The organism is Mucilaginibacter sp. OK098 (assembly GCF_900142915.1).
Taxonomy (GTDB): domain Bacteria; phylum Bacteroidota; class Bacteroidia; order Sphingobacteriales; family Sphingobacteriaceae; genus Mucilaginibacter.
On record NZ_FRCM01000001.1, the window covers coordinates 1,556,453 to 1,614,004 of the forward strand.

The following is a 57,552-nucleotide window of genomic DNA, read 5'->3' on the forward strand; positions in this document are numbered from 1 at the left end:
ACGGGGCGGGTGCTGGAGGGGTTAAATCAAAAATATTTTTGTGGGCATTAAAAATTGGCAGGGAAGTACGCTTGGTAAATGACGCAGGTAAAAAACCAGGATTGATACTTAGTCAGCAGCATAAAATTGCCGATAAGCTGGTATTCAGCAAGATAAAAGAAAAAACTGGTGGCCGCCTAAAGATCATGCTTTCAGGTGGTGGCGCGCTGCCCAAAAATACAGGTGAGTTTTTTGGAGACCTGGGGATCAAGATCCTGGAAGGTTTTGGTTTAACTGAAACGTCGCCGGTAATGTCGGTCACCGAAACCGACCGGATTATTTACGGTACCGTTGGCCGGATCATCCCTGGAATTGAGGTAGCTATTCAAAATGTGGATACCAAACATATTTACACCATTCAAACATATGATACCTTTAAGGAGGATCTTCAATCGGAAGAGGGTGAGATTATTGTACGCGGACATTGCGTTATGAAGGGCTATTGGAACAAGCCTGAAGAAACGGCTACGGTAATTGATGCGGATGGTTGGTTCCATACCGGGGATATCGGCCGCTACTTTAAAGGTAACTTACAAATAACCGACAGGCTTAAAAATATGCTGGTTAATGCTTATGGCAAAAACATATACCCAACGCCGGTTGAAAACACTTACCTTAAAAGCCCTAAAATTGAACAGCTGTTTTTAATTGGCGATAAAAAGGAATACATAACCGCCATTATAGTTCCCGCAAAGGAAACCCTGCAGGAAGCGTTTAATTTAAGCCACGAATACTTTGAGAAACCAGATGTATTTATCGACGAGAAAGAAATCACCGATTGGATAGGTGCTGATGTGAAAAAATATTCAAACGAGCTGGCCAAGTTTGAGCGGATAAAAAACTTCAAAGTAAAACGTAATCCTTTCAGTATCGAAGATGGCGAGATAACCCCCACCATGAAGGCCAAACGTAAAGTGATTGAGAAGAAATATGCAAAAACTATTGATGAAATGTACACTTGGGAGGCGGAGGTAGATTAATTTGAAGAGGATTGATTTGAAGATGTGTCGATTTGAGGATTTGAAGATTTAAAAATCAATATCATTTCATATTATACAACAGTTTCATTTTCAAATTAGCATATCATCAAATTTTCAAATCAATCCAAATTTTCAAATCAAAATAAGTGCTTAAAGAACTGCTGACCATAAGCGAATACCCAAATCTTTCGCTGTTATCAAAATCTACCTTTGCTGAAAAGACAGGCAGCTTATTTAAAACCTACGGTTTGATTTTTCTAGCCATAATGTTGGTTGTACCATTAATATTGGCAACAGACCAGTTTGTTACGCATGTGCTCCATTTTAAAGCAATTAACCATGTACAAACTGATGAGATGAGTCATTTCTTTCATAAGCTTGGTTACTTGAAAGCTGCGTTGTATGTATGCCTGTTAGGTCCAATACTTGAAGAAACTGTATTCAGGCTACCGCTGACATTAAAGAAGCATCATATAGCCCTGGCATTTGCTATAGCAGTTTTTTTATTTTCCGGGTTCCTGTTAAGGCACATTACTGCTCCATGGATAAACATTAGCATTAAGCTTTCCATATCAGCCATCGTCTATTTTATTTGCATTTTCACAGTACCTGATGGCCTTTCAATTATTGATCACCGTTTTCGTAAACAATTGATCATTTTATCCATGTGCCTGTTTGGGTTAATGCATATTAGCAATTACTCCCCTATTCAATGGCCGTTGATCTGGTTATACCCAATATACGTAATCCCGCAACTTTTTATGGGTTGGGGGATTACGTATATCCGTTTTAAAAATGGTTTTTGGTGGGGATTTGTCCTGCATTGTTTTATCAACTCAATTTCTGTGCTGCTTGCATCCGGACGTCTTTAAAGCTGGCAACGCTTAGTCTTGAATCAAAAAAACAAAATTTGACTTAAGACTACCTACCACGGGCTATCGCCTGTCTCCGGGTTGTTGTCAATGCTAAAAAACTTTCCTGTCGGGCCGTTTTCATCAAGTATGGCAAACTTCACAATATCTTTTGCGGCATCTGATACATTCCGGGGACCACTGTGGCGGTTAAAATCGGTAGCTGTATAACCCGGATCAACAACATTTACTTTAAAAACGGTATCCTTTAATTCAAATGCAAGAGTAATAGTATAAGCGTTAAGCGCTGTTTTTGATGGCCCGTATGCCGCGCTTTTATAGTTATAAAACTTCCACGATGGATCATTATGCAATGCCAGTGATCCCAGGCCCGAGGTAACATTTACAATTCGAGGAGCTTCTGATTTTTTCAGCAGATCCATAAACGCATTAGTTACCTGGATAGCTCCAAAAAAGTTAGTGTCAAATACTTCCCGAATGGTTTCAATACTAGTTGTTGATGAGCTTTGCGGGAAACCACCGCTAATGCCTGCGTTATTGATCAGCACATCCAATGAATCAGTCTTGCCCCCAATAATTTTGCGTGCCTCTGTTACTGATTGTGCATTGCTTACGTCAATTTTTATAGCCTCTACATTTTTCGAATTAAGCTGAGCGATTGCTTCGGCACCTTTCTCAAGATCCCTGCTGCCTAAATAAACGTAATACCCTAAATCTAAAAGTTGCTTTGCTGTTTCGAAGCCAATGCTTTTATTGGCTCCTGTTATTAATACTGTTTTCATAGTTGATTTAATTTTTTGATGATTGAGCAATCAGATCCTGCACATCCCTGATGCTCCAATGTTCGGTATACTGCCCGTTGTTAAGTGTAATTATATCGATGATGTCTATCCCTGCTTTTTTACCGCTGGGCGCAATCCCCATAAAGGTGCCAACATGCGTACCATAAACAGTTTTACGGGTAACTACCTTATCGTTTTCAATAACCTGGTCGTGAATTTCCACCTTAATATCGGTTAACGCTTTCCGTAAAACATTAACAGTAAAATCAATTATTCCTTGCGGACCAGGAGCCGAGCCTTTTGCAGTATGGTTGATAAATTCGGGATGGATAATTTCATAGATCGCATCAATATTGCCATTTTCCAGCACTTCCTTATTAAAACGAAGTACTGTTTCCTTGTTTAATTTTTCCTGTTCTGTCATATACTTTTTTAATACTTTACAAAAGTACGGGCACGTTTACAGCTAAAATTGCACTAAGGCAGGCATTAATGGTACATATTCCGGCTTTGTCTGCGGTAATGCATCGGGGTTTCTGAATTTAAGCGCTTAAAGAAACGGTTAAAGTACGATGCATCTTCAAAACCCAATTGCCAGGCAATCTCTTTGATGGAGTATTCTGTATGAAATAAAAGCCTCCTGGCTTCAAGCACCAGCCGTTCATGAATATGCTCTATAGCGGTCTTACCGCTTTGCTGCTTTATTACCTCGCCCAGGTGGCCTGCAGAGATAAACAACTGATCAGCATACCCTGCAACATCATGAATCTCTTTATACTGTTCATTAATTAACGCGTGAAATTTTTTTAACAAAAGCTTACCCTCAGGCACATCTTCACAAAATTGATCCGTATATAAGCGGCTTAAATAAATTAATAAAACGCGCAGATAAGCCAGGAGCATTCCATTTCTCCAATCCTGCTTTTGCCTGTGCTCTGCAAGCATCTTCCTTAATATATCATCAATAAAGGCAACATGCTCTGCATCTAAATTAAGCTCGTGCCCGTTTTGAGGATTTTGAATAACGGGTAATTGCTTTAATAATTGATTTTCTTCAATCGCCAAAAATTCGTCAGTAAAACAAAGCAAGATCCCGTTCATGCTTGCCGATTTTTCTTTTACGTGCACCTGGTGGGGTACGCTGAAGTAAAATGTATCCGGCTTTAAAGTATAGGGGACCATGTCAACCCAATGCCTGCTCCCTCCGCTTTTAACCAGCACCATCATGTAATAGTCTTTACGGTGCGGAGTTAAAAAAATAGAAGGCGGTTGTTTATACTCGTGGGTTAGCTCCGCAATTACAAATAAGCCGCTACTATCTTCCTTAACCTGCTTTAGTGAATATTTGGGGATCTCTGTTTCTGTTAGCTGGTTCATTTTTTACAAAAATTCAAGTATATCTTTAATTGCAAGCACACTGTTAAACTTTTCATGCTCAATGGTATGTTCAATTTGCTCATGCGCCCAGGTAATATGGTATGGGATGTGTACCCCGTAACCACCTACATTCAGCACAGGCAGGATATCGCTTTTTAACGAGTTGCCTATCATCATTAACTTATCCGGCTTAATATCCAGGTGCCTGATGAGCTTCAGGTAATTAGCATCATCCTTTTCAGACATCACCTCGATGTGATGAAAATAATGGCTTAGGTTTGATTTTTTTAGCTTTCTTTCCTGGTCTAACAAATCTCCTTTTGTAGCAACAACTAAACGATATTTGCTCTTTAATGCGCCAAGCACCTCCTCAACACCATCAAGCAGTTCAATGGGCTGGTTAAGCATTTGTTTTCCCAGGTCAAGTATCGCCCCAACAACTTCTGTGCTTATGGTATTATTTGAGATCCGCAAAGCAGTTTCAATCATCGAAAGCACAAAACCCTTTATACCGTAACCATATAGAGTAAGGTTTTCAATCTCCGTTTTCAGTAACTCACGCTCTAACTCATGCTGCGACGAATATCCGCCCAGCAAAGTATAAAACTGCTCTTCTGTTTGCCTGAAATACGGCTCGTTTACCCAAAGCGTATCATCAGCATCAAATGCAATTACTTTTAAATTCATGTAGCAAATCTAATACCTATGTTATGAATATGTGCAAACACTATTTGATAAAATTTTACTTAAATTTGTATAACACACTATTTAATATTGGTTAATTCTTCAATTAAAATAAAATGAAAACACTTACAGTAAATATTGAAGACACATTATCAGAAAAAGCAATAACCGCTGTATTAGATGCGCTCAAATTAGAGTATGAAATTGATGATGATAGTCAATTTCATGATGAAACGGAGCGAATTATGGGTAACTCTTATCTTACTGAGAAAATAACCCAGGGAAGAAAAGATATGGAAGCGGGAAAAGGTACAAAGATCCCTCTTGAAGATCTATGGAAATAGTCTACCAGCCAAAAGCCATTGATGATTTAAAATATTGGAAAAAATCCGGCCAAAAACAAATCCAAATAAGGATACTTTCTTTAATCCAATCTATACAACAAACTCCTTTTGAAGGGATTGGGAAACCAGAGCCACTTAAGCATAATTGGACCGGTATGTGGTCACGTCGCATAAATAACGTGCATAGAATTATATACGAAGTTAAAGAAAGCGAGATCCATATTTATTCGCTAAGGGATCACTATTAAGTTATTTAGCAGGCAACTAGTTGCTACTAAAATGTTGCTTACCTAATTTCTCGTAATATTCTTCCGTAATTCCGTTTTCAGCTTCCCACTTTTCAATTGTTTCGTCCAGCTCCAAAGCTAAAAGCTTAACAGCAAGCTGTCTGATTTGGTTAAATAAGGACTCGGGCAATGGATTTTTGAACAAACGCAGCATAAGCAGTTGCTGTTCGTTTAAAGAATCGGGTATTAACTCCTTGGCTTCCATATACAAATATAAACAATTGCCAATTACATTAGATAATTTCAAGCTTTCAACCTTTCTGCTTTTACCTTTCCGCTTTCACCTCAAAAAAGCTATTTTTGCACCTTTATTAAAAATATGAGTACTGCACTATCCGAACAGGAAATTTTACGCCGCGAATCATTACAGCAACTTCGTGCTTTAGGTATCAATCCTTATCCCGCCGAGGAATATAAGGTTACCGCTTTTGCGCAGGATATTACCAATAATTTCAATCGCTTTCCCGATCATTATAAACAGGTTACCCTGGCAGGCCGCATCATGACGCGCCGCATTATGGGCAACGCATCATTTGCCGAGCTGCAGGATTCAACCGGCCGCATGCAGATCTACCTGAAACGTGATGACCTTTGCCCTGGTGAAGACAAAACGCTTTATAATACAGTTTTTAAAAAGCTAATGGACCTGGGAGATTATGTAGGTGTAAAAGGCTATGTTTTTATAACGCAAACCGGGGAAATTTCTGTTCACGTACAGGAACTTACATTGCTTGCCAAATCGTTAAAACCACTTCCAGTAGTAAGAAGGGATGATGACGGGCACATATTTGATGCGTTTACCGATCCGGAAATGCGTTATCGCCAGCGTTATGTTGACCTTACCGTTAACCCGGAATTCAAACAGATCTTCCTGAAGCGCTCAAAAGTGATCAGCAGCATGCGTGAGTACTTTAACAAGCAAGGCTGGCTGGAGGTAGAAACCCCGATATTACAGCCCGTGCATGGTGGTGCAGCGGCCCGTCCGTTTAGTACCCATCACAATACGCTGGATATGCCTTTATTTTTACGCATAGCCAATGAATTATATTTAAAAAGATTGATAGTTGCCGGTTTTGATGGTGTTTATGAGTTTGGTAAGATGTTCCGTAACGAGGGCATGGACCGTACCCACAACCCAGAATTCACCAGTATGGAAATTTACGTGGCCTATAAGGATTATAACTGGATGATGGCCATGGTTGAAGAGTGCTTGGAAATTGTTGCCCGCACTGTTCATGGTATCCCTGTGGTGCAGGTGGGCGCCAATGAGATCAACTTTGCCGGGCCATACGAAAAACTATCCATGTATGATTCTATCCTGAAATATACCGGTATTGATGTTTCTGCCAAAGATGAAGCGGCATTACGCGAAACTTGTAAAGAGCTGGGCATTGAAGTAAACCCTTCAATGGGTAAAGGCAAGCTGATTGATGAGATCTTTGGTGCTAAAGTTGAAGCCAACCTGATCCAGCCGACCTATATAACCGACTATCCCATTGAGATGACGCCGCTCGCCAAAAAGCACCGCACCAAAGAGGGTCTGGTTGAGCGTTTTGAGTTGTTTGTAAATGGCAAAGAAATTGCCAACGCTTACTCTGAGTTAAACGATGCCATTGACCAGCGCGAACGCCTGGAAGAGCAGCTGATATTAGCCGGTCGTGGTGATGATGAGGCAATGGCCATGGATGATGACTTTTTACGCGCCCTGGAATATGGAATGCCGCCAACATCAGGCTTAGGGATTGGTATCGACCGTTTGGTGATGCTGATGACCAATCAAAGTACTATCCAGGAAGTACTTTTCTTTCCGCAGATGCGCCCGGAGAAAAAGGCAAAAGTTGCTTCTGCTGATGATTTTGTTAATATTGGCATCCCTGCTGAGTGGGTACCGGTACTTAACAAAATGGGATTTAATACCGTTGAAGAACTTAAGGCAGCCAACCCAAACAAAGTATTTAACGATTTGGGCGGGATGCGCAAAAAATTAAAACTGGATATTACCATGCCTGTAAAAGAAGTGGTGATGGCCTGGTTTGAATAAGATCTTTCTAATTAAAAACTTTTCCCCTCTTTGCGAAGCAGAGAGGGGTGACAAGCGCAGCGATGTCGGGGTGAGTTAACACCGCCGTGCATTTGCGCCAATGCATTTGCGTTAATATCGCCTACAGATTCACTCATCCGGTCAACGCTTCGCTGGACCACCCTCTCTTCCGCAAGCGGCAAAGAAGGCTAAAAAAATAGAATTATATTACTGATAATCATTAAACTCAACATTGTGTGTTTACACAAGTCTTCTCTACTCAAATTTGTGCCCAAAGGTAACACCATTCCAGGTATCCGATCTGAATGGGCTTACTGGCAATCCCTGGATATTGAAAAGATTGGCATCAATTGGAGAATTAGTCCATCCATAACGCACCGCCACTGGATTAGGAACAGCACTGCACCACACCTTTATTTTATTTTTATCGGTTATTATCGCCTGCGCATAATAGAATTTACGATCCGCGCCCGCTAATTCAAATCCTTTTACATAGCCGTATATATCCTTTGCTATCAGTCCGCCTTCAGCATTTTTGAAATTTACCATAGCATAACCGTTTGTAAAATCTGCCGAAGTAAATAACGGGCTTTCAAAAAAGCCGGTTAAATGATAAACATTAGTTAACGCCGATGCTGCCAGCCTATAGCCCACATCCGCTTTATCTTTTGGGTGAATATTAAAAGCATCGCCAATATCAGTAGTAACCGCAATACCGGTGTTAGGCAATTGAAGGGTCATGTTCTGTGCTTCGCGCAGCTCGGCCCAGTTGCTGCCTAAATTACTGTTTTGCGAAGTACCAAATGATGAAAGCTGTACAAACAGGAAAGGGAACGGCTGCTTCCATTTATTGCGCCAATCGGTGATCAGCATTGGGAATACAGTTCTGTATTGATAAGCCCTGTCCGCATTTGATTCTCCCTGGTACCAGATCACCCCCGCAATTGCAAAAGGGATAAGTGGGTTTACCATGCCATTATAAAGCATAAACGCATTGTTATTTGGCAGAACATCAAAATGATAAGGCTTGCTTAAATCAGGCATTACATGCCAGTTACCATCGGCTAAATTAATTGAAGTATCGGCAAAACGGATATTGAGATCCGCTGCACCTGCTCCGTTAAGTCCTAACCCAAACCACGAAGGATTTTTTTGTGCCGATTGTAAATTAATCAACAAGCTATTCATCCCACCTTTCCATGTTCCGGCAGGTAAACTAAATTGAGCGCCGGGTGCTGCTGCACTCTTATTAATAAGCTTACCATTAATATATACAGCCAGTTCAGCATCCGTTGTCCCAAGTGAAACTGTTGACTCTATTGCCGAATACGAACTATCCAGGCTAATGGTACGCTGCATAAATCCTTGCCCGCGATACGAATACAGTTTCCCCATCCACTCCCATGATCCCGGCGCATTGCCGTGCTGCCAGTTTTCAAAAAAATATGCCGGCTTAGCAGCCAGTTCTTCGGAGGTATAATTTACAACAGGCTTTTTGTTATAAGCCCATGATTTTAATAACTTGTCTGTTCGCTGACTCAGTTGTTCATTGTTTTGGGGGAGCGTTGACACGATAGCATTTAATTCAGGTGAGCCGGACATCGCTTCCCTGCTTATCCAGTCCTCAGCTTCCGTTCCGCCCCAGCTGCTGTTGATAATACCTACGGTAACATGTAAATTTTGAGCCAGTTGTTTGGCATAAAAATATCCAACAGCTGTAAAATCACCTACTGTACTAGCCGTTGCAAGCGTCCATTGCCCGCCGGAGAGCTCTTTTTCAGGGGTCAGGCTTATTTTATTTGGCACGTGGAACTGGCGGACTGCAACTTTCGCAGCAATCTTTTGCTCCGCTTTATACCCATAGGCATTTTTCAATTGAAATTCCATATTTGATTGCCCCGAGCACAGCCAAACCTCCCCCAACATAATATCTGAATAGGTGATTGACTCTTTTCCTGAGGAGATCTTCATTTCATAAGGACCGCCTTCCTGCATAGGGTGAAGAACGGCCTTCCAGTTACCCTGCTCATCGGCCTTAACCGTAACCAGCTGGTTATTAAAGCTTACTATTACTTTCGCTTTCTTTGTGCTTTGCCCCCATACCGGCAGGTCATGATTTCTTTGCAGTACCATGTGATCGCCAAATAATTTTGATGTAGTTAGCTGTGCTTGAGTTGCAGGCACAATAAGATAAACTGAAAGAAAAATGAATAAAAATTTCATAACGGGTTGATTGCGGAAAGGGGGCCTTAACTAACTATTGATTGGTAAATATAAAGAATTAACAAGGTTGAATTTCAATGCATTTATAACAATCCATTCACAGAATTGATAACAATTTGTTAATCAAATGATAAAATCAATGATACTTTAGTGTATTTGCAGATGCTTAATATTGTAAACAACACATATGAATATAGTTATGACAAACTCAATATTAGAAATAACCGAAAAAGAATACTTGATAAAACTGAACAGAAGCAACTTTAACCTGTCATTTATCAGAAGTTTATTAAAAATGGTTGAAGTGGCAAATCCTTCGGAGGAGAGTTCATTTATCGCCGACAGGTATGTATCACCTAACCAGCACCACTCGTCTGAGCCTGATTATTACAGCTCAATTGAAGAGAAATAAAAATGTCCCGATGAATTTCGGGACATTTTTATAAATTATCTTAATACTGGCGATATCCGCCTCTTACTACCTGTTTATCCATCTGAGCCATCTGGCCTTTCATCATCTTTATCTGGTCGGTAAGTAATTTATTCTTATCATCTTTTGACGCTTCCTGCAAATACATCTGCGCTTCACGCTTGTTGCGCTTTGCCATAGCAATACCGGCAAGGCTTAACTTAGCCAATGCCGTATTGTGCGACATTTTCATACCTAGTGTTAGCGACTTCTTGAAATACTTTTCTGATTTCAAAGGTGATTTACGCGATTCAACCAGGCCAATTAATAAATTATAATAACCCCATTGATTTTTATTCAACTGTTTTTCGTAATCGGTTATTTTCAATAACCATTCTTCGGCCTTCTCTGATTTTTCCTTTCTTAAAAACCATTGTGAAATGATCATGTTCTCATTAAAAAAGTAACTTAACAATACAAAGCCACCTAAAAACAATACCAGTATGCCCCAGCCCCAAAATCCAAAGGCACAAAGTGCAACAGCAGCACCTAAAACTACACAGGCAATAATTAACCTTACTATATTTGACATCTTTTTAAAAACTAAAAATTAGTATGCAAATATCCGTTTATTTGTACGCTAAATCAACATCTATATAAATATTTATGGCAGTAGAATTAAAGCCATCATGGCTGAAAGTTTTGAGTGATGAATTTGATAAGCCGTACATGGCTGATCTGAAGAAATTTTTAAAGGAAGAGAAAGATGCAGGCTACAAAATATACCCCAAAAACGCTGATATATTTAACGCATTTAACAAAACCCCGCTTGATAAGCTGGAAGTAGTTATACTTGGACAGGACCCTTACCATGGTGAGAGCCAGGCGCACGGCCTGTCATTTTCCGTACAAAAGGGCATTACTATACCGCCATCCCTAAGAAATATCTATAAAGAATTGGCTACTGATATTCCCGGTTTTGTTATCCCAAACCATGGCGACCTTACAGAATGGGCCGAACAGGGTGTGCTATTATTAAATGCCAGCCTTACCGTCAGGGCTGCATCACCGGGCTCACACCAAAAACGAGGCTGGGAAACATTTACCGACACAGTGATAAAAAAGATCTCGGACGAAAAAGAAGGGATCGTATTTATACTTTGGGGCAGTTTTGCACAGGCAAAAGCCGAATTGATTGATCAAACCAAACACCACATCATCAAATCCCCTCACCCATCACCATTTTCAGCAGACCGGGGATTTTTCGGCTCAAAGCCTTTTTCAAAAACAAATGAAATACTTGTAAAAGAGGGAAAAAAGCCAGTTGATTGGCAGATTCATTGAGAAGATGTGCAGATGCGTGGATATGCAAATGTGCGGATGAGGAAAGTAATATGAGAATGTATGTATGTTCAGATGAATTTAGTAATCTCTTAATTACTTACTTTTCATTCGCACATCAAAAATCTACACATCCGCACATCCTCCTAATATTCCAGCGGCACTATCGGCTCCTTCTTACTGGTTGACATGATCATCATGGTTTGGAAAGTTTTAACCACGGTAATGCGGCTGATCTTTTCCATGATCAGTTGCTCGTACGATTTAATATCGCGCACGTAAACTTTCAACAGAAAATCGCACTGGCCGGTTACGTGGTGGCACTCGGTAATTTCTTTAATGGTTTGGATCTCGTCCAAAAATGTTTGGATAGTATTTTTTTGATGAAAATCCAGCGAGATCTGGATAAAGGTTTTTATCCCCAGGCCCAGTTTTTCTTCATCAACCAAAGCGTGATAGCTCTTTATATATTCAGCATTTTCCAGCTTACGCACCCGCTCTAAGGTCGGTGCAGGCGAAAGCCCTATCTCGTTTGAAAGCTGGAGGTTGGTTATCCTTCCGTTCTCTTGCAATATCTTTAATATCTGCAGGTCTATTTTGTCTAATTCAGCACCCATAATACGGCAAATATAATATTTTAGTTAATTCACAAAATAAAATTTTTCAAAAAACGCATTTAACCGAAAGAAATTCTTTTTTAAATAAAATTTAGATTAGTCTAAATTTATTATTAGATTTGTATAAATGAATACATTAGCCGAAGAAAACTACTTAAAATCTATCTATCACCTATCCCTTAATGCCGAGAATGTAAGCACTAACCAGCTTGCAGCCTTATTAAATACTAAGGCATCATCAGTAACGGATATGCTGAAAAAGCTGGCTGACAAGGAACTTATCAACTACACACCATACCAGGGCGTTACGCTTACGCCCCCGGGCGAAAAGATCGCTATCAATATTATTCGCAAGCACAGGCTCTGGGAATTCTTTTTGGTTGAGAAGCTGAATTTTAAATGGGACGAGGTACATGAAATGGCCGAAGAAATGGAACACATTTCATCAAATGAACTGATAGACCGCCTTGATAAATTTATGGGTTACCCCAAATATGATCCGCATGGCGACCCGATCCCCGATTGTGATGGTAAAATTAAAGTCCACGACCTGAAACCTGTATCTGCTATTGAAATTAATGAAAGCGGGATAATTTGCGGGGTGCGCGATCATTCCGCAGGCTTTTTACAATACCTGGAAAAACAGGGACTTACCATAGGAAAAAAAATAAAGGTTGAAGATATTATTGAGTTCGACCGCTCAATGGTATTACAACTTGAAACCAAAACCGTACAAATAAGCCGCGAAGTAGCAAATAATCTATTGATCACTTTATGAGTAACGAAAACGACCGTTCATTAGCAAATGTCCATAGTTCAATAAATCCCGAAAGCAAAACCGGCTGGAAAAGGATCTTAGCCTTTTTAGGCCCCGCCTACCTGGTAAGTGTTGGTTATATGGACCCGGGTAACTGGGCTACAGATATTGCCGGTGGCAGTGCGTTTGGCTACAGGCTGATCTGGATCTTGTTTGCATCAAACCTGATCGCATTGTTACTGCAATCGCTCAGCGCACGACTGGGTATAGTGCGCGGACTTGACCTGGCGCAAGCTTCAAAAAATGCCTATCCCCGCTTTGTAAATTTTTGCCTTTATATACTGGCCCAAATAGCTATTATAGCCTGCGACCTTGCCGAGATTATCGGGATGGCTATAGGATTACAGCTATTATTCCATCTGCCGTTAATATGGGGCGTATCGCTTACCATTACCGATACAGTGCTGATGTTGTTCCTGATGAATAAAGGCATGCGCAAGCTCGAGGCATTCATCATGTCGATGATATTTATTATAGGGATTTCTTTTTTAGTGGAGATGTTTATAGTCGGGCCTGATTTTGCTGGCGTAGCCAAAGGATTTATTCCGGGTAATTTATCCGGCAGCGCTTTATATATCGCCATTGGCATAATCGGGGCAACCGTAATGCCGCATAATTTATACCTGCACTCATCCTTAGTGCAAACCAGGCAAATAACCCGGACAGATGCAGGGATCAAAGCATCTATTAAATTTAACCTTTTCGATACGGTTATTGCCTTAAACCTGGCATTTGTTGTTAACGCTGCCATATTGATATTAGCCGCAGCAGCATTTTTCAAAAATGGCTATTTCCAGGTTGCTGAAATCCAGGATGCCTATAAACTGCTCGAACATATTTTTGGTGCTACTGCTCCTACCCTTTTTGCGATAGCTTTAATTGCCTCGGGGCAAAGCTCAACCATAACCGGCACGCTTGCCGGGCAAATAATTATGGAAGGGCACATTAACCTGCGGATTGAACCCTGGCTGCGGCGCTTACTAACCCGCATACTGGCCATAGTACCTGCCGTTTTTACGATTATTTACTTTGGCGAAAGCGGCTTGGGCAGCCTCATTATATTAAGCCAGGTTGTATTGAGCCTGCAATTGGGCTTTGCTGTAATTCCGCTTATTCATTTTACATCAAATAAGAAGCGAATGGGTAAATTTGCAATCAGCCTTAAAGTTAAAATACTGGCCTGGGCAAGCGCTATTGTAATTGTGGGTTTAAATGCAAAATTAGTTTATCAGCAAATAGGCGACTGGATAACACAATATCCATCGGCTACTATATGGATCTACGGGTTGGCAACACCCCTGATTATAGCCATTGCGTTATTACTGATATATGTATTTTTAAGGCCGATATTATTTAAACATACAGATCTGCCGGCACAGGTGCCCCACGGCCTTGCCAGTACAATTGAAGATATTGAGCCTATTGTGTACCACAATATTGCAGTAACCATTGACTTTTCAAAAAATGATACGGATTGCATAAGGAATGCCATTATGCAGGGGGGCAAAAGAGCGCATTACACTTTAATTCATATTGTTGAAACAGCGGGTGCACGCTATTATGGCACCGAAGTAATGGACCATGAAACACAAAGCGATGTTGATAACCTTGATACTTACGTTAATGCATTGGTAAAACTTGGTTACAAGGCAAAGGCCCAAATAGGTTACGGCAGTGCGGCAAGCTCAATAGCCAAAATTGTAAACAGCCAGGATATTGATTTTATAGTAATGGGATCGCACGGGCACAAGGCATTAAAAGATTTGATTTTTGGAACAACTGTTAATTCTGTACGCCATAAGGTGAACGTACCGGTACTGGTAGTTAAGCCACAAAAATAATTTGCATATTTGCAGCAAAAGAGGCCGTGATGAACCAGGATATTTATATAAAGAACAAGAAAGCTTATTTTGAGTACCATATACTTGATAAATATATTGCAGGCATAAAATTGCTGGGTACCGAAATTAAATCTATCCGCGATGGCAAAGCCAATATCAACGATGCGTTTTGTACTTTTATAAACGACCAGCTTTATGTACGCAACCTGCATATTGCCGAATATAGCTTTGGCTCATTCTACAACCACGAAGCCAAACGCGACCGGATTTTACTACTCACCAAAAAAGAACTAAAAAAGCTCCAAACCCGCGGCGAAGAAAAAGGATTAACCATAGTACCCCTCGCTCTCTTCATCAGCGAGCGTGGCTTCGCCAAACTGGAGATAGGCCTTGCCCAGGGTAAAAAGACCTTTGATAAACGCGAAACTTTGAAAGAGCGTGATACTAAGGTTGAAATGGATAGGGCGATGAAAAGATAATTTTGATTTCGGATTTCGGATTTAATTTTAAAATGATGCCTTAAAAACACAGGATAAACATTGGTTTAAATAAATCTATCTAAAAAAACAACTCCGAAATTAAACATCCGAAATTCGAAATCTCCTCTACCAAGCTTTATCCCCAACCAGCGGTACAAATCTAAATGTATCAAGTACAATTTTTTCGTAATCGTGCTCAGCAACTTTAATTATGGTTACCATTTTTTGTGATTGTTCATCGCCTACTGGAATAACCAGGATTCCGCCAATTTTCAATTGCTTTAATAATACATCCGGAACTGTCGGCGCACCGGCGGTTACAATTATTTTATCGTAAGGTGCGTGTTTAGCTATCCCGATGGAGCCATCACCAACAAAAAAATTAGCTTTATAGCCTATATGCGGTAAAACCTGGCGGGTATGGTTATAAAGCTTCTCCTGCCTTTCAATGGTGTAAACTTTTGCACCGAGTTCAAGCAGGATACAAGTTTGGTAGCCACTGCCTGTGCCAATCTCCAGCACCTTATCCCCTTTATTAATATGCAGTAATTGGCTTTGATAAGCAACAGTATAGGGTTGCGAAATAGTTTGCCCCTCGCCTATCGGGAAGGCAATATCTTTATAAGCCTGGTTCCAGAAAGTTTCATCAAAAAAGTAATGGCGCTTTACATTGCCTATTGCGGCTAAAACCCGTTCGTCATCAATTCCCTTTTTCTTTAATTCTTCAACCAGTAATTTGCGCGCACCTTTTTCGCGGTAATTGTCTATGTACTTATGAGCCATTATACCAGCAAATTTAGCAGGTTTTTGGCATTAATAACTTTTTAGAATTCAGATAGCCTCTTTATAATTTTATCTCCCTGATTTATCGCCTAATATTTTACTGACATTATCTTTTATCAGGATCAATTCCTTTATACTTATCAAGCATCGACTGAAATTTATCCTTATCAACAGGTTTCAAATATTCAGTTTTACTTACTGGATATTTCTCTAAAAGGTGGATTGGCCTTAATGGTCTCTTCTCAAATCCGCCACCACAATTTGGACAAACGTTGAATAGTATATTATCAACACAATCTTTACAGAAAGTGCATTCGAAAGTACAGATCATTGCTTGGCTGCTATTGCCAGGAAGCGCTTTGCCGCAGTTTTCGCATATTGGTTTAATTTCTAACACGGCACGCTGGAATATGAAGTATCGGAAAATTAACAGAATTAGCAATGAAACACATTTTATTAGCTTCATGATGCAAAGCATTTGCTTTTTCAATCATTGATTCATCGCTTACAATAACAGTTGGATGTAAAGTAACTTCTTTAAAATATCCACTGCCATTCGCTGCTTCAACCATGGTTCCTGTTGCTTCATCGGTATAATCAATTACAATAACTCCGGCTACGCTGCACAAATGAAGATACCAAAGCATATGGCATGACGATAGCGATGCAACTAATAATTCTTCGGGATTATACCTTGTTCTATCGCCACGGAATGAAGGGTCGGATGAAGCGGGAATAGTTGGTTTTCCATCAATATTTATGGAATGGCTTCTTTCGTAACCCCGGTAGTCACTGGTTCCTTTACCCTGGTTTCCTGTCCAGGTAATAATTGCTTTATAGTGATGCTCACTCATAAATTATATATATGTTTTACAAATTAATCACAACAAATTAACTATAACAAAATAAAAACTATCATAAATTCGCATTAATTAAATTATAATTGCCAATTATTAAAAAAATATCTTTAAAAAAGATTTTTATTGTAGCACAATCATATTAATTACCGTATAGTTAAAAAAACAAAGCATGAAACTATTCAACCCACTTACATTTATTTGCATCCTGGTTTTATCTTTAATCATAACATTCTCCTTCAAAAAAAACAGTGTTGATAAAACCACTCTTTTAAACGAAGATGCTACCGTTATTAATACCGGAAGTACTGCTGCTGACGGATGTGGCTGGCAAATAAAAACTTCAGGAACAGATAGCATCTATAGTCCGCTGGATTTAAATGCCCAATACCAAGTTAATAATTTAAAAATACATGTTTCTTATCATAAACTAAAAACAAGGTTTTATTGCAGCCAGGTTGCTAATGATCCCGGACCAGGTGTTGCAGAAATCAGCATAGATTCGATAAAACCCCGCTAAGTTAATACGGATCAACATCTGGCTGTACAATACTTCCCTTACTCAGTTTAGTAGTTTGAAACTGAGTAATTATATCCCTGATGATGATTTTTACCTTATTGATAGAGATGCCGTCTTTTTCAAATTTCAGCATTATAGTTTTAATATAATAGTTCCGTATCCGGCCAATCAAGGGAAATTCAGGCCCTATAACCCTGTCGTCAAATTGTTTACGGAGCTCATTGGCCAGATAGATGGATTGGTTATGTACAATTTCGGGGTCTTTATGTTTTATATCTAGGTTAATGATCCTGTAAAATGGCGGATATTTAAAGCTTTTACGCTCTTCCATCTCCGTAAAATACAAGTCTTTATAATCGTTTTCAATAACCTGCTTTATCACCCTATGTGCAGGGTCATATGTTTGGATCACTACCTTACCCTGCTTGCCCCTGCGCCCTGCCCTGCCGCTAACCTGTGCCAGCATCTGGTAGCTGCGTTCATTAGCACGGTAATCAGGAAATTTCAATAAGCTATCCGCATTAATGATCCCAATAACGGTAACATCCGAAAAATCAAGCCCTTTGGCCACCATTTGTGTACCTACCAGTATATCAATTTTCTTTTCTTCGAGGTTATTCAATATAGTTTGTAATGAATTGCGGGAACGGGTAGTATCCAGGTCCATCCGGGCCATGCGGGCATCGGGTAGAATCATCGCCAGCTCGTCTTCAACTTTTTCGGTCCCAAAGCCCTTATATTCAAGATGGGTTGATCCGCAGGCCGGGCAAATTTGTGGTGCATCCTCTTTATAACCACAGTAATGGCAATGCAGCTTACCGCTACTTTTATGATAGGTTAGGCTAACATCGCAATTAATACATTTTGGAGTGTAGGCACAGATCTTACACATCAGCAGCGGCGCATACCCGCGCCTGTTTTGAAACAGGATCACCTGCTCCTTATTTTCAAGAGCTTTATTAATATCCCCCATCAACACACTTGTAAAGTGCGATTGCATGGTTTTTCGTTTGGTTTCTTCTGCAATGCTTACCACTTCAATTTCGGGCAGCTTTACACCACCGTATCTTTCGGAAAGCTCAGTTAATCCGTATTTTTTTATCCTCGCATTGTAATAGCTTTCGAATGACGGTGTGGCCGATCCTAACAGCACTTTCCCTTTGTGCATATTAGCCAAAAAAATGGCGGCATCACGGGCATTATAGCGCGGTGCGGGGTCAAATTGCTTGTACGATGTTTCGTGCTCTTCATCAACAATTATTAAACCCAGGTCATTAAACGGCAAAAACACCGCCGACCGAGCGCCCAGCAAAACCTTATATTCATTGCTGATAACTTTTTGCCAAACCTCAACCCGCTCATTGTCATTAAACCGGGAGTGATAGATCCCAATGCTGGCACCGAAATATACGCGCAGGCGCTCAATAATATGCGTGGTAAGCGCAATCTCGGGCAGTAAATACAAGACCTGCCTGCCTGAGTTGATCATCTCCTCTATCAGCCTGATATAGATCTGTGTTTTGCCTGATGAGGTTACCCCATGCAAAAGCACAACATCCATTTGTTTAAACTGCTCTTTAACATTAACAAGTGCGGCGCTTTGCTGTTCACTTAGTTCAAAGTTGCTGTAAAGCTCTTCTTCCTCAAAAAACAGCCGGCTTACGTTCTTTTCCTCAATAACAAATACTTCTTTCTCTTCAAGCGATTTAATACTCGCAGCACCAGCGCCGCTTTCTTCAATCAGCTCATTTTTCGAGATACTTTTCTGATGGCGTGAAAGTTTTATGTAGGCCAGTACGGCATCCGCCTGTTTTGGGGCCCGCTTTTCAAGAATTCCGAATAGCTCCCTTAAGTTATCCTGGTTTTGATAGATAGGATTAAGCGTTATGAAACTCCGGGTACGCGGCTTGTATCGCTCGCTTACCTCTTCTGATATATGGATCACATTTTTTTCGAAGAGCGATTTCAAAATGGGCATAACCGTTTTTTGCCCCAGCAGCTTTACAATATCGCTAACTGTAAGTTCGGGTTGGATATCAAGTGCATCAACAATCAAAAACTCTTTATCATTCAGATCGGTGCGATCTGCGTCGTACTCTTTATTCAGCATTATCTTTGTTTCGCTGGCCAGTTTTAATGCTGATGGCAACGCGGCATTCATCACCTCGCCCAAAGTACACATATAATATTCCGACATCCATTGCCAAAACCTCAACTGTTCAGCGGTAACTACCGGGCGATCGTCCAATATTTCAATGATATATTTCGCCTGGTATTTTTCGGGGGCCAGCTTACCAATTGACGCAATAATTGCCGTGTAAAGCTTGCTTTTACCAAATTGAACCACGGCCCTTTTGCCCACCTCAACCGTGTTGTTCATTTCATAAGGAACACGATAGGTATAATTTTTGGCAATTGCCAAAGGCAAAATCACTTCAACAAAAAGTGTTTCACGGTCGGTATAATGTGCTTCAGCAAACTCTAACATTAAATTATTTATTTTTAAAAGCAGCTACACCCATAGTTATCCAGCCCCCAATAAACAGTACGCCGCCAAGCGGCGTTACCGGGCCAATTATGTGCAACCAACCCCAGCCCAGTAGTTCGCGGCTTGCCAGCAGATATAATGAGCCGGAAAAGAACACTATTCCCAGTGTAAAAAGATAATAGCATTCGTTAATAAGTTTGGTATTATCCCTGTACAGGTTTGATAAAGCCAGCAAGGCAAATACATGATAAAATTGGTATTGAACAGCAGTATTCCATACCTGCATATCCTTTACTGATAAATGTCCCTGCAAACCATGTGCAGCAAAAGCACCTGCAATAACTGCTAAAGCACCCAGGATTGAGGCGGTAATAAATATTTTCTTCTTCATAAGTTATAGAGGGCTAAGTTAATTAATTTGGTGAATGGTTGATTGAGTTGATTAGGTTGATTGAGTTAAAATGATTTGAAAGTTACATTAGCTAAAATGGATTGCAGCCTTGCAGTTGTAGTTCAGCAACTATTAGCAACAACATAATCAACTCAACCAACCTAATCTAACTTAATCAACTTAAAAAACTACCTTTGCAAGGCAAGCAGCAATGAAAAAGCAAATAATTATTACCCTGATTTTATTGGCAGCTACTGCGTATGTAACGGTTGTTTATTTTAAAAACTTAAACCCGCCGGGCACGCGCACCAGCCAGGTAATGCATTCGATACCTGGTAATGCAGCGCTGATATTTGAGTTTAATAACGACAAGGGCTTTTATGATATTTTTAAAGATAATAAACTGTTTGCTGCCGTTATTGGCAAACAAAAGCTGGGTTTGTTAGATACCTTAAGGCAGCAGCTACTTCAAAATTCAATATTAATCAAATATTTTACCGGCCAAAACATATTCATTTCCCTGCATCCTTCAAAAGAGGACGGCATTGATTTGTTGCTTTCAATGTCGCCGGCAAACGGATTTGAGCCAGATCTGTTTGATCAGTTAAGTAAACAACCAAACAGCGGATTGTTGATCACCCCTATCCGCACTGCAGGAAGATCCGGCTATAACATTTATATAAACGTACTTAAAAAACGTTTTTACCTGATAAATAAAGGGAACAATGTTTTTTCAGGCAGCTTTTCAAAAGAATTGATAGATCAAAGCGCCTCTCATAAAAACAGAACCGATAAAGAAACCTTTGTTTTACTATCCGAACAACAAAGCAATAATTCACTGGCCAACCTGTATATAAATTACAGCGGACTGTCGCCATTATTTGATCAGCTGTTTAAAAATAAAAATACTGATATTTTTAAAAGCTTTAAGCAGCTGCCGGCACTAGCCGCATTAAACCTGAACTACAGGAGTGATGCGATTATGTTTAACGGATCAACAACGCTGCAAAATAACAGCCCTTTAAGCTATTTAAACCTGTTTGCAAACCAGCAGGCGGTTATTAATCACTTAAAGGATATTCTTCCTTCAACAACTGCATACAGTACCAATTTTTCTGTTTCAAACCCCTTAAAATTTGGCGCCAGCCTAACAGACTGGCAAAATAAAACAGGGCTCGCAACCGAAAGAGATCAACTGTTCAGTAAAATAAAAGCTGACGCGTCCATAAAAATAAAAACCGAGTTTAATAATTTGCTTGGAAATGAGTTTGCTATTGTAACAACCCGTTATTTTGAAAAATTCGCCATCGTATCGGTAAAAGACGGATCAAAGCTTAAGTTAATTATAACAGCTATAAGTACCATGAACAATGAAAACACCGGGCAGTTAAGTTATGACAAGTTGCCGTTTTTTTTATTGGGTGATGCTTTCAGTATTTTCAAAAAACCATATTTTACAATTATTGATAATTATTTAATACTTGCCAACAGCAGCGCTGAATTGGCAAGCTATTACGACATCTATATAAACCGTAAGTTTTTAAACAAAAACGAACAATATAACCAGTTTGATAATTTGCTGGCGGCACAAAGCAATGTTTCTTTCTTTTTTAATTTTAAAAATGCACAGCCGATACTTGAGAGAGACATGGATGCGAGTGTATATGATAATTTTAAATCAATTGAGCCGGGATGGAAAGACTTTTATGCGGCCTCGTTCCAGTTTACTGCGGTTGACAAAAATTTTTACACCAATTTTTGCATGAAACTGAGCACAGATACGGTTGCTTATAAATTAAAATAGTGACTGTTCACACAACTATAAAGCCCCAATCCCGTTAAAATGGATAATTGTTATTATTTTTCAATTAATCGGTTTGGAGTTTTATCTTTAAGACGAATATAAAATACACGGCATTACGCGATCTATGAAGAAGATTTTACTTGTTTTTTTGTTATTATCATTCTCCGTTAAAATTTTTGGCCAACAATTTTCCCAGTATAACACCGGTAGTTTGTATGACTCCTTTGAAAACCCTTCCCAAAAAGCTTTCATTACTGACTCAAGCAAACAATTTGCCTCCAATTTCCTGGTACCAAATTTTAACGCCAACTTTTTTTTACTTGGCAATGCACAGGCAACATTAAAGAGCCGCGCCTTTAACAATAAGTATGATAATTCGGCATTATTGATCAACCAGGGCAAGTTCAACCATGTAAATACTAATGTGAATGCTTATGTTATTATGTTCAAAATGTTTTCGAGCCTTAACGGAGATGTTGAGTTGGGCTTTTCAGCACAAACCAAAGCGGAAGGGAAGGGGATCTTTACTGATGAGTCGATAGCCTTATTAAACGGTGCCGGAAGTTTTAGCGGAACAGATTATTCAAACATTTTTAACAACAACTTCCATTTTCAGTCATACCACCAAATAAGTTTTACTTATAAAGAAAAGATCAATAAGCAATTCACTTTCGGTGCAAAGTTAAGTGCATTGCTGGGGATCCAATATGAAGAGTTGAATATTAAAAGCTCACAAATAGTTTTTGATAAAGCTAATGATTCGGCCATACTGGGGTTGAACGGAACTTATTATACCAATTATATTCCCGGCCATTTAACTCCCCGTGATTATTTACCAACTTTACGTAGCCCAGGCGCAGCAATATCATTAGGCGCAACTTTCAGAACGGAGGATAGCTTTTATATCCAGGGCAATATAAAAGATCTGGGCTTTATCCACTGGAGCAGCCGTTCGCACGCGGGCGCATTTAATGATATTACTACTATAAATGGCTTATCAGAAAAAGGACGGGAAGACAGCGTATATAACGCTGTAAGCAAAATAATACATGGCAACGCCATGCAAACCTCATTTAATACGCCAATTGATGGCAGGGCAGAGTTAAGCGTTCATAAAAAATTCTGGATCGATGATAATAAGACCTTTCAATATTTGCCAACTCTTATAGCATCTAAAGAATTATTTTACCCTGGTTTTACAGGCGCCCTGGTTAATCCTTTTCAATATAAAAAATACACTTTAACCCTCACCACAACCTACGATGATTTAAAACTGTTTAACCTGGGTGCGCAGTTTATGATTCAAACACCAAATTTTGAATTTTATATAGGTAGTGATAAAGTAGCGCAAACCGGCAGTTTAATACACTCACAACTTAGTAAAGGCTCTCAGTCTTTTCAAAACAGCGGATTTACAGGCGCCGATTTCTTTTTAGGCTTTTCGCTTAAATTGGGGCCTGTAATTGAGCATCCAATGAACGCCAGTTCTATTCCAACAGGTGAAAAAGGATTTTTAGGCCGCTTATGGGGACGAATATTTAAAACAAACAATTAGATTTCGGAGTTTTTGAAATGCGGAGGGGAAAAACTTACGAAGTTTTGAAAACTTCGTAAGTTTGATAATATCTAAATCCGAAATCGAACATCCGAAACCCAAAATCCTTTACATCGCTTTTTTACCGGCAATAAAATCTTTAAGATAATACGGTTCAAAATAAGCAACGTCTTCAAATTGCTTATTAGCAAACTTCTCTGCCGCTTTTTGGGTAAGGTAAGTTGCTGAATTTACAAAGCCGGGTAAAAAGGATGCATTAGGGTTTTTATTTAAAACATTAAAGCACTTTTCGGCGCCATCGCCAAAAAACAGGATCTCATTTTCTTTTAAAAGATCGCCAAAGCTGTTTTCATCAATTATTGAAGCAGTGGTCGGTTTCACTTTAATGCCCCTGGTGGTAAACAATGCTGTGTAAACCTCCATTCGCCTGGCATCTATCATAGGGCATAGAAGCAGGCTTTCCTTTTCTCTGTATTCATTCGTTTTGATGAGTCCGGAGGCCATGGCATCCAGGGTTTCAATAGCAATAAGCGGCTTATCAAGCGCAAAGCATAGACCCTTGGCTGTTGATATCCCGATCCGTAAGCCCGTGTATGAGCCCGGCCCGCAGCTCACTGCAATAGCATCAAGATCAGGATAATTGAAACCGGCTGTTGATATTATTTCTTCAATAAATCTGGTGATTACTTCGGCGTGCAAATTACGCTCATTAACCTCTTTAAAGCCCAATACGATCCCATCTTTTGCTAATGCAACAGAACAAGAGGCGGTGGCGGTTTCAATTTGTAAAATCATATTAGTCATTGGTCATTAGTCATTGGTCATTAGTGAAAACTGGCCCGGCTAACATGCAAACCAATGACTACTGACCAATGACCAATGATTTTTTATGGTACAGGATCATGCCCGTGCCCTCCCCAGGGGTTGCAACTGGCAATACGTTTTAAAGTTAACCATCCGCCTTTAAAGGGTCCATGCTTTTTTATAGCTTCAACCCCATATTGTGAACAAGTGGGTGTATACCTGCATGAGGCGCCGGTTAACGGTGAAATAAAGTACTGGTATATTTTTATAAGGATAACGAATATTGATCCAACTATAAGCTTCAATATGTTGCTGATCGCTTTCATTTTGAAATTTCATCACAAAGCTGCGTTAAAAGCTTCAGCATCTTTTTTTCTGAAAAATCATACTCAGCAATTTCCTTACCTATAAAGCCTACCGAAAGCACAATTTTTTTATTGCTGCTGTTCAGTGTATCATATAAGTGTTTTTGTTTATTAAGCCTGTAGACTTCGCGCATGCGCCTCTTTATTAAATTACGGTCAACAGCGTGCTTGTAACGCCTTTTTGATACCGAAAATAAAATTTGCACAGGAAATTGCATGGGCTCATCAATAAGCAGCCACGATGCTTTAAAAGGATAACATAAAAAAGAAGAACCGTTATGGAAAAGCTTGTCAATAAGCTTCTTATTACATAACCGTTCTTCTTTCTTAAAAGTGTACATTGTTGCTGATGCTGAACCGAAATTTAAGTATATACCGGCTCAAGCCCCTATCCGGACAAAGCAACCAGCTTTATGCTTTATGGCTACCTTCGTCAGATACTGATAATCTTTTTCTGCCTTTAGCTCTTCTCGATGCTAATATTCTCCTGCCGTTAGCAGTTGACATGCGCTCACGGAAACCGTGTTTATTTCTTCTTTTCCTTTGTGAGGGCTGAAACGTTCTTTTCATGGCTATTTTATTCTATTCGTATTTTTAAAACAAGAGCGCAAATGTAGTCATTTTTTAGTATTTCTCAAATATTGTTTTGCTTTTTTGAATTGAAGAGGTTGGATTAAGTTGATTGAGTTAGATTGAGTTGATTAAGTTGGATTGGTTTAATTATATTGCAGAGAAAAGGTTTAAGGATTCTCTAAAAAAAATCAACCTGTTAATTGCACCTAATCAACTTATAATGAAAGCCTTACTCATAATATTTCTCTTACTTCCTCTATGCGTATTATCACAAGATTCTTTATCCGCTCATTATAAAATATACAGCTCATTAAAGCAAAAAACAGTAACGCTTGATGAAATAGCAAATGACATGAACAAAGCTGATGTCTTGTTTTTTGGCGAAGAGCACAATGATTCAACCGGGCATTACCTTGAATACGCCATTTTTAAAAAGCTTTCTGAAAAATACAAAGGCAAATTGGCCTTATCAATGGAAATGTTTGAAACTGATTGCCAAACCCCGCTTAATGAATACCTGGCAGGCCTGATCCGCGAAAAAAACTTTATTACCGAAGCCCGTGCATGGCATAATTATAAAGACTACCGCCCGATGATTGAACTGGCTAAAACTAATCACATACCCGTTACCGCAGCAAATACACCCGCCCGATATACCAATATGGTTAACCGGTTAGGACTTGGCAGCCTGGAGCAGCTTGATGCAAAGGGCAAAGCCTTTCTGCCTCCATTACCTATTGATACAGCCACAGGGGCTTATTATGATAAATTTATTGAAGTAATGGGCGGACATAGTGCAATGGGAAACATGAAAATGTACCAGGCGCAAAACCTTTGGGACGCTACAATGGGATATAACATAGCACAACTGTTTAAAAGCCATCCCGGGTTTAAGATCCTGCAGATAAACGGTAGCTTCCACAGCGAAGAAAAATTAGGTACCGCTGCCCAATTAAAAAAATATGCGCCAAATGTGCGCATCCTGAATATTGCTGCCTATGCTGATGATAGCTTTGACAACCCCGACTGGAGTAAGTTTACAAGCAAAGGCGATTATATAATACTTACAGACCCCAAACTGCCTAAAACTTTTTAGTTCATTGGTTTATTAGCTCAATGGTTCATTGGTCTCATCATATTTAAAACGAAAAGACCAATGAACTAGTAAACCATTGAACTAATGAACAACCTATTATGCTTTCTTAGCCAGCAAATCTCTTATCTCAGTAAGTAAAAGTTCTTCTTTAGTAGGTACCGGATCAGCTGCAGGTGCAGGCTCTTCCTCCTTTTTCAATGAATTGATTGCCTTAACCATCATAAAAATACAAAATGCAACAACCAGGAATTGAATTATAGCGTTTATAAAATTACCATAGTGTATTGCGTTTTCTAAGATCTTATGCGCCGGATCAGCCTCTTTCAGAACAATCTTTTTTTCAGCAAAATCAACGCCGCCAGTTATAAAACCAATTGGAGGCATAATAACATCAGCTACTAACGAGGTAACTATTTTACCAAAAGCCGCTCCAATTATAACACCGACAGCCAGATCAACAACGTTGCCACGCATGGCAAACTCTTTAAATTCTTTAATTATAGCCATATGCCCTGATTTTTGTTTATCTAAAGTAACGAATAAATTTTGTTGACATCCAAACAAATTATTTTTTTGCATTTAATATGCTTTGTTAACAGCAAGTTATTTTAGCTATTTTTTAGTTAAAGTAATTGATGTATTTTTGACAAATCTAATTATGCTTAAACAAAATCTTCAACAGAAACTTTTACAGAAACTCTCTCCACAGCAAATACAATTTATAAAATTGCTGCAGGTGCCCACTGTTTCATTGGATACCCGGATAAAAGAGGAGCTGGAAGAAAACCCGGCGCTTGAAGACCTTAGCTTAACTAATTTAAACGAGCCGGAAGAACAATACCCCGATCGCGACCCGGAAGAGGACACGTATAATGGTGATGAAGAAAAAGGCGAGGCTGATGAGTTTAACATTGAAGATTACCTGCAGGAAGATAATTTAAATGAATACGGATCAAAGTATGACCAGAATGGCGATGATGAGGATGAACGAAAGGAAATACCTATTGCCGTACAAAGTTCATTTTTTGAGAGCCTGCAGCAGCAACTTGACCTTCTCCCGTTATCAGATAAGGATTTCAGAATAGGAAAACAGATAATTGGCAGCCTTGATGATGATGGTTACCTGCGCAGGCCTATAACATCACTTACTGACGATCTTGCATTTTCTCAAAACGTTTTTGCAGAAGATGACGAGGTTGAAGAAATGCTGAAGGTTATCCAGGGCTTTGACCCTGCCGGTGTGGGAGCCCGCAGCTTGCAGGAATGCCTTTTAATCCAGTTGCGCAAAAAAGACCCCAACGACCTGATCATAAAAAAAGCGATAATGGTTGTTGAGCATTACCTGGATGAGTTTACCCGTAAGCATTATGATAAGCTTGAAAAATCATTAAACATGAACTCGGATGAGTTAAGAGCGGTTGTAAATGAAATTTTAAAGCTAAATCCAAAACCCGGCGACTCAAACGAGGTAAATACCAAGCAGATGCAGGTGATCCCTGATTTCCACATCTCTAATAACGATGGATTCCTGATCCTTACCTTAAATTCAAAAAACGCACCCGAGCTTAGAGTAAGCCGCTCCTACCAGGAGATGTTTGAGCATTACGATAAGGCATCGCAGCGGGATAAAAAGCTAAAAGAAGCTGTTCAGTTTGTAAAACAAAAGCTCGATTCGGCAAAATGGTTTATTGATGCAATTAAACAGCGCCAGCAAACGCTTTTAAAAACCATGAATGCCATTATGCAATACCAATACGAGTTTTTCCTGACCGGCGATGATAAGAATTTAAAGCCAATGATCCTGAAAGATATCGCCGATAGGATCAACATGGATATTTCAACTGTATCAAGGGTTGCCAATTCAAAATATGTACAAACTGAATTTGGCACATTCCTGTTAAAGTCGTTTTTCTCAGAAGCAATACAAACTGAAAGCGGCGAAGAAGTTTCAAACAAAGAAGTTAAAAAGATCCTGGAAGAACATATCGGAACAGAAGATAAACGCCATCCGTTAGCCGATGAAAAGCTCACCGAGATCCTTAAAGATGCCGGCTACAACATAGCCCGCCGCACCGTTGCCAAATACCGCGAGCAGATGAATATCCCCGTTGCAAGGCTGAGGAAGGAGCTGTAAAATAGTTCATAGTTCATGGCAGCTGCAATAGTTTGCGGAGACGAACCACTAACTTTCTAAAAACTTCGACTATGAACTATGAACCATCAACTATGAACTTCTTAGAAAAGGTGCTGCGGACAAGTAACCTTATACCTGTTATTAAGCAGTATGCCTATCACAATTTCGTGGGTGCCGTTACTTACCGTGTTTAAAGCCGATGTGGTGATATCGTAAGAGTACCCTATGTTTATAAACGAGCTTACGTTTACTCCTGCTAATACGCCGAATGAGTCGTTATGACGGTAGGAGCCTCCGAACCAAAACTTATCACTAAAAGAAAACTTGGCATTTAAATCATAAGTAATTGGGGTAGGTTCAATCACCTTTATTAAAAATGAAGGCAAAAGGGTTATTTCATCCGTTAAAAAAAGTTTCACTCCGCCTGTTACAAAATATTGAGGAACTGTTTTACTTTGATTGTAAGAATTGTTGGTGCTAAAGTAAAGGTTTTGCGGTATCAGCTGCTGTACAGAGGCGCCAAAGTAATAGTTTGATGAATACAACCATCCGCCAACACTCAAGTCAGGTTTCCATTGGCTGTTATTTCCGTTACTAATGGCCGGATCAAGCGGATTCTCCAGTGTGATCAGTGATGTATTTAAGCTGATATGATTAAAACCTGCAGAAACACCAACAGCCAGGTTTAAATTACCTGACAAGCCCAGGTGATAGGCATATGACGCGTCAATATTGGTTTGATTAATAGGGCCGGCCTGGTCACTAACTACCATAAAGCCAATGCCATGGTGCGGCTCGGCAGCCATATAGTTTTGCGTATATAACCTGCTCGAAGGGTTTATACCTCCGTTAGCCGGAAAAGCCGTAGCATCGCCCTGTAAAAAATTCTGGCCAAGGGGTGCATTTATAGTTAAATAGCTTGTTACAGGAGCCCCTTGCAGGCCTGTCCATTGACTGCGGTAACCAGCCTTAACATCAGTATAATTTTCAATACCCGCAACAGCAGGATTTAACAGATAATTATTAAAAACGTATTGCGTATACTGCGGCTTTTGTTGCGCCGATACCAATTGCACGTACGAAATAAGAATTAACAATAAGTATAAAATTCTTTTCATTAATATGTAATGACTTTGTGAAAGCTCAGTTTTGCTACCAACGTGTTTACGTTAAAGTTATTGCTAAAGTTAGTTCAGCAATGCACTTCATGTAGTTCAAATCAAACCACATTACAGAGCAATCAACATACGAATATAGTTTTTCTCCCCATCCCTTGTATACGTCTGACTATATTATTTGATTAAGAATTAAGATATCGCATATAATTTAACATTTATGACATCAAAATTTAGTATAAAGACGTAACATAATGTAATACGAAATACAGGAAATAAAGATACAAGCATTAAGACACAAATTATTCCGTCTAAAAAAACTTATCCGGGTTAGGCACCAGGTTTAAAAATCTTTCGAAATTCTCTGTATAGTGCGATTGATCTAATTTGTAATAAAATGCTCCTTTTTTTGAAGAGAACTTATCTTTTTCAGATAATTTTACCAGCAGGCCCGTTGATAATAATTTACGGCTGAAATTACGGTCGTCAAACGTGGTGTTATAAACGCCTTCGTAAAGCGCCTGTAATTGGGGAATGGTAAATTTCTCGGGAAGCAGCTGGAACAATATGGGATGCAGGGCTGCTTTATAGCGCAATTGCCTTTTAGCAAGCTTAACCATTTCGTTATGGTCAAATATAAGCTCGGGCATTTCACTCAATAAAAACCACTCCGCATGATATTCATCGCTTATTTGTTGTTCGTATTGGTGAATATCGATAAGTGCGAAATAAGCTATAGATAATGTCCTTTCAACCGGGTCGCGGTCTGGCTTACCAAATACCTGGAACTGCTCCATGTATACGTTTTTTAAACCTGTCCGCAATTCCAAAACACGGTTGGCTGCATCTTCAGGAGATTCTGATGGCTGAATAAAACCACCCATAAGGCTCCATTTATCTTTTTCGGGCTCAATATTACGCTGAACAAGCAGCAATTTTAAATTCCATCCGTCAAATCCGAAAATTATACAATCAGTAGCAACTAAAATTCGTTTTTGACCAGTATATCTCTGCATAGTAGGTTTATAGTTATTTACAAGTGTATAAATTTTTTTGGAGATATTTGAAAATTAGTGAGTGGTTGATTGAGTTATATTAAGTTGATTGAGTTGGATTAAGTTAAAAATCTATACGCATCGCATATCAAATGAACAACCTAATCAACATAATCCAACTCAATAAACCTAATCAACTAATCCTCTTTCCCTGCAACAGCATATCCATTGCATGATCAAATGAGCCGGCGCGAATCACTTCGCCTGAGTTCACAAAAAATATCTCGTCTGCATTTTCAATAGTGTTTAACCTGTGCGCTATAATTACACGCGTTGTGGTTGCGGGTAACTTATTTAAAATATCACTCAGCAATTTTTCCGTAATGGTATCAATATTGGCGGTTGCTTCGTCTAAAATAAGCAGATCAGGATTTCGCAATACTGCACGCATAAAGGCTATCAGCTGTTTTTGCCCCAGGCTGATGCTATCGCCGCTTGAGAGCACTTTTGTATCCAGTCCGCTTTCAAATATAGCCAGCAAGCTGCCAAGATTTGCTTCCCTTATTACCTGTTCCAGTTGCTCATTGGTGTAATTAACATAAAGCTCGTTACCATATAATATATTATCGCGTACGGTACCTGTAAACAAAAATGGTTCCTGTAAAATAAAGCCTATTTTTTTGGTGCGCTCAGCAGGTTCATAACTCCTTATATCCTTCCCGTTAAGCAGTACCTGCCCCTTACCCGGATCATACAAACGGGCTATTAACGATGCTGTAGTGGTTTTACCGCCGCCTGTAGGGCCAACCAGCGCATAGGTTTTGCCTTGATCCATCTTAAAACTGATGTTGTGCAGGATCTCTTTATCTTCATCATACCCAAAATGAACATTCCTGAATTCCAAAAGCGAAGCGGAGGGTTCTGATGCCGTGTTTTGTACAATTGCCAGGTCAGGTTCCAGTGATAGAATCTGGGCTATTCTGTCCCACCCTGCCATGGCTACCTGGAAATTTGTCCACAGTGCGGCTAATTGCCTTAATGGGTTATAAAAGTTATTAGCGTACGATAAAAAGCTTACCGCCAGTAAACCAATCCCTAACTCTCCCTGTGAAACCAGGTAAATGCCATAAGCCAATACGATGAGCTGTGCAAAGCTCGAAAACATTCCGTAAACAGGTACATAGGAGTTATTGGCGATGCCTGCGCCTATTGCTGTTTTATAATTTTGTTGATTGGCCTCGTCAAAACGCTTGCGGAAATAATCGCGGCGGTTAAAGGCGATGATCACTTTAAAATTATTCAGACTTTCCTGGATCTCAGCGCTCATGCCGCCAACGCTTTTAAGGTTTTTGGCGTTCTTCCGTTTTACCCAAGCCGATGTTACACTTGTAAATAGTAAAATAATAACAGCAGGAATAAGCGTTGCTGAGCCAAGCTTTATATTAATAGCCAATAAAAATATCCCCGCCCCCGTCATAGTGGCTATGCTGCCAATAAACTGCATTAACGATTGTGAAAAAAACTGGTTCAGCTTATCCGTATCATTATTTACGCGCGAAATAAGATCGCCTGCCTTATTCTGGTTAAAAAACCCAACTGGCAGTAATTGTAATTTATTGAAGATAGTGTTACGGAGTGTAAACAACATCCGCTGCCCTACCCCACCCATCAGCATGGTTTGCACATAGCTGGTTACTAACGAAACCAGGTACATACAAAACAAAATGGCACAGTTAACCAGTACGCCATGATAGTTTTTGTGCGCTACGAAAATGTATTTATCAATGGTGTTGCCTACAACAAGCGGCCCCATCAGGTTTATTGTTGAAGTAATAAGGATAGTAAAAAAAGCCAGCCACAGGTTCCTTTTTTCGTGCGAGATTAACTGCAGCAGTTTATTTAGCGACGCCCAGGTTGAGGTTTTTTGTGCCTTTGCCTGCAGGTCATTTAGATTGTAGTTCATAATTGCTGGTGCTTTGTTGCGAGTTAAAGATCTGTACGTATTCGGGGCTTGTTTTCATCAGGTCGTCATGCTTTCCGCTGGCAATGACTTCACCCTGCATTAATAAAATTATCTGGTCGTAATGCTCAACAGAGGCTATTTTTTGGGTTACTGATAGTAAGGTTAATCCAGGGTAGTTCTTTTGCACATTGGCCAGGATCTTCTTTTCAGTATTGCCATCAACGCGTGCCGTAAAATCATCCAGCAATAAAACCCTTGGATTTATTGCCAGCGCCCTGGCCAGCATAATGCGTTGTTTTTGTCCGCCCGATAAGCTCGATCCCCGTTCTGAAACGATGGTGCTCAATTTTTCGGGCAGGCTTTCAATAAACTCTCTTAGTTCGGCAGTATCAATAGCTTTTTGTAATGATTCATCGGTTACCGTATCGCTAAATGCAATATTCTCTCGGATGCTCATATTAAAAATAATGCTGTCCTGGAAAACAAACCCCACCTGGCTATGGAACGATTCGCTGTTATAATCCTCAATGCTTTTCCCATCAAATAAAATGGTTCCGCTTTTTGGTTTGATAAGACCGGTTAGCAGATAAAGCAGCTGTGTTTTACCTGCGGCAGTGGGGCCAATTACGGCAATCTTTGAACCAGCCTTTATATCCATTGATATGGCTTTAAGCGCCGGCTTTTGCCCGTAGGATACCGATACATCCGTTAACTGGATATTGCCTTGTAAGGTTTCTGTTAATACGCCAGTCTCCGTATTGTCCGAGGCATTTAAAACGGTGTTTATCCTTTGGAAAGAAGCTGTTGCCGCCGCTATAATATTGCTCATGAAACCAATAACCAGGATCGGGAAGATCAGTTGCGCCAGGTAGCTGTTGAAAGCGGCGAAATCGCCCAGGCTCATGGTGCCGTTTATTACAAAATGCCCGCCCAATGCCAATATACTCAGCATGGCTATATTGGCCGAAAAGGTAATAACCGGGATCAATCCCGCAAACAGCCGTAATATAGATAGTCCAAAATCCTTTGCCTTGGTATTGGCCTGCAAAAACTTATCAAACTCCAGTTGTTGTGAGTTGATAACACGGATCAAAGCCGAACCCAAAATGCTTTCGTTTATTACTTTATTCAACCAGTCAATAACCTCGCGGGCTTTCATAAACAGCGCCCGCACCTTTTTAAGCACATAAAAAAATGTGCCGCCAATTATTGGGATGATAGCTATAACGCAAAGGGCCAGCTTCCAGTTAATGGTGAGCAACAAAATACTGGCGCCTACAATAATAAATACTGACGACACGATGGACACAAGCGCCTGCGATACAAATAGCTTAATCGAATCCACATCAGCAGTAAGGTTGGTTAATAGTTTGGAGGGATTTACCTCCTCAACAAAAGCATGACTTTGACGTGAGATCTTATCCGACAGCCTGGTGCGCAGGTCACGGGCTACCTTCTCAGATGTATAGGTTTGGATCACACTCTGCAGGAACGAGCAAACAAAAATGAACAGTACCGCCAGTGAAAACTTTATGATCACCGGACTGGTATCAAAATGTACCCGCTGCATCATGCTATGGATATAATCATCAATACCATGCGAAATTATTTTGGGCAGCCAGAGGTTCACGCTGTTGCTGAACAGTGCAAACAATATCAACAAAAACACTAAACCCGAGTACGGTTTTAGCAGACTAAAAATTCCGGGCTGTTTTGGTTTATCTTCAGGCATACTCAATTCAGTTTTTAGTATTATTTTAAACTCGCGTAAAAATAGCAATGAATTGCTATTTAATGGGGTAGACGATTGAGGAAAGGGAAAATTTTATTGTCTGGGTCAGAATTTACAGAATTCGCTTATTTATAATAACAGCACATCACCGCATTATTTTGAAAATTCTTTAATCCTGAAAACGGCGCAGCCTTCTTGAACACCCTTAAAACAAACAATAGGTGAAAAATTCTGATTCAGACAACTATTTCAGCGTATGAGTCAACTGAAAAATTGCAAACAGGTGGTGAGCTTCGTGTAAAAGAAAAAATTCTGTCCAGTCTAAAATATTTAGTTTGCCATATTTGGAATGAATCCCGGTACGGTCAAGTTTATCTGGCGATAGCTTCGTTACCAGGTTATAAATTACCTCCCGGTCAGACGAGATCTTTTTAAGCAGCTCATAAGTAGTGAATGCGCAATAGATCTCAAAGCCATCATCATCCTCTGCCCTATATGCTTCAAATTCAGGATCATCCATTAATAAGATCTTACGGATGCGGTCAATAAATACAGGCTGATATTTTGCAAGGTGGGCAATATGCTCGTGAATGCTCCATTTACCTTTAATATGGTGGTGTTGTATTTGCCGGTCATTAAGCTTTATAATGATGGGAGTAATAGCTCTGTGTTGATCTTTTAAACGGTGTGTTAGTGAAGATTGGATCATATATCTATAACGGAAATTATTGAAGATGGTTGGCTGTTTATTAAAAATTACTTATTAAGTGCCCCAATGTTTGAAGGCTTTTGTCAATTTCATCATTGTACGGGATCCCAAAGCTGATCCGGATAAAATTAGTAAAACGGCTGTCGGTACTAAAGATCTGGCCAGGCGAAATGCTTATTTTGTAAGTTAATGCCTGTTTATACAATTCAAAAGCGTCAATTTTTTTGTTCAGCTCAACCCAAAGCACATAACCGCCTGGTGGCCGGCTTACTTTAACCTCTGCAGGAAAATATTCGGCAATGGCCTGGGTATACCTTAAGCATTGTGTATGCAGCGCCTTCCGCAGGTTGCGCATGTGCAGGTCATATCTTCCTGTTTCAAAAAAATGACCAATTGCCGCCTGGGTTGGTGATGCCGATGATAGCGAATGCATCAACTTTAAATTGATGATCTGAGCTTTGAATTTCCCGGGAATACACCAGCCTACCCGGTATCCTGGCGCCAGTGTTTTTGATACCGACGAGCACAGCATCACCAAACCCTGTTTATCATAGCTTTTGCAGGTACGTGGTCTTGTTTTACCAAAATACATCTCGCCATATATATCATCCTCAATAAGCGGGATCTCATTTTTTGCCAATAGCTCAACCAGTTTCTTTTTCTTTTCATTGGTCATGCAATAGCCTAAGGGATTGCTAAAAGTAGGTACAAACAAACAGGCTTTTATCTGCTGTTTGCTAATGGCGCTCGCCAAATAATCCAAATCAAGGCCATCGGTTGGGTCGGTTGGGATCTCCGTTATTTTTAAACCAAGGCTCTGCACGGTATTAAATATTCCAAAATAGGTAGGGCTTTCAATTGCTACAACATCACCCGGCTTTGTTACAGCCCTTAAACAAAACACTAATGCTTCCATACACCCTTGTGTGGTAACAATATCGTCAGGTAATATGTTTCCGCCCCAGCTAAAAGCCTGGCGCGCTATGTGTTTCTTTAAATTTTCGTTTCCCTGCACACCTTCATAACTAATGCAACTATTGCTGCTCAGGCGAATAGCCTCAATCATTGATTTATTGAGCTTGGCTTGTGGCAGCAGCGATAATGCAGGCGAAGCCACTGATAATTTCACAATGCTATCAGTCGAAAAATTACGGTAAACCATGGCTATCATCTCGTCAAGGCTCACTTTTTTCGATTCGTTGGCCTGTTTTTCGCGCTTTGGCTCATCAAAAGAACGGGCCGGCGTATACCGCACATAATAACCCGATTTTGGTCGTGCTTCAATTAAACCTTTAATTTCCAGCTGAACATAAGCTTTATAGGCTGTGCTAAGACTTATGCCCTGCTCCTGGCTTAAAGCACGAACGGAAGGTAACTTCTCCCCTGTTTTTAATACCATCTGGCGGATCTGGCTGCCTAATCTGTCTGCAATTTGCACGTACAAAAAGTCTTCGTCATATGCAGTATTTTGTGTTGAGCTTTCTATCATCTGTTATATTATAGCAATTATCGGGTTTTTAATAGTCATCGATTAATAGAACTTCGCATGTCAATTTCAGAAATAATGATTTTAAGCACCTAATCTGTTATGCACAAAAATAATAATTCTGCATCTGTTTTATCAATTAATTATAACACATTTTTGTAAAGCAAATATTTATTATGAACGAGATAAATTCAAAACCGGAGATTGGATTAGATCCGGCAAATTGGGACGATATTAAAACTTTAGGGCACCAAATCATTGATGATATGGTGGATTATTTAAAAAACATCGGCAACAAGCCTGTTTGGACACCTATCCCGCAACAGGTAAAGGATGAGTTTAAAAAACCTATTCCACAACAACCTGCTGATATTTTCGAGGTATATGAGGAGTTTAAGCAAAATATTTTTCCATATCACGGCGGTAATATCCATCCAAAATATTTTGCCTGGGTACAGGGTACCGGCACCCCTATGGGCGCCTTTGCCGACTTGCTTGCCGGGGTCATGAATAACAACGCGGCCATTGGTAATCAAAGCGCTTTATATGTGGATAAACAGGTGATTAACTGGTGCAAGCAATTAATGAGCTACCCTGAAACCGGTAGCGGCATCCTGGTTAGCGGTGGCTCCATAGCCAATATTACGGGTCTTATTGTTGCCCGCAACACCATTGTTGCCAATGCTAAAAACGCCGGCGTTTATGCTGCACAGGGTAAATTAACCGCTTATTGCAGCAGTGAAACCCATAACTGCCTGGGTAAAGCTGCCGAAGTAATAGGCATCGGGAACGAGCAGTTAAGGAAGATCCCGGTAAATGACAATTATGAAATTGATATTGAAGCGCTAAAAGCTAAAATTAAGGAAGACAGGGAGAACGGTTTTTTCCCATTCTGTATTATAGGCAACGCAGGCACAGTTAACACCGGGGCAATTGATCCCTTAAACGAGCTTTTGCAAATAGCCAAAAACGAAAAGATCTGGTTTCATATCGACGGCGCTTTTGGTGCGCTCGCAAAACTGGTTCCTGCTTACCAGGACAAGCTTAAGGCAATTGAAGAAGCGGATAGCGTAGCCTTTGATCTGCATAAATGGATGTATATGCAGTATGAGGTTGGCTGTGTATTGTTTAAAGATGCTGCTGCACACCGGGCTGCCTTTGCTACTGCTGTTAATTATTTGACCGCGCATGACAGGGGAATTGCCGCAGGACCCGAAACCATTTCCAATTATGGTATGGAGCTATCAAGGGGCTTTAAAGCCTTAAAAGTATGGATGAGCTTAAAAGAGCATGGTGTGGATAAATATGCGGCTATGATTGCGCAGAATATCGACCAGGCGTTTTATCTTGGCGAAAAAGTGAAGCAGCATCATGATCTTGAGCTTATGGCGGCAGTTACCATGAATATTGTGTGTTACCGGTATAATCCCGGCAATTTGGATGACGACCAGCTAAATGTATTGAATAAGGAATTACTAATGCGGATGCAGGAAACCGGTATTGCAGCGCCATCAAGCACCCTGCTCAACGGCAGTTATGCCATCAGGGTGGCTAATACCAATCATCGTACCCGAAGGGAACACCTGGATGAGATGATTGCAGGCACAATTGCAATAGGAAGCACTTTGATGAAAGAGCATGATTCAAAATTATTCAAATTTGATTTTTTAATAAGCAAATAAATTCGACATAAAGCATTGCCCCTCACCCCAACCCCTCTCCTTTGGAGAGGGGCTTAAAAGTCCTCTCCTTTGGAGAGGATTTAGGTGAGGCAACAAGAATGCCAGTAAATAACCATTAAACCCTTTGTAAAAATGACCCTGAACTTTGATCTTAACGCCAACTATGTTTTGGAGGATGAACGCGTACTATTAAGACCATTGCTTGAAAGCGACTATGAATTGCTGCTACCTTTTGCCATAAATGAGCCTGAAACCTGGAAATACTCCTATTTGAGTGCCCGTGGTGAAGATGGGATGCGCAGATATATTAAAGACGCCCATGATAATAAAGCAGCCGGTAAAGAATACCCCTTTATAGTTTATGATAAACAAACCCAAAGCTATGCAGGCAGCACCCGGTTTTATGATATTCAGCAAAACTGGCAAACAATGCAGCTGGGTTATACCTGGTATGGCGAAAAATTCAGAGGCACTGGGTTAAATAAGCATTGTAAATTTTTACTGCTCCAGTTTGCATTTGAAACTGTAGATGCTGTGCGGGTTGAATTTAGGGCTGATGCAAGGAATGACCGCAGCATTGCAGCTATGAAAAGCATTGGCTGTACACCTGAAGGAATCCTAAGAAACAACATGCCGCTACAGGAAGGCGGCAGGCGCGACTCTATAGTTTTAAGTATTTTAAAAGAGGAATGGGATAGCGTGGTAAAGGACTTACTAAAAAGTAAACTAGGCCATTAAGCTAACCTATATCAAATTTTTTGTGGAAATAAATGCACACTTAAAGAAATATTTATACTAAAAACTAAAATTCTTCCCGGTAAATTATTGGTTAGGCAAATTTCATAGCGCATAATTGCGCTATTTTTATAATTAGCCTTGCTGGCATCAATATTGCCTATGATTGGGCGGTATATGAAAAAACTTTACGCCCTATTCACTTTATTGTTGATCCTGGTGCTTGCTGTGAGCAGCAATCCTGTAATTGCACAAAATTATACTTCCAGGATTGTTGATAATACAAGCAGTGGAGACGATCCCGGCGAAGTTAGTACCATTTTAACCGCTCATGATAAAAATGCCATTTTTGATAATGTAGCTACTTATACCTTTGAAGTAAAAAACACTTATAACAAAACTCAAACCGGCAAAGTAACCTACCTAATTACCGACCAGTTTAATAAAAAGCTCCGTAAAGATTCTATTTTGATCAATGTGGAGCAACACAGCTCTCGCAGTTATGATTTTACCCTTCCACAGTTAAAAAGCGGTTTTTACAAGGTTAATTTCATGATCAACGTTACTGATTATGATGACACAACCCGCAGGGTATTTGGGATTCGTCCTGACGAAATAAGATCAGCACATTCAAGGCCGGATGATTTTGATAAGTTTTGGGAAACTGCTAAAGCGCAGCTTGCAAAGGTGAAACCTGAATATAAGATTACTGAAAAGTTCGATCTTGAAAAAGATAACCGGAAGGTATTTTTAATAGAAATGAAATCGCTGGGTAATAAAACCATTTATGTATGGTTAACCGAGCCCGAGCACCATCAAAAATATCAAAAGTTTCCGGTGTTGTTGCTGTTACCGGGTTACCAGGCAACAAACATCCCGCTGTTAGGGCGTGATGATGATATGGCATTTGTTAGCCCGGATGTTCGCGGACAAGGCTTAAGCAAGGAAAATTTTGACATGAGGAGAGAAGATTATATTGTGAATGGCCTTGAGGACAAGAACAAATATATAATGCGCGGAATAATAATGGACTGTATCCGTGCAATTGATTTTATTTATTCCAGACCAGAATTAGGTCATGACCGGATTGGGGTAACAGGGGGCAGCATGGGTGGATATCTTTCTATTACTACTGCTGCTCTAGATAAAAGAGTAACATTTTGCGCCCCGCAAAATCCATTTATGAGTGATATATATAATATGGATAATGGCGCGGTGGAATGGCCAATTAATTACATGAAAAAGTATGTTACCATTAGGCCCGAACTCACTTTTGAAAAAGCTTTAGATAACCTGCAATATTTCGACACTAAAAACTTTGCAAGCGCAATTAACTGTCCAGTAGTTATGGGCATTGGATTGCTCGATCCATTTGTACCACCCAATAATTCATACGTGGTGTTTAACAGTATCAAAACCAAAAAGAAAATTTTTGTATTTAAAGATCTTGGTCACGAAGTTGGAGACAAGTATTATAACTACGAAATTCGTTTTACACGCGATACTTTTGGATTGTTTTAGGGTGATTGTAGAGGTTGTAAGAGTTGTAGTTGTTGTAGAGGTTGCAGAATCTTTAACCAATCCAATTAATTAACTCTATTCCGGATCAAGAAATCCTTTAATCAGGTGAATCATGGTTCAAAAACAACTTAATCTAATCTAACCTAATCAACCCAATCCAACTTAATCAACTCAATCTAATCTAATCAACCTAATCAACTCCACCCACAATGTCATTGAAATATAACTTTTATAACATTTACAGCAACTATAACTCATTTTAACCTAAACCAAGTAACAAAAGCATATTTTCACTATCTATACCATAAAAAAGGCTTATAGTGGAAAACATCCTGAATATTTCAAATCTTACAAAAACCTATCAAAGCGCAGGCAGAACGCTAACAGTGCTTGATAATATAAACTTTACTGTTGCGGCCGGTTCAACCAACGCTATTGTGGGACCATCAGGCAGTGGTAAAACAACATTACTGGGCCTGTGCGCAGGACTCGACAGAGCCAGCGCGGGAATAGTTGAGCTAAATGGCATCAACCTCGGTAAACTAACCGAGGATCAGCTGGCACAGGTGCGCAATCAATACATCGGTTTTATCTTTCAAAACTTCCAATTGCTGCCCACACTAACCGCACTTGAAAATGTGATGGTGCCTTTGGAGCTGCGCAGAGAGAAAAACATCAAGGCAAGATCATTGGATCTGCTTGATAAAGTTGGTCTATCCGATCGCGGGCACCACTACCCTACCCAATTATCGGGCGGCGAGCAGCAGAGGGTTTCACTGGCAAGGGCTTTCTCCAATGCACCACGGATCCTGTTTGCCGATGAGCCAACCGGGAACCTAGATGCCGAAACCAGCGAAAAAGTGGTAAAACTGCTGTTCGATCTGAATAAGGAAGCCGGTACCACCCTGGTTGTAGTAACGCATGACCTTGAACTGGCTGCCAAAACCCAACGCATCCTGCGCATAAAAGGTGGCAGGCTGATAGCTGATGATTTAACCATTAATGGATAACCGGCAATGGAAAATACTCCTGGCATTACCAAAAGAAAAATAAATATCCCCTGGCTTTTTGAAATGGCTCTGCGCGATAGCAGGAAAAACCGTTCGCGGCTACTGCTATTTATTTCGGCTATCATATTCGGGATAGCGGCACTGGTTGCAATTTACTCGTTCAGGTATAATCTCCAAAATGACATAAATTCCCAGGCTGCCACCCTAATTGGCGCCGACCTGGTAGTATCAGGCAATAAGCCTGTGGATGCTGCTATAAAGCCTTTGCTTGATTCGCTGGGCGATAAAAGATCGGAAGAGCGCAGTTTTGCTTCCATGATCTATTTTCCAAGAACGCAGGGAACAAGATTAGTACAGGTGCGGGCATTGCAAGGCGGCTTCCCATACTATGGGAGCCTTGAAACAGAACCGGTACAAGCCGGATCGTCATTCAAAAATGGCAAATCTGCACTAGTTGATAAAACCCTGATGATGCAGTTTAACATGCATGTTAACGACTCCATTAAGGTTGGCGAGGTTACTTTTCAAATTGCCGGGATCCTGGATAAAGCACCGGGCCAAACAGGGATTGCATCAGGTGTTGCGCCTATTGTTTATATCCCTTTGCAATACCTGGAGCAAACCGGGCTTTCCAAAAAAGGCAGCCGCATCAATTATAGTTTTTACTATAAATATGATAAGCCGGTAAATATGAGCAAACTGGTGAAAACCATTGAGCACAGGGTTGATAAAGCAGACATGAATATAGAGACCATCGAGATCCGGAAAGAAAACACCGGCCGTTCCTTTGGCGATCTGACCCGTTTTTTATCATTGGTTGGCTTTATTGCACTGCTGCTTGGTTGTGTTGGCGTGGCCAGCGCTATCCATATTTACATCCGCGAAAAAATTGCTTCCATTGCCATTATGCGCTGCCTTGGGGTAAAAGCATCAGAAGCGTTTTTGATCTACCTGATCCAGATCATCGGCATAGGCATAATCGGTTCTGTTATCGGCGCTGCGTTGGGTACATCCATCCAGCATATTTTACCAATGGTGATGAAGGATTTTTTACCCATTACTATTTCAACCGATATTTCATGGCTGGCTATTGGGCAGGGGATTTTACTGGGCATCATCATTTCGGTATTATTTGCCTTGCTGCCGCTCATTTCCATCCGCAATATATCGCCGCTTAATACCCTCCGGATTGACTATGACAATGTGAACCTGGTCCGCGATCCTTTCAGATGGCTGGTTTACTTACTGATCATCCTTTTTATCATAACTTTTACATTTTTACAGCTGGATAGCTGGTTGGCCAGTATATTTTTCACTATCGGCATCTTCATAGCTTTCCTGCTGCTTACCTTCACCGCATGGCTTTTAATGAAGCTGATGCGACTGTTTATAAAAAGTTCATGGGGGTATTTATTCAGGCAGGGTTTTGCTAATCTTTATCGCCCAAACAATCAAACCATTATACTTATTGTTTCGATAGGGTTAAGCACAACATTTATTTGTACGCTTTTCTTTATCCAAAGTATCCTGATGGGGCAAATCAGCCTGTCATCAAGCGGTAATCAATCAAATATGATCTTGTTTGATATTCAAACCAGTCAGCAAAAAGCAATTGCTCAATTAACCAAACAACGGGGATTGCCGGTACTGCAACAAGTGCCTATTGTAGCTGTTAAACTGGAGAAAATAAACGGAAAAACTGAGGCGGATGTAAAAAAAGACACTACTATTAAAATTCCGGTTCGCGCCTTTACCTGGGAATACCGCGTTACTTACCGCGATACAGTTAGCGCCACGGAGAAAGTAATAAAAGGCGAATGGGTTGGTAAAGCAGAACCAGGCAAAGAGATCCCGGTTTCTATTGAGGACAATTTTTCAAAGCGCAATCATGTAAACGTTGGCGATCATTTGGTATTTAACGTTCAGGGAGTTAGCATGCCGGCTATTGTGAGCAGCGTACGGCAGGTAAACTGGAATAAGATCCAAACCAATTTCCAGGTAGTTTTCCCGAAAGGGGTTTTGGAGGACGCGCCGCAGTTTCACGTGCTGCTAACCCATGTACCCTCAGCAAAAGTATCTGCCCAATTTCAACAGGCAGTTGTAAAACAGTTCCCCAACATTTCTATTATCGACCTGGGATTGGTTTTAAATGTGATAGACGGCCTTTTGGATAAAATTGGCTATGTGATCCGTTTTATGAGCGCTTTCAGTATTATTACAGGTATTGTTGTATTAATTGCATCGGTAAGGATCAGCAAATACCAGCGCATCCAGGAAAGCGTTTTACTTCGTACACTTGGAGCCAGCCGTAGACAAATATTTACCATCACCGCTTTAGAATACTTATTTTTGGGCGCACTATCGGCGCTTACAGGTATTGTTATTGCTATTTCAGGGAGCTGGCTCTTAGCCAAATACAGCTTTGAGGTACCTTTTACTATTAATTTGATCCCGGCGGTAATATTGTTTTTTATAATATCGTTACTTACAGTAATTATTGGCCTTTTAAACAGCCGGGGGGTATTGAATAAACCACCTTTGGAGATTTTGAGAGGGAATTAGGGGTAGAGATTAGAGGCTGGAGACTAGAGATTAGTTGACTAAGTAAATTTTGACTACTAAATTAAAAATGCATAAACTAAAGATTATTTGCTTAATAACCACCGTTCTATTTCTTGCGGCTTGTGGAGATAAAAAAGCGGCACCTGCAGAAGTATCGGTAACAGCTAACAAGCCTGACTCTTCATCTACAGATAAAACCGTTTTGTTTTTTGGCGATAGCCTCACTGCCGGATATGGTTTGGATGATCCTTCACAAGCTTTTCCGGGCGTGGTGCAAAATAAAATAGATGAGGCAAAGCTGCACTTTAAGGTAGTTAATGCCGGTGTAAGCGGCGAAACATCCGCCGGTGGCAAAGCCAGGATTGCATGGATCTTAAAGCAAAAAGTAGACGTATTTGTGCTGGAACTTGGCGCAAATGACGGGCTGCGTGGTATCCCGGTAAGTGAAACAATGCAAAACCTGCAGTCAATTGTAGATGCTGTAAAAGCTAAATACCCTGCTGCCAAACTGGTATTGCTGGGCATGCAGGTACCTCCAAATATGGGTGGTAAATACGCCTACAGCTTTAAAGCCATTTTTCCCGGACTGGCGACAAAAAATAACATGACCTTTATGCCCTTTCTTTTAAAAGATGTTGGCGGTGTGTCCTCATTAAACCAAAAAGATGGCATCCACCCAACTGCCGAAGGCGCCAAAATTGTGGGCAATAATGTTTGGCAGGTGCTGGAGGGGGTATTATTGGGCAAAAGCTGATTTAAAAAGAGAATCAAGAAGTCAAGAATCAAGAGTCAAGATAAAAATGGTGGCATGGGTATCATATCCATTTACATTTCTTGATTCTCGACTTCTTGACTCTTGACTCTTGACCTCTTGATTCTTGATTCTTGACTCTTCACCCCTTATTCAAACTGAATAAAACCGATATTTATGGTGTCGATAATGCGCCCGGTCCTTCTAAAAACACCTATTGCGCCATCCCTGCTATTCATACATATGTTTCCCTCAATAGTGGTTAAAAGGCCGTTTTCATTCTTTTCTACAAGGCCTGCATGCCCATACCCCCCGCCGGTGGAAATGATAAATACCTGCCCGGGTAAAATAAGCGAGGTATTTACTTTTGCGTCATGATTGGTTAGTATTTTGCCTTTTGCTTTTCTCCATCCCTCAATTACATCACCAGTTTTATAAGCAGGGTTTACAACTTCCAGGTTTATACAGGCATGGTTAAAGCACCAGTAAACAAATGCCATAGACCAGCGCTGTCCGTGCGAAATCCCCGCCGCATCATGATATTTATTTACGCCAGGTCCGCCGTTACTCCCCGAAGGAAATTCAATTACTCCAATTTGCGATCGTGCTATATTTAAAACAGTTGTCAGAAGGTTATTTGGCGGCGTAATTATGGGTTTAATATTTTTAGTGCCAAAAAGCGCGGCCCAGGTAATCGGACCAACAATACCGTCGGCATCTAAAGGATTTCCGTTTACGTCATTAAAACGGGTTTGGAACAGCATTACTGCATGGCAGGTATCAAGATCATAATCGCCGTTAATATTAACCTGACCGCAGCCTTTTTCATTTAATTGTTGCTGAATAGCTTTTACACTTGCTATGTCAAACGACTGCAGTTGTATAGTTTGCCCTGGATAATTCATGTTATAGAATAGGTAATATGGGTTAAAAATTGTTTATAAAGGTTTAGCCATAATAGTGGTAAAGGGCGTTACCAGGTATCACGGACTTTTTTCAGCAATACTATAACGAAGCTTTTTCAATAAAATTGTTTGTCCATTTAATTAGATTCTATCTATATAAATAACAATTTCCTATTCCTAACCAAGGATCATTACCTTCGCAAAAAATTAAAATCAATGGAAAAAACCAAACTTACTATAAACAATAATGGGTCTGTTAAAATAGACGGCGACTTTGAGATAGTTGATATGCAGGGCAATGCCTATGGCTTGCAGGGCCGTACTATTGTTTCAATTTGCCGTTGCGGTCTTTCGGCTAATAAGCCCTTCTGCGATGGCTCACATAAAGGCCACTTTGAACATGATGCAATAGCATTTGATCTGCCGCCTAAAAAAGTATAATTTGACATATCAAAAACTTACGAAGTTTTAAAACGGCAAAGCCCTCAACGAGGCCTTTAAGCACATAAAACACCGAGTTAAACTTCGTAAGTTTGGTTATCATATAAAATCCCTTTCAAATGCCTGCAGTTTCAATAAATAACCTAAAAATTTATTATAAAATAACCGGCAAAGGCGAACCTATTCTGCTGGTACACGGTCACCCGTTTGACCATACCATGTGGGACCCGCAAACTAAAGCTTTTTCAAAACTATACCAAGTTATTACACCAGATGTAAGAGGATATGGCAAAAGCGGCCTACCAAAGTCGGCTGCTACCCGTTTTGAAGATTACGCAACTGACCTGCTTGCACTGATGGATACATTAGGCATTGATAGCTTTCATTTAAGCGGATTATCACAAGGCGGGCAAATTATTATGGAAATTTTCAGGCAGGCCCCATCACGGATTAAAAGCCTGATCTTTGCGGATACATTTGCCAGTTTAGATACCCCGGAAGTTAAGCAGGGCCGTTATGATACTGCTGATCGTCTTGAAAAAGAAGGAATGGATACCTACTCAGATGAGGTTATCTATAAAATGATAAAGCCCGAACATGTTGCTTCACAGCCAACTGTTGCCACCCACATAATAAAAATGATGAAGGCAACCTCGCCCAAAGGCGCTGCAACAGCATTACGGGCCCGGGCCGAAAGGATTGATTACTTAAAGGATGTTTTGCCAACCATTAACATCCCTACACTTGTAATAGTTGGCAGGCAGGATGAATTTACCCCGGTTACCAAAGCCGAGGAATTACAGCAAAGCCTGCAAAATTGCAAATTAGTGATCATTGAAGATGCAGGGCACATGCCAAATTTAGAACACCCTGAAGAATTTAATAATGCTGTGCTGGATTTTCTGGAAGGGATAAGTGACTCTGGTTCTTTTTAAACCTTGTAAAACTTACGAAGTTTAACTCGATTTTTATGCTTTTAAAGGGCCTCGTTGAGGGCTTTGCCGTTTAAAACTAAGTTTCTCTTCACCTTTTGGAAGCTATAATTCAACGCGTTTCATGGTTGGCGAAAGCAGGTGCATAATAAACCAGGCCAATAAATACCCAAAGCCGCAAATAGTAAAAATTATATTATAGCCTACAACTAGGTGACCACTTTCTTTATAGGTCTCCAAAATATAGCCGATAAAAGTCGGAAAGAAGATCCCGCCAACCGCACCGGCCATACTGCCGATGCCCACAACAGAGCTGACCGCCCTTTTTGGAAACATATCTGACGCTGTAGTAAAAATGGTTGCGCTCCATGCCTGGTGTGCCGCAGCAGCCAATGCAATTAAACCCACGGCTTCCCAAATTCCGTTTGCAAACCGTGCAGTAATAATTGGCACAACACAAATTGCAAATATCAGCATGGAAACTTTCCGTGCCTTAAATATGGGCCATCCTTTTTTAATGAGCCATGATGAAAGGTAACCACCACCAATGCTGCCAATGGTTGTAGCTGAATAAACAATGACCAACGGCAAGCTCGGCTTTTTCAGGTCGAGGTTAAAGGTGCTGGCAAAATAGGAAGGCAACCAGAATAAAAAGAAATACCAGATAGGGTCCGTTAATAGCTTACCTGCTACAAACGTCCATGTTTGCCTTTTGCTTAATAGTGTAGCCCATTTAACCTTTTCCTGGGGCCCTTCAACGACTTCTTCTGCATCGCTGTGGATAAATTCGTACTCGGCAGTAGTTAGTTTTTTATGTTTTGAGGGGATCTCATAAAATATCAGCCAAAAAACAAGCCATATAAACCCAATTGAGCCCGTAATTATAAATGCCATTTGCCAGCCATAGATGCCAAGGATCCATGGAACAAGCACCGGGGCCATAACTGCGCCTATATTCGCTCCTGAATTAAAGATACCGGTTGCAAATGCACGCTCCTTTTTAGGAAACCACTCCGCGACCGCTTTAATAGCAGCAGGGAAATTGCCCGATTCACCAATGCCCAAACCCATCCTTACTACTATAAAGCCGGTTGTACTTTTAACTATAGCATGGAGCATTGCCGCAACACTCCACAAAATTATAGAGATGACGTATCCTAATTTTGTACCTATTTTATCAATAATGCTGCCGAATATTAATAATCCTGCTGCATAAGCGGCTGTAAAAGCCGTTACAATATGTCCGTAATCAATTTCCGTCCAGTGAAACTGAGCCTCCAATGTTGGCTTTAAAAGGCCAATGATCTGCCTGTCGAGATAATTGATCGTTGTAGCAAAAAACAAAAGGGCCACTACTACCCACCTGTAGTTTCCTACTTTAACATCCTTCATAATTATTTAATTCCAGGTTAATTACATTGCGGCTTTTACCAATTCAATAGCCTTAACGGTATCGGTATATAATTGGTCGTAAAGCTTTTTGTCCATAACGTCCTTGCTTATCAGCTTGCTGCCCATCCCCACCGCACATACTCCGGAATGAAACCACGAACTGATATTTTTAGCATTGAGTTCAACGCCCCCTGTAGGCATAAAAAGCTGACCAGGAAACAGCTCTTTAATAGAGCTTACAAAAGCCGGACCCAATATATTTGCAGGGAAGATCTTTATAAGTTCTGCGCCGTTTTTTTGAGCCAGGTAGATCTCGGTCGGTGTCATGCAACCCGGGATCCATAGCAATTTGTATTTATGAGCCACTTTTGCAACTTCGGGATTTATAATTGGCGATACGATAAAATCTGCCCCCACATCAATAAATGCCTCCGCGTCCGACACATTTTTTATGGTGCCTATACCCAGTAAAAGCTCGGGCATTTCCTTGTGGGTTGCTTTCTTTAAAACCTTAAAGTTATCCAAAGCCTGTTTGCCCCGGTTGGTATATTCAATTACTCTTATGCCGGCTTTGTAAAGTGTCCGCGTTATTTGCAGGCTCACTTCGGCATCTTCATAAAAAAACAGGGGTAACATACCCTGTGTTAATATGCTGTTCAGTACGGCTTTTTTGATCTTCATTTCATCGCGTTTTTAATATCGGTTATCGATTTATCAGTAGCATCACTTTTAACAAATAGCTGCTCAAATGCCGCTGCTGTGGCAAATTCAAGTATCTCAACAGGGTTGGCGTTGTTATAAAATCCATAAATAATACCGGCCATAAAACAGTCGCCGCTACCTACTTTGTCTGTTACCTCTGTGGTTTCGTATTCCTTCGAACTATAAAACTTATCTCCGGTGTACAATGTTGTATAATAATTGATGTCAGCAGAGGAATCGAACCTGAAAGTATTGGCAACAGCCTTACATTTTGGATACTGCTCAATAATACGTTCTGATGAATTTAACGCCTCCTTCAAATAAATACTCTTTTGCCCAGATTCATGAATATTGGGTTCAACCGGAATTCCCAGCATGGTTTCAGCAGCCCAAACATTACCCATTATTAAATCGCAATATTTTGCCAGGCCGGGCATTACCTCTAATGGCATTTTTCCATATTTCCACAGTTTTGAACGATAGTTCAGGTCTACAGAAATAGTGATCCCTTTTTTCGAGGCGGCTTCTAAAACCTCGCTGCAAACATCGGCCACATTTTGATTGATAGCCGGGCAGATAGCGCTGAAGTGAAACCAGCTTACATCTTTCAATACCTCGTCCCAATCTATCATTCCCGGTTTAAGATATGAAAATGCTGAGCCGGCGCGATCATATATTAAAGCATCATGTTTCAAATCCTGGCCTTTTGTTAAAAAGTAAAGCCCCAGCCTTCCATCACCATAGAAAACCGGCGAGGTATCAATATTTTTCTTTTGAAGATCTTTGATAATTTGTGCCGATAATCCGTTATCAGGCAATGCAGTAAAGTATTTGGACGGTAAATCCCACAAGGCTAATGCTGTTGCCACGTTCAGTTCGGCGCCGCCAACATAAAATGGCAATTGGTTATTATGCAGCCACTCGCCTCCTGCATCAGGAGTTATCCTCAGCAATAATTCGCCAAAGGATAATATTTTTCCGGGTTGATGTGTATTAAAAATCGCGCTCATTTCACCTTATCAAAATCAAAGTAATTTTTAGCATTATAATAGCAAATATCCTGGATGATCTTGCCGGTCCATTTTATATCGTTTGGCAGTTCACCATTCTCAATATCGTTACCAAAAAGATTGCAAAGGATCCGCCTGAAATATTCATGGCGCGGGAACGACATAAAACTGCGCGAATCGGTAAGCATGCCTACCATCCGGCTCAAAAGCCCCATGTTTGATAAGGCATTTATTTGCTTGATCATCCCGTCCTTCTGATCCAAAAACCACCAGGCCGAACCAAACTGCATTTTACCCGCCACCTTACCGTCATTAAAATTACCGGCCATTGTTGCCATCAACTCGTTATCAGCCGGGTTAAGGTTATACAATATGGTTTTGGTAAGTTTATTTTCAGCTTCCAGTTTGTTCAAAAACTTCGACAAGGCCTTTCCCTGTGAAAAATCACCCATGGAATCATAACCTGTATCCGGACCAGCCTCGCTTAAAGCGCGGGTGTTATTGTTTCGCAATGCCCCTAAATGGTACTGCTGCACCCAGCTCTTTTCATGATCCCAAACAGAAAAATGATACAGCATAACCGATTTAAACTGCGCAGCTTCATGAAGCGTAATCGGCTGCTCACTTCTTATTTTGTTAAATATTATTTTAATTTCCAGCTCAGTATAGCTTTCGGCATACAAATGCTCCAACCCATGGTCTGACAGGCTGCCGCCATTTTCTGCAAAATAATCATGCCTTTTCTTTAAAGCAGCCAGGTAGGCGTTAAAATCAGTAATTGAATCACCGCTTAGTGTTTCAAGTTTGCTGATATAAGCATTTAACGCCTTAGCATCATTTGCCTCCATTGCCTTATCCGGCCTGAATGCAGGTAGAACCTTAACACTATAGCCGTCTTTTTTTATTTTTTGATGATGTGCAAGGTTATCCAGGGGATCGTCAGTAGTGCAAACTACCTCTACATTCCTGTTTTTGATGAGATTTTTCACACTATACTCCGGCGACTGCAGCTTTTCATTACACTCATCATAAATCCGTTTAGCAGTTGCTGGCGACAGGATCTCATGAATGTCAAAATAACGCTGAAGTTCAAGGTGGGTCCAGTGGTATAAAGGGTTACGCAGGGTATACGGAACCGTTGCAGCCCACTGTTCAAATTTTTCCAGGTCGCTTTTATCACCTGTTATATAAGCCTCACTTATACCATTGGCACGCATTGCCCGCCATTTATAATGATCTCCGTTTAACCAAACTTGGGTAAGGTTCTTAAAATTGATATCCCCGGCAATCTGATCGGGTGGTAAATGGCAATGGTAATCAATTATTGGAAGGCCTGCAGCATGGTCATGGTATAAGCGCTGCGCGGTCTTTGTTTCCAGTAAAAAATCCTCGTTTAAAAAACTCTTCATTTGTAAATTTATACCTGCTTTAGGGAAGCGGATCGTATAGGTTTAATGTGCTTTTTGTTTTACAGGGGCAATATACTTTTTATCCATACATTATCCCAAAATAAAGCCTAATTTACAATCTGATTGTCTATTTTTCTATTATTGTTTGATTTTTAACACCTTACTTTATAACAATTGTTAATTTACATAACGATAAATAAATATCATGGAAAAGCATGTTGTTAAAGTTATAAACACTGCGTTTGTAACTCATAATGTAAAGCGTTTCACTTTACAAAAGCCAGTTGGCTATACCTTTATATCCGGCCAGGCTACCGATGTATCTATCAACAAGCCCGGACTTGAAGATGAGCTGCGTCCTTTTACATTTACCTGCCTTAACAGTGATGATCATCTAGAGTTTACCATCAAGATTTACAAGGGGCATAACGGGATCACCGAAAAGTTGCTTGATGTTAATGCAGGCGACGAGCTGATAGTTCACGAGGTTTTCGGGGCGATAAATTTCAAGGGGCCAGGCTTGTTTATTGCAGGCGGAGCCGGTTTAACGCCTTTTATCTCTATCCTTCGTCAACTCAAAAAAGACAACAGGTTAGCCGGCAATAAGTTGTTGTTTGCTAACCACACGGAAGATGATATTATAATAAAAGATGAACTGAATGAAATGCTGGATGGCAATCATATTGACATTATATCGGAGCCAAAATCGGGTAAGCCCGGGAAACGTATTGATAAAGACCTGCTTAAACAGCACCTAATGGAGACGGGCAATTATTACTACATCTGCGGACCAGATCCTTTTGTTGCCCAAATAAAAGATGACCTAGTTGATCTTGGGGTACCAAAAGAACAAATTGTGATTGAGGAATAATCCACTTGTCATTGCGAGGTACGAAGCAATCGCGAACCATGCAGAGCGGTTAGAATGGTTTAAACTTGTACGGCGGACCTACATATGTGCGATTGCTTCGTACCTCGCAATGACATGTGGATATTATCCTACAAAAGCGCTCCGCTATCCTTATCGATAAACAACAATGCATTTGCATGCTTACGCAAAATCGTTGCCGGGCATTTTTCATTAATTTCTGTATTCAAAGTGTTATACACCGCTTTCGCCTTTTTTTCACCGGGCACCATGCAATAAATATATTTACCGGCCATAAGGGCAGGAACGGTTAGCGTTATGGCATGGATTGGTACTTCATCCAATAAATCAAAGCACTTATCATTAACCTGCTGCTGCCTGCATTCTTCATCAAGGCTAACAACCTTAACCTTTACAGGATCATTAAAATATGCAACATGCGGATCGTTAAAGGCAATGTGGCCGTTTTCGCCAATGCCCATGCATACTATATCGGTTGGGTATTTATTTAGCAGTTCAGTATATCGCTTGCATTCTGCATCAGGGTCGGTCGCATTTCCGTTAATATAGTTAACCGTATGAAAGGACAGCTTGCAGAATATTTTTTCTTTTAAAAATGATGCAAAAGTTCGCGAATCATTTTCATACAAGCCGATGTATTCATCCATGTGAAAAGCATTTATCCGCTGCCATTCAATAGTTTTGTTTTGGATCAATGCTGATAAAAATTCATTTTGTGAAGGCGCGGCTGCGAAGATCATGTTTACAAATTGCTGCTTGTTAAACAATTCGTTTATTTTTTGGCAAACCATGCCAGCGGCTGCTTTACCCATTGCAACTCGGTCTTCGTATTTAAGAACCTGCAAATTGGAGACGCGATGCATCGCGTCTCTACTATCTTTCATAAATCACCTTTCCTTTTATAATGGTTTTTTCAATATTTATTTCCTCATCAAAAATCACAAGATCTGCATCTTTTCCTATTTCTATAGATCCTTTCTTACCTGCAATATTCATAATGGTCGCAGGGGTTAATGTTGCCATTTGCACCGCTTCTAAAAGAGGAACATCTGCCATTTTTATCATATTCCTCACTAATAAATTTGCTGTGGTTACGCTGCCTGCAAAGGCGCTTCTGTCTGGCAGTTTTGCTACTCCATCTTCCACAATAACTTTTAATCCGTTTTTTAAGCTGCCTAAAACGCTGTCACCTGGTGGCATCCCCGCGGCGCGCATAGCATCTGTTATCATTGCGGTTCTTTTGGCCCCTTTAATTTTATATACCAGCTTAAGCAAGGGCGGCGGTAAATGGATGCCATCTGCAATTATTTCCACATCCATTCCGTCAATCAAAAAGGCAGCTTCCACAACCCCGGCATACCGGTAGGCGTTTCTCCGTGTTACACCCAGCATGCCCGAATACAAATGCGTGGCAAGTGTATAACCATTTTCAAACGCTTCGAGCGCTTCTTCATAAATAGCATCGGTATGGGCTATGGCTGCTAAAATGCCATGGGAAGTTACATATTTGCCAAATTCAATGGCACCCTTTAATTCGGGTGCGGCGCTCCAGCGTTTTATAACGGATGTTCCGGCAAGAATCTCTTTATACTCTTCAGGATCAGGATCACGGATATAGCGCGGATCCTGCGCACCGCATTGGTTAACGGCAAAATATGGCCCCTCCAAATGCATCCCTATAAATTGGGAACCATTAGTATTCAGCTTATCCGCTAATTCGTAAACACGCAAGGTTTCCAGCAGGTCCTCCTTACTACTGGTAAGCGTAGTTGGATACATGGCGGTTGTTCCATACCTGGCGTGGATCTTGGCAATCCCCAAAAACGCTTCAACCGTATTATCCATAAAATCGTGCCCGCCGCCGCCATGGATATGGATATCAATAAAGCCAGGGGAAACATACTTTCCGCCGGCATCTATCAGGGTTGCTCCCGACGCATCAAGGTCTCCTTCACTTACTGCGGTAATAATACCGTTGCTTACCAAAACTGTCCCCCCATTTATAATTTTAGCTGGAGTAATAATTTTGCCGTTGCAGATCTTTAATTGTTGCTGTTCCACAATTTTATTTATTTCGGGATAATCGGTCGTATAGCAGCTGTACCCTTACAGCTCTCAGGCTATTTTCTGTTTTCACTTCCGATGCGTTCAGGAAATTTTTATTCAGTTCGGTAAAGTGCATGTCCAGCACTTCTTCATTGATCATCAGGTTTTTTAATTCCTGTAAAACCCCGGGCACCATTGATCCGGTAAATGATGGCGAGTTAACCCTTTGCAAAATATCCTGGAACTGCAGGTAATTTACCCTGATCCCGGTCATCAGCCTGTAATGCTCAAACTCATCCTTGTTCTTATCCGGTTTAAGCTTGTAAAGTGTTTCTAACGCTGTTTTTGTACTATCCAATATTTGCTTAACCGAAAACTGGACGACAGATACAACTTTCCCGTTCCTGACCTCATAAGGTGTTATTTTCAAAGCATGCCAGAACGTTTCCGATTCGTTTGCATCAAAACCATAGTGTTCTTTACAATATTTAGTAATAAAGCCTTCAATATTCAGTGGTTTCGTACTGGTTACACTTTCGGTATAAGCCGTTACCAGCATATTAAAGCCGCTCAGCGGGTAAACATGCCGGATAGCATACTCCTCAGCCATCTCGTTTTCTGATTCAAATACAGGCGAATACTGGCCCGATGTTGACCACGAGGTCATTACTATCCCCTTATACCCTAAGCCTGCCGCAGCAGGCACAAAATCGCGGATATTTTTGAAATGCTTCTCCCATTGCGTAAGGAAATAATTATCAGGCGATGAACGTAATGCCGGTGCGCCCCAAATTTCATAGCCGCTTTCCACCAGCTTTTTATGATCGCCAAAATTGTTCATATCCCAACCGTAATTCCAGTCAATAAATACTGTTCCTTTCGGTAATTGCTTTATAGCATCAGGGTATTTCAAGGCAATGTCAGCCCACAATACAGGCGTTTTGCCAAGCTTTATCACAATATCGCAAAGCATCTTTATGTAATCAATATACAGTTTTGATTTTCCCTCTTTTGCCGCCTTTAGCCTGCATCGTTCATCATGCCCAAGCAAATAAGTTTCATCGCCCCCTATGTGAATATATTTTGAAGTATGGGTTGATACAAGATCAGTATACAGGTCGGAAAATAATGCTTTATCCTGCTCTGTTTGCAGCGGACAAACCTGCGAAAAATCCTTTTGATCTTCCCTGAGGTCTTTGTACCTATCGTTCCTTAAAATATATTCCACATGCCCAAAACTTTGCTGAAGGGGGATCACGTCAACACCTATAAAGTTGCAGTAATTTATAAACCCTATAACCTCCTCCCTGCTATAAGCATACCGGTTAGGGATCAGCGGATGTTTTGTAAAAGGATAGGTTCCCTCCCATTCCATTATTATGGTATTGATCCCCGCTTTGCTTAATTTTAATGCCAATGCCTTTAACGCATCCATCGTCATCACCTGGATCCGCAGATCTATATGGAAACCTTTAACTATAAATGGCGATGGACTTTTAACGGGGATTTGCGCATTTACGCTGCAAATAGTTATTAATAATATCAGCCAAACGGCTAAATATTTTCTCATAAATTTTATAATTTACTTTATTACAATAAGTCCGTTTGTGCCAAATGCCTTTAAATCTTTTGATACTTTAAAGGTGCCGAGGTCAATAGTGCCAATATAGTCATCTTTAGCATGCGAAACATAGGCCCTCATACCGCTAACCTGTACATTTATTGGGGTGTCGCCGGTTTGGAGCCTGTGCATCACTTCACCAGTTGCTGCATCAATCACCAATACAACACTATCAAAAGGTGCCGGCGCCAGGATATATTTCTGATCATCGGTTATGTTTGAATACAGGATCAGGCCAACCTTAAGTTGCAGGTTGCTAAAGTGCTTTAAAATTGAAAGATCTGTTTTTGAAAGCAGGAATATTTCGTTTTTGCACGATGCTACTATCCATTGTTTCGCTATTAAAAGCCCCCTTACCGGGCTTGAAAGCTCCATATGCTGTAGTATAGCCCCATTTTCAGGGTCGATCCTATAAACCCCGTTTTGCCCAGCCATTACCCAAAGTGAATCATCGCGCGGGGAAAAAGAAAAATTATGTGTGCCTTTTGGAAGGGCGAATTTTCTTTTTACAATAAGATGCTGTGTATCAAAAACCAGCATGCTGTCGCCGCCGATCTCTGTATTTACAAAAAGCTCCCTATACTTACCCTGCCTGACCTTTATCCCATGCGGACCATTATGGACAGCGGTATCAGCAGCCGTGTAAAGTTCCTTAACAAGCTTCCCAACAAATGGATCAACAACACTGATCACATTCCCGGTTTTGCCGATCCTGAGGTCATAATCTTCCAGTCCAAAATTACTGATAAAGCATTTTTTGGTGACCGCATCATACGTAATTTCATGCGGTTTAAAACCGATTTTTACATGCCCGGTTTTTATCTGACTTTTCAGATCAAAGATCACTACCGAATCGCGATATTGTTGAACCGCCACGAGTTTTGACTGAGCGCTCGTAGAAGCACTCCAAAGTAAAAGCCCAAAAAGAAGGATCTTATTCAATTTAATCAGGAATTGATGTGAGATAAAAATAAGTAAAAATTTTCTGCGTATTTATATTAAGGGAACCATAATATTAAAAAAGCCCGGTTATGCTGATGCATACCGGGCCTTCTTTTAGTCGATAGTTTTTAAAACAGCATTTCAGGAGGTGGAGTTACACCTTTTAAGCGTAGATAAACAGTTGTTTGTCCGCGGTGGTGGGTCTGGTGTTCAAATCCTTTTCCGAATAATTCAAATTTCGCCATGTCTTTACCAGCAAACTTTGTAGTTTCATCCAGCTGAGCCTGGGTCATGCCCTGCAGGCTACTTATTGCAAAATCATAACTATCCATTACTGCTTTTGTAGTGGCTTCTTTTGTTTGGGCAACAGTTTTTTCAACAGACACATCTTTACCAAGCGGGCTTGGTTTGCCGCTGGCCATTGAACAGAAAAAGTAGTTCGCATCCGCTAAATGAAGCATTTGCTGTGCAAAATTCCTCATTTCGGGAGTTGGTTTAA

58 protein-coding genes (2 of these 58 only partly in view) are annotated in these 57,552 nt (G+C 40.4%); 24 read left to right on the forward strand and 34 right to left on the reverse strand.

The features are described 5' to 3' along the window. Both BUE31_RS06465 and BUE31_RS06470 read left to right on the forward strand, forming a co-directional pair. A protein-coding gene (locus BUE31_RS06465) for an AMP-dependent synthetase/ligase (RefSeq protein WP_073401322.1) crosses the window boundary here: on the forward strand, positions 1 to 1,019 show its 3' portion. Its footprint begins 895 nt before the window's first position; 1,019 of the gene's 1,914 nt are visible here — the last part of the coding sequence; its start codon lies beyond the left edge, outside the window; the stop codon is at positions 1,017 to 1,019. Between the two features lie 146 nt (positions 1,020 to 1,165). Beyond that, entirely contained in the window at positions 1,166 to 1,891 is a 726-nt protein-coding gene (locus tag BUE31_RS06470) for a CPBP family glutamic-type intramembrane protease (protein ID WP_073401324.1), read from the forward strand. Positions 1,892 to 1,944: 53 nt separating this feature from the next. Here BUE31_RS06470 and BUE31_RS06475 read toward each other — a convergent pair whose 3' ends face one another. The 4 genes from BUE31_RS06475 to BUE31_RS06490 all read right to left on the reverse strand — a co-directional run bounded on the left by BUE31_RS06475 (position 1,945) and on the right by BUE31_RS06490 (position 4,737). Further along, positions 1,945 to 2,673, reverse strand: a complete 729-nt coding sequence (locus BUE31_RS06475) for an SDR family NAD(P)-dependent oxidoreductase (RefSeq protein ID WP_073401326.1) — start codon at positions 2,671 to 2,673, stop codon at positions 1,945 to 1,947. A 7-nt stretch (positions 2,674 to 2,680) separates the two neighbouring features. Beyond that, positions 2,681 to 3,097, reverse strand: a complete 417-nt coding sequence (locus tag BUE31_RS06480; RefSeq protein ID WP_073401327.1) for an ester cyclase — start codon at positions 3,095 to 3,097, stop codon at positions 2,681 to 2,683. Between the two features lie 65 nt (positions 3,098 to 3,162). Then, entirely contained in the window at positions 3,163 to 4,050 is an 888-nt protein-coding gene (locus BUE31_RS06485) for an AraC family transcriptional regulator (protein WP_073401329.1), read from the reverse strand. Positions 4,051 to 4,053: 3 nt separating this feature from the next. Beyond that, complete coding sequence (locus BUE31_RS06490; RefSeq protein WP_073401331.1) at positions 4,054 to 4,737, reverse strand: HAD family hydrolase; 684 nt, start codon at positions 4,735 to 4,737, stop codon at positions 4,054 to 4,056. Between the two features lie 113 nt (positions 4,738 to 4,850). Between BUE31_RS06490 and BUE31_RS06495 the strand changes: the two genes are divergently transcribed. Both BUE31_RS06495 and BUE31_RS06500 read left to right on the forward strand, forming a co-directional pair. Further along, positions 4,851 to 5,078 carry a hypothetical protein gene (locus BUE31_RS06495; RefSeq protein WP_073401333.1) on the forward strand — a complete coding sequence of 76 codons (228 nt, stop codon included), beginning with the start codon at positions 4,851 to 4,853 and terminating at the stop codon, positions 5,076 to 5,078. After that, complete coding sequence (locus BUE31_RS06500; RefSeq protein ID WP_073401335.1) at positions 5,069 to 5,326, forward strand: Txe/YoeB family addiction module toxin; 258 nt, start codon at positions 5,069 to 5,071, stop codon at positions 5,324 to 5,326. Before BUE31_RS06495 ends, BUE31_RS06500 begins: the two co-directional genes overlap by 10 nt. 16 nt (positions 5,327 to 5,342) lie before the next feature. On the opposite strand, the gene BUE31_RS06505 is transcribed toward BUE31_RS06500, so the two are convergent. Then, positions 5,343 to 5,570, reverse strand: a complete 228-nt coding sequence (locus tag BUE31_RS06505; RefSeq protein ID WP_073401337.1) for a hypothetical protein — start codon at positions 5,568 to 5,570, stop codon at positions 5,343 to 5,345. 114 nt (positions 5,571 to 5,684) lie between these two features. On the opposite strand from BUE31_RS06505, the gene lysS reads away from it, so the two are divergent. After that, the gene (lysS, locus tag BUE31_RS06510) at positions 5,685 to 7,406 is read left to right on the forward strand and encodes a lysine--tRNA ligase (RefSeq protein ID WP_073401339.1); all 1,722 of its coding nucleotides are present in this window, start codon (positions 5,685 to 5,687) and stop codon (positions 7,404 to 7,406) included. Between the two features lie 255 nt (positions 7,407 to 7,661). Here the strand turns inward: lysS and BUE31_RS06515 are convergent, their stop codons facing one another. Further along, the gene (locus BUE31_RS06515; RefSeq protein WP_073401341.1) at positions 7,662 to 9,629 is read right to left on the reverse strand and encodes a sialate O-acetylesterase; all 1,968 of its coding nucleotides are present in this window, start codon (positions 9,627 to 9,629) and stop codon (positions 7,662 to 7,664) included. A gap of 199 nt (positions 9,630 to 9,828) precedes the next feature. Between BUE31_RS06515 and BUE31_RS06520 the strand changes: the two genes are divergently transcribed. After that, on the forward strand, positions 9,829 to 10,041 hold the full coding sequence (locus tag BUE31_RS06520) for a hypothetical protein (protein ID WP_143167029.1): 213 nt from the start codon (positions 9,829 to 9,831) through the stop codon (positions 10,039 to 10,041). A gap of 40 nt (positions 10,042 to 10,081) precedes the next feature. Here the strand turns inward: BUE31_RS06520 and BUE31_RS06525 are convergent, their stop codons facing one another. Beyond that, positions 10,082 to 10,630, reverse strand: coding sequence for a hypothetical protein (locus tag BUE31_RS06525; RefSeq protein WP_073401344.1), 549 nt, complete (start codon positions 10,628 to 10,630; stop codon positions 10,082 to 10,084). A 74-nt stretch (positions 10,631 to 10,704) separates the two neighbouring features. Here BUE31_RS06525 and ung point away from each other — a divergent pair, with 74 nt between their 5' ends. Further along, positions 10,705 to 11,382 (forward strand): uracil-DNA glycosylase, encoded by a 678-nt coding sequence (ung, locus tag BUE31_RS06530; protein ID WP_073401346.1) that lies wholly within the window; start codon positions 10,705 to 10,707, stop codon positions 11,380 to 11,382. A gap of 143 nt (positions 11,383 to 11,525) precedes the next feature. Here ung and BUE31_RS06535 read toward each other — a convergent pair whose 3' ends face one another. Further along, a complete protein-coding gene (locus tag BUE31_RS06535; RefSeq protein WP_073401348.1) occupies positions 11,526 to 11,996 on the reverse strand; it encodes an Lrp/AsnC family transcriptional regulator in 471 nt (156 codons plus the stop codon). 127 nt (positions 11,997 to 12,123) lie between these two features. Between BUE31_RS06535 and BUE31_RS06540 the strand changes: the two genes are divergently transcribed. The 3 genes from BUE31_RS06540 to smpB are packed head-to-tail and all read left to right on the forward strand — an operon-like array spanning position 12,124 to position 15,133. Next, the gene (locus tag BUE31_RS06540; RefSeq protein ID WP_073401349.1) at positions 12,124 to 12,774 is read left to right on the forward strand and encodes a metal-dependent transcriptional regulator; all 651 of its coding nucleotides are present in this window, start codon (positions 12,124 to 12,126) and stop codon (positions 12,772 to 12,774) included. Continuing rightward, positions 12,771 to 14,654 carry an Nramp family divalent metal transporter gene (locus tag BUE31_RS06545; protein ID WP_073401351.1) on the forward strand — a complete coding sequence of 628 codons (1,884 nt, stop codon included), beginning with the start codon at positions 12,771 to 12,773 and terminating at the stop codon, positions 14,652 to 14,654. The genes BUE31_RS06540 and BUE31_RS06545 overlap by 4 nt, the downstream gene beginning before the upstream one ends. Positions 14,655 to 14,683: 29 nt before the next feature. Then, positions 14,684 to 15,133 carry an SsrA-binding protein SmpB gene (smpB, locus tag BUE31_RS06550; RefSeq protein WP_073401353.1) on the forward strand — a complete coding sequence of 150 codons (450 nt, stop codon included), beginning with the start codon at positions 14,684 to 14,686 and terminating at the stop codon, positions 15,131 to 15,133. A 126-nt stretch (positions 15,134 to 15,259) separates the two neighbouring features. Here the strand turns inward: smpB and BUE31_RS06555 are convergent, their stop codons facing one another. The 3 genes from BUE31_RS06555 to BUE31_RS06565 all read right to left on the reverse strand — a co-directional run bounded on the left by BUE31_RS06555 (position 15,260) and on the right by BUE31_RS06565 (position 16,770). Beyond that, positions 15,260 to 15,916 (reverse strand): protein-L-isoaspartate(D-aspartate) O-methyltransferase, encoded by a 657-nt coding sequence (locus BUE31_RS06555; RefSeq protein ID WP_073401354.1) that lies wholly within the window; start codon positions 15,914 to 15,916, stop codon positions 15,260 to 15,262. A 106-nt stretch (positions 15,917 to 16,022) separates the two neighbouring features. Beyond that, a complete protein-coding gene (locus BUE31_RS31655) occupies positions 16,023 to 16,394 on the reverse strand; it encodes a DUF1272 domain-containing protein (protein ID WP_410503965.1) in 372 nt (123 codons plus the stop codon). Next, entirely contained in the window at positions 16,300 to 16,770 is a 471-nt protein-coding gene (locus BUE31_RS06565) for an OsmC family protein (RefSeq protein WP_073401358.1), read from the reverse strand. Before BUE31_RS06565 ends, BUE31_RS31655 begins: the two co-directional genes overlap by 95 nt. 175 nt (positions 16,771 to 16,945) lie before the next feature. Between BUE31_RS06565 and BUE31_RS06570 the strand changes: the two genes are divergently transcribed. Beyond that, complete coding sequence (locus tag BUE31_RS06570) at positions 16,946 to 17,293, forward strand: hypothetical protein (RefSeq protein WP_073401359.1); 348 nt, start codon at positions 16,946 to 16,948, stop codon at positions 17,291 to 17,293. Between the two features lies 1 nt (position 17,294). Here BUE31_RS06570 and priA read toward each other — a convergent pair whose 3' ends face one another. Continuing rightward, positions 17,295 to 19,781, reverse strand: a complete 2,487-nt coding sequence (gene priA / locus BUE31_RS06575; RefSeq protein WP_073401361.1) for a replication restart helicase PriA — start codon at positions 19,779 to 19,781, stop codon at positions 17,295 to 17,297. A 4-nt stretch (positions 19,782 to 19,785) separates the two neighbouring features. Then, positions 19,786 to 20,172, reverse strand: coding sequence for a DUF423 domain-containing protein (locus BUE31_RS06580; RefSeq protein ID WP_073401363.1), 387 nt, complete (start codon positions 20,170 to 20,172; stop codon positions 19,786 to 19,788). 211 nt (positions 20,173 to 20,383) lie between these two features. Here BUE31_RS06580 and BUE31_RS06585 point away from each other — a divergent pair, with 211 nt between their 5' ends. Both BUE31_RS06585 and BUE31_RS06590 read left to right on the forward strand, forming a co-directional pair. After that, positions 20,384 to 21,976 carry a hypothetical protein gene (locus BUE31_RS06585; RefSeq protein ID WP_073401365.1) on the forward strand — a complete coding sequence of 531 codons (1,593 nt, stop codon included), beginning with the start codon at positions 20,384 to 20,386 and terminating at the stop codon, positions 21,974 to 21,976. Positions 21,977 to 22,100: 124 nt separating this feature from the next. Next, positions 22,101 to 23,531, forward strand: a complete 1,431-nt coding sequence (locus tag BUE31_RS06590) for a DUF5723 family protein (RefSeq protein WP_073401366.1) — start codon at positions 22,101 to 22,103, stop codon at positions 23,529 to 23,531. 108 nt (positions 23,532 to 23,639) lie between these two features. On the opposite strand, the gene tsaB is transcribed toward BUE31_RS06590, so the two are convergent. From tsaB to rpmH, 4 genes are all read right to left on the reverse strand, one after another. Continuing rightward, positions 23,640 to 24,335, reverse strand: a complete 696-nt coding sequence (tsaB, locus tag BUE31_RS06595) for a tRNA (adenosine(37)-N6)-threonylcarbamoyltransferase complex dimerization subunit type 1 TsaB (RefSeq protein WP_073401368.1) — start codon at positions 24,333 to 24,335, stop codon at positions 23,640 to 23,642. 83 nt (positions 24,336 to 24,418) lie between these two features. Next, on the reverse strand, positions 24,419 to 24,661 hold the full coding sequence (gene yidD, locus BUE31_RS06600) for a membrane protein insertion efficiency factor YidD (protein WP_073401370.1): 243 nt from the start codon (positions 24,659 to 24,661) through the stop codon (positions 24,419 to 24,421). Next, positions 24,658 to 25,041, reverse strand: a complete 384-nt coding sequence (gene rnpA / locus BUE31_RS06605) for a ribonuclease P protein component (RefSeq protein WP_073401371.1) — start codon at positions 25,039 to 25,041, stop codon at positions 24,658 to 24,660. Before rnpA ends, yidD begins: the two co-directional genes overlap by 4 nt. A 70-nt stretch (positions 25,042 to 25,111) precedes the next feature. Then, the gene (gene rpmH, locus BUE31_RS06610; protein WP_073401373.1) at positions 25,112 to 25,270 is read right to left on the reverse strand and encodes a 50S ribosomal protein L34; all 159 of its coding nucleotides are present in this window, start codon (positions 25,268 to 25,270) and stop codon (positions 25,112 to 25,114) included. Between the two features lie 223 nt (positions 25,271 to 25,493). Between rpmH and BUE31_RS06615 the strand changes: the two genes are divergently transcribed. Continuing rightward, positions 25,494 to 26,369, forward strand: a complete 876-nt coding sequence (locus tag BUE31_RS06615; protein ID WP_073401742.1) for a ChaN family lipoprotein — start codon at positions 25,494 to 25,496, stop codon at positions 26,367 to 26,369. A gap of 96 nt (positions 26,370 to 26,465) precedes the next feature. On the opposite strand, the gene mscL is transcribed toward BUE31_RS06615, so the two are convergent. Continuing rightward, a complete protein-coding gene (gene mscL, locus BUE31_RS06620; RefSeq protein WP_073401744.1) occupies positions 26,466 to 26,876 on the reverse strand; it encodes a large-conductance mechanosensitive channel protein MscL in 411 nt (136 codons plus the stop codon). Positions 26,877 to 27,027: 151 nt separating this feature from the next. On the opposite strand from mscL, the gene rpoN reads away from it, so the two are divergent. Continuing rightward, positions 27,028 to 28,503 (forward strand): RNA polymerase factor sigma-54, encoded by a 1,476-nt coding sequence (gene rpoN / locus BUE31_RS06625; RefSeq protein ID WP_073401746.1) that lies wholly within the window; start codon positions 27,028 to 27,030, stop codon positions 28,501 to 28,503. 101 nt (positions 28,504 to 28,604) lie between these two features. On the opposite strand, the gene BUE31_RS06630 is transcribed toward rpoN, so the two are convergent. The 6 genes from BUE31_RS06630 to BUE31_RS06655 all read right to left on the reverse strand — a co-directional run bounded on the left by BUE31_RS06630 (position 28,605) and on the right by BUE31_RS06655 (position 36,506). Further along, positions 28,605 to 29,621 (reverse strand): PorP/SprF family type IX secretion system membrane protein, encoded by a 1,017-nt coding sequence (locus BUE31_RS06630; protein WP_073401375.1) that lies wholly within the window; start codon positions 29,619 to 29,621, stop codon positions 28,605 to 28,607. Between the two features lie 308 nt (positions 29,622 to 29,929). Further along, the gene (locus BUE31_RS06635; RefSeq protein ID WP_073401376.1) at positions 29,930 to 30,634 is read right to left on the reverse strand and encodes an NUDIX hydrolase; all 705 of its coding nucleotides are present in this window, start codon (positions 30,632 to 30,634) and stop codon (positions 29,930 to 29,932) included. A gap of 172 nt (positions 30,635 to 30,806) precedes the next feature. Continuing rightward, positions 30,807 to 32,576 (reverse strand): ABC transporter ATP-binding protein, encoded by a 1,770-nt coding sequence (locus tag BUE31_RS06640; protein ID WP_073401378.1) that lies wholly within the window; start codon positions 32,574 to 32,576, stop codon positions 30,807 to 30,809. Next, entirely contained in the window at positions 32,557 to 34,308 is a 1,752-nt protein-coding gene (locus BUE31_RS06645; RefSeq protein ID WP_073401380.1) for an ABC transporter ATP-binding protein, read from the reverse strand. Before BUE31_RS06645 ends, BUE31_RS06640 begins: the two co-directional genes overlap by 20 nt. A gap of 244 nt (positions 34,309 to 34,552) precedes the next feature. After that, entirely contained in the window at positions 34,553 to 35,017 is a 465-nt protein-coding gene (locus BUE31_RS06650) for a DinB family protein (RefSeq protein WP_073401382.1), read from the reverse strand. 40 nt (positions 35,018 to 35,057) lie between these two features. Then, positions 35,058 to 36,506: an aminotransferase-like domain-containing protein gene (locus BUE31_RS06655; protein ID WP_073401384.1), complete on the reverse strand. Its 1,449-nt coding sequence runs from the start codon at positions 36,504 to 36,506 to the stop codon at positions 35,058 to 35,060. A 173-nt stretch (positions 36,507 to 36,679) separates the two neighbouring features. Here BUE31_RS06655 and BUE31_RS06660 point away from each other — a divergent pair, with 173 nt between their 5' ends. The 6 genes from BUE31_RS06660 (at position 36,680) to BUE31_RS06685 (ending at position 44,767) form a co-directional block, all read left to right on the forward strand. Continuing rightward, positions 36,680 to 38,185 (forward strand): pyridoxal phosphate-dependent decarboxylase family protein, encoded by a 1,506-nt coding sequence (locus tag BUE31_RS06660; protein WP_073401386.1) that lies wholly within the window; start codon positions 36,680 to 36,682, stop codon positions 38,183 to 38,185. Between the two features lie 132 nt (positions 38,186 to 38,317). Continuing rightward, positions 38,318 to 38,923, forward strand: coding sequence for a GNAT family N-acetyltransferase (locus BUE31_RS06665; RefSeq protein ID WP_073401388.1), 606 nt, complete (start codon positions 38,318 to 38,320; stop codon positions 38,921 to 38,923). A 174-nt stretch (positions 38,924 to 39,097) separates the two neighbouring features. Then, a complete protein-coding gene (locus tag BUE31_RS06670; RefSeq protein ID WP_073401390.1) occupies positions 39,098 to 40,441 on the forward strand; it encodes an acetylxylan esterase in 1,344 nt (447 codons plus the stop codon). 317 nt (positions 40,442 to 40,758) lie between these two features. Then, entirely contained in the window at positions 40,759 to 41,451 is a 693-nt protein-coding gene (locus BUE31_RS06675) for an ABC transporter ATP-binding protein (protein WP_200801884.1), read from the forward strand. 6 nt (positions 41,452 to 41,457) lie between these two features. Beyond that, complete coding sequence (locus BUE31_RS06680) at positions 41,458 to 44,013, forward strand: ABC transporter permease (RefSeq protein WP_073401394.1); 2,556 nt, start codon at positions 41,458 to 41,460, stop codon at positions 44,011 to 44,013. Between the two features lie 67 nt (positions 44,014 to 44,080). Beyond that, positions 44,081 to 44,767 (forward strand): arylesterase, encoded by a 687-nt coding sequence (locus tag BUE31_RS06685; RefSeq protein ID WP_073401396.1) that lies wholly within the window; start codon positions 44,081 to 44,083, stop codon positions 44,765 to 44,767. A 146-nt stretch (positions 44,768 to 44,913) separates the two neighbouring features. Here BUE31_RS06685 and BUE31_RS30515 read toward each other — a convergent pair whose 3' ends face one another. Further along, positions 44,914 to 45,669: a peptidoglycan-binding protein gene (locus BUE31_RS30515; protein WP_083619391.1), complete on the reverse strand. Its 756-nt coding sequence runs from the start codon at positions 45,667 to 45,669 to the stop codon at positions 44,914 to 44,916. A gap of 216 nt (positions 45,670 to 45,885) precedes the next feature. On the opposite strand from BUE31_RS30515, the gene BUE31_RS06700 reads away from it, so the two are divergent. Together BUE31_RS06700 and BUE31_RS06705 are read left to right on the forward strand one after the other, a co-directional pair. After that, complete coding sequence (locus tag BUE31_RS06700; RefSeq protein ID WP_073401398.1) at positions 45,886 to 46,110, forward strand: CDGSH iron-sulfur domain-containing protein; 225 nt, start codon at positions 45,886 to 45,888, stop codon at positions 46,108 to 46,110. Between the two features lie 119 nt (positions 46,111 to 46,229). Further along, positions 46,230 to 47,045 carry an alpha/beta fold hydrolase gene (locus tag BUE31_RS06705; RefSeq protein WP_073401399.1) on the forward strand — a complete coding sequence of 272 codons (816 nt, stop codon included), beginning with the start codon at positions 46,230 to 46,232 and terminating at the stop codon, positions 47,043 to 47,045. A gap of 102 nt (positions 47,046 to 47,147) precedes the next feature. On the opposite strand, the gene BUE31_RS06710 is transcribed toward BUE31_RS06705, so the two are convergent. The 4 genes from BUE31_RS06710 to uxaC are packed head-to-tail and all read right to left on the reverse strand — an operon-like array spanning position 47,148 to position 51,555. Then, a complete protein-coding gene (locus BUE31_RS06710; RefSeq protein WP_073401401.1) occupies positions 47,148 to 48,434 on the reverse strand; it encodes an MFS transporter in 1,287 nt (428 codons plus the stop codon). A 21-nt stretch (positions 48,435 to 48,455) separates the two neighbouring features. Beyond that, a complete protein-coding gene (locus BUE31_RS06715; RefSeq protein WP_073401403.1) occupies positions 48,456 to 49,115 on the reverse strand; it encodes a beta/alpha barrel domain-containing protein in 660 nt (219 codons plus the stop codon). Beyond that, complete coding sequence (locus tag BUE31_RS06720) at positions 49,112 to 50,146, reverse strand: sugar kinase (protein WP_073401405.1); 1,035 nt, start codon at positions 50,144 to 50,146, stop codon at positions 49,112 to 49,114. The genes BUE31_RS06715 and BUE31_RS06720 overlap by 4 nt, the downstream gene beginning before the upstream one ends. Next, a complete protein-coding gene (gene uxaC / locus BUE31_RS06725) occupies positions 50,143 to 51,555 on the reverse strand; it encodes a glucuronate isomerase (protein WP_073401407.1) in 1,413 nt (470 codons plus the stop codon). The genes BUE31_RS06720 and uxaC overlap by 4 nt, the downstream gene beginning before the upstream one ends. 205 nt (positions 51,556 to 51,760) lie before the next feature. On the opposite strand from uxaC, the gene BUE31_RS06730 reads away from it, so the two are divergent. Beyond that, positions 51,761 to 52,426, forward strand: a complete 666-nt coding sequence (locus tag BUE31_RS06730; protein ID WP_073401409.1) for a ferredoxin reductase domain-containing protein — start codon at positions 51,761 to 51,763, stop codon at positions 52,424 to 52,426. Positions 52,427 to 52,554: 128 nt separating this feature from the next. Here the strand turns inward: BUE31_RS06730 and BUE31_RS06735 are convergent, their stop codons facing one another. From BUE31_RS06735 to BUE31_RS06755, 5 genes are all read right to left on the reverse strand, one after another. Next, complete coding sequence (locus BUE31_RS06735; RefSeq protein WP_083619394.1) at positions 52,555 to 53,328, reverse strand: glucosamine-6-phosphate deaminase; 774 nt, start codon at positions 53,326 to 53,328, stop codon at positions 52,555 to 52,557. Then, complete coding sequence (gene nagA / locus BUE31_RS06740; RefSeq protein WP_073401413.1) at positions 53,318 to 54,505, reverse strand: N-acetylglucosamine-6-phosphate deacetylase; 1,188 nt, start codon at positions 54,503 to 54,505, stop codon at positions 53,318 to 53,320. The genes BUE31_RS06735 and nagA overlap by 11 nt, the downstream gene beginning before the upstream one ends. A gap of 4 nt (positions 54,506 to 54,509) precedes the next feature. Further along, the gene (locus tag BUE31_RS06745; RefSeq protein WP_073401415.1) at positions 54,510 to 56,060 is read right to left on the reverse strand and encodes a beta-N-acetylhexosaminidase; all 1,551 of its coding nucleotides are present in this window, start codon (positions 56,058 to 56,060) and stop codon (positions 54,510 to 54,512) included. 12 nt (positions 56,061 to 56,072) lie between these two features. Beyond that, positions 56,073 to 56,987, reverse strand: a complete 915-nt coding sequence (locus tag BUE31_RS06750) for a YncE family protein (protein ID WP_073401417.1) — start codon at positions 56,985 to 56,987, stop codon at positions 56,073 to 56,075. Positions 56,988 to 57,181: 194 nt separating this feature from the next. Then, positions 57,182 to 57,552, reverse strand: partial view of a DinB family protein gene (locus BUE31_RS06755; protein WP_073401419.1) — the 3' portion only. It continues 157 nt past the right edge of the window; only the last 371 of its 528 coding nucleotides appear in the window; the start codon falls outside the window, past its right edge; it ends in the stop codon at positions 57,182 to 57,184.

Excerpts from the sequence above, each read along its gene's own strand:
- BUE31_RS06475 (WP_073401326.1), bottom strand. The coding sequence starts at position 2,673 with ATGAAAACAGTATTAATAACAGGAGCCAATAAAAGCATTGGCTTCGAA.
- BUE31_RS06480 (WP_073401327.1), bottom strand. The coding sequence starts at position 3,097 with ATGACAGAACAGGAAAAATTAAACAAGGAAACAGTACTTCGTTTTAAT.
- BUE31_RS06485 (WP_073401329.1), bottom strand. The coding sequence starts at position 4,050 with ATGAACCAGCTAACAGAAACAGAGATCCCCAAATATTCACTAAAGCAG.
- BUE31_RS06490 (WP_073401331.1), bottom strand. The coding sequence starts at position 4,737 with ATGAATTTAAAAGTAATTGCATTTGATGCTGATGATACGCTTTGGGTA.
- BUE31_RS06495 (WP_073401333.1), top strand. The coding sequence starts at position 4,851 with ATGAAAACACTTACAGTAAATATTGAAGACACATTATCAGAAAAAGCA.
- BUE31_RS06500 (WP_073401335.1), top strand. The coding sequence starts at position 5,069 with ATGGAAATAGTCTACCAGCCAAAAGCCATTGATGATTTAAAATATTGG.
- BUE31_RS06505 (WP_073401337.1), bottom strand. The coding sequence starts at position 5,570 with ATGGAAGCCAAGGAGTTAATACCCGATTCTTTAAACGAACAGCAACTG.
- lysS (WP_073401339.1), top strand. The coding sequence starts at position 5,685 with ATGAGTACTGCACTATCCGAACAGGAAATTTTACGCCGCGAATCATTA.
- BUE31_RS06515 (WP_073401341.1), bottom strand. The coding sequence starts at position 9,629 with ATGAAATTTTTATTCATTTTTCTTTCAGTTTATCTTATTGTGCCTGCA.
- BUE31_RS06520 (WP_143167029.1), top strand. The coding sequence starts at position 9,829 with ATGACAAACTCAATATTAGAAATAACCGAAAAAGAATACTTGATAAAA.
- BUE31_RS06525 (WP_073401344.1), bottom strand. The coding sequence starts at position 10,630 with ATGTCAAATATAGTAAGGTTAATTATTGCCTGTGTAGTTTTAGGTGCT.
- ung (WP_073401346.1), top strand. The coding sequence starts at position 10,705 with ATGGCAGTAGAATTAAAGCCATCATGGCTGAAAGTTTTGAGTGATGAA.
- BUE31_RS06535 (WP_073401348.1), bottom strand. The coding sequence starts at position 11,996 with ATGGGTGCTGAATTAGACAAAATAGACCTGCAGATATTAAAGATATTG.
- BUE31_RS06540 (WP_073401349.1), top strand. The coding sequence starts at position 12,124 with ATGAATACATTAGCCGAAGAAAACTACTTAAAATCTATCTATCACCTA.
- BUE31_RS06545 (WP_073401351.1), top strand. The coding sequence starts at position 12,771 with ATGAGTAACGAAAACGACCGTTCATTAGCAAATGTCCATAGTTCAATA.
- smpB (WP_073401353.1), top strand. The coding sequence starts at position 14,684 with ATGAACCAGGATATTTATATAAAGAACAAGAAAGCTTATTTTGAGTAC.
- BUE31_RS06555 (WP_073401354.1), bottom strand. The coding sequence starts at position 15,916 with ATGGCTCATAAGTACATAGACAATTACCGCGAAAAAGGTGCGCGCAAA.
- BUE31_RS31655 (WP_410503965.1), bottom strand. The coding sequence starts at position 16,394 with ATGCTTTGCATCATGAAGCTAATAAAATGTGTTTCATTGCTAATTCTG.
- BUE31_RS06565 (WP_073401358.1), bottom strand. The coding sequence starts at position 16,770 with ATGAGTGAGCATCACTATAAAGCAATTATTACCTGGACAGGAAACCAG.
- BUE31_RS06570 (WP_073401359.1), top strand. The coding sequence starts at position 16,946 with ATGAAACTATTCAACCCACTTACATTTATTTGCATCCTGGTTTTATCT.
- priA (WP_073401361.1), bottom strand. The coding sequence starts at position 19,781 with ATGTTAGAGTTTGCTGAAGCACATTATACCGACCGTGAAACACTTTTT.
- BUE31_RS06580 (WP_073401363.1), bottom strand. The coding sequence starts at position 20,172 with ATGAAGAAGAAAATATTTATTACCGCCTCAATCCTGGGTGCTTTAGCA.
- BUE31_RS06585 (WP_073401365.1), top strand. The coding sequence starts at position 20,384 with ATGAAAAAGCAAATAATTATTACCCTGATTTTATTGGCAGCTACTGCG.
- BUE31_RS06590 (WP_073401366.1), top strand. The coding sequence starts at position 22,101 with ATGAAGAAGATTTTACTTGTTTTTTTGTTATTATCATTCTCCGTTAAA.
- tsaB (WP_073401368.1), bottom strand. The coding sequence starts at position 24,335 with ATGACTAATATGATTTTACAAATTGAAACCGCCACCGCCTCTTGTTCT.
- yidD (WP_073401370.1), bottom strand. The coding sequence starts at position 24,661 with ATGAAAGCGATCAGCAACATATTGAAGCTTATAGTTGGATCAATATTC.
- rnpA (WP_073401371.1), bottom strand. The coding sequence starts at position 25,041 with ATGTACACTTTTAAGAAAGAAGAACGGTTATGTAATAAGAAGCTTATT.
- rpmH (WP_073401373.1), bottom strand. The coding sequence starts at position 25,270 with ATGAAAAGAACGTTTCAGCCCTCACAAAGGAAAAGAAGAAATAAACAC.
- BUE31_RS06615 (WP_073401742.1), top strand. The coding sequence starts at position 25,494 with ATGAAAGCCTTACTCATAATATTTCTCTTACTTCCTCTATGCGTATTA.
- mscL (WP_073401744.1), bottom strand. The coding sequence starts at position 26,876 with ATGGCTATAATTAAAGAATTTAAAGAGTTTGCCATGCGTGGCAACGTT.
- rpoN (WP_073401746.1), top strand. The coding sequence starts at position 27,028 with ATGCTTAAACAAAATCTTCAACAGAAACTTTTACAGAAACTCTCTCCA.
- BUE31_RS06630 (WP_073401375.1), bottom strand. The coding sequence starts at position 29,621 with ATGAAAAGAATTTTATACTTATTGTTAATTCTTATTTCGTACGTGCAA.
- BUE31_RS06635 (WP_073401376.1), bottom strand. The coding sequence starts at position 30,634 with ATGCAGAGATATACTGGTCAAAAACGAATTTTAGTTGCTACTGATTGT.
- BUE31_RS06640 (WP_073401378.1), bottom strand. The coding sequence starts at position 32,576 with ATGAACTACAATCTAAATGACCTGCAGGCAAAGGCACAAAAAACCTCA.
- BUE31_RS06645 (WP_073401380.1), bottom strand. The coding sequence starts at position 34,308 with ATGCCTGAAGATAAACCAAAACAGCCCGGAATTTTTAGTCTGCTAAAA.
- BUE31_RS06650 (WP_073401382.1), bottom strand. The coding sequence starts at position 35,017 with ATGATCCAATCTTCACTAACACACCGTTTAAAAGATCAACACAGAGCT.
- BUE31_RS06655 (WP_073401384.1), bottom strand. The coding sequence starts at position 36,506 with ATGATAGAAAGCTCAACACAAAATACTGCATATGACGAAGACTTTTTG.
- BUE31_RS06660 (WP_073401386.1), top strand. The coding sequence starts at position 36,680 with ATGAACGAGATAAATTCAAAACCGGAGATTGGATTAGATCCGGCAAAT.
- BUE31_RS06665 (WP_073401388.1), top strand. The coding sequence starts at position 38,318 with ATGACCCTGAACTTTGATCTTAACGCCAACTATGTTTTGGAGGATGAA.
- BUE31_RS06670 (WP_073401390.1), top strand. The coding sequence starts at position 39,098 with ATGAAAAAACTTTACGCCCTATTCACTTTATTGTTGATCCTGGTGCTT.
- BUE31_RS06680 (WP_073401394.1), top strand. The coding sequence starts at position 41,458 with ATGGAAAATACTCCTGGCATTACCAAAAGAAAAATAAATATCCCCTGG.
- BUE31_RS06685 (WP_073401396.1), top strand. The coding sequence starts at position 44,081 with ATGCATAAACTAAAGATTATTTGCTTAATAACCACCGTTCTATTTCTT.
- BUE31_RS30515 (WP_083619391.1), bottom strand. The coding sequence starts at position 45,669 with ATGAATTATCCAGGGCAAACTATACAACTGCAGTCGTTTGACATAGCA.
- BUE31_RS06700 (WP_073401398.1), top strand. The coding sequence starts at position 45,886 with ATGGAAAAAACCAAACTTACTATAAACAATAATGGGTCTGTTAAAATA.
- BUE31_RS06705 (WP_073401399.1), top strand. The coding sequence starts at position 46,230 with ATGCCTGCAGTTTCAATAAATAACCTAAAAATTTATTATAAAATAACC.
- BUE31_RS06710 (WP_073401401.1), bottom strand. The coding sequence starts at position 48,434 with ATGAAGGATGTTAAAGTAGGAAACTACAGGTGGGTAGTAGTGGCCCTT.
- BUE31_RS06715 (WP_073401403.1), bottom strand. The coding sequence starts at position 49,115 with ATGAAGATCAAAAAAGCCGTACTGAACAGCATATTAACACAGGGTATG.
- BUE31_RS06720 (WP_073401405.1), bottom strand. The coding sequence starts at position 50,146 with ATGAGCGCGATTTTTAATACACATCAACCCGGAAAAATATTATCCTTT.
- uxaC (WP_073401407.1), bottom strand. The coding sequence starts at position 51,555 with ATGAAGAGTTTTTTAAACGAGGATTTTTTACTGGAAACAAAGACCGCG.
- BUE31_RS06730 (WP_073401409.1), top strand. The coding sequence starts at position 51,761 with ATGGAAAAGCATGTTGTTAAAGTTATAAACACTGCGTTTGTAACTCAT.
- BUE31_RS06735 (WP_083619394.1), bottom strand. The coding sequence starts at position 53,328 with ATGAAAGATAGTAGAGACGCGATGCATCGCGTCTCCAATTTGCAGGTT.
- BUE31_RS06745 (WP_073401415.1), bottom strand. The coding sequence starts at position 56,060 with ATGAGAAAATATTTAGCCGTTTGGCTGATATTATTAATAACTATTTGC.